Origin of the sequence: Spongiactinospora sp. TRM90649, assembly GCF_029382225.1 — a bacterium.
Classification (GTDB): Bacteria; Actinomycetota; Actinomycetes; order Streptosporangiales; family Streptosporangiaceae; genus Spongiactinospora.
Window position 1 is genome coordinate 1 of record NZ_JARLTC010000026.1, and the last position, 56,939, is coordinate 56,939.

Here is a 56,939-nt window from a genome sequence, read left to right on the forward strand (position 1 = left end):
TCACCTTCGAAGGCCGGCTGACCCCGACCACTCGATAACTAGTCAAGATCGAGATACACCGAAAACTGGACACACCCCCAAAGTCATGGTCTCGGACGGCGAGCGGCCGGACGCGGTGATGCCGAGGTATGGCGTATGCCCGAAAGCGTGTGACTACCCCGTGGTGAGGGCCTGGGTGGGGGTGAGGCGGGCGGCGCGGTGGGCCGGGTAGAGGCCGGCGGTGGTGCCTAGGGTCAGGGCGGAGAGGACGCCGGTGAGGAGGGCCTGCCAGGGAAGGAGGAGGGGCCACTCCTGGTAGGCGGCGTAGGCGAGGCCGATGGTGAGGCCCAGGGTGACTCCGGCGAGGCCGCCGAGGAGGGCGAGGGTGACCGACTCGGTGAGGAACTGGACGCGGATGTGGGCGCGGGTGGCGCCGAGGGCGCGTCGGAGGCCGATCTCCTGGCGGCGTTCCAGGACCGAGATGACCATGATGTTGGCGATGCCGACGCCGCCGACCACCAGGGCGACCGCGCCCAGTCCGAGGAAGAGGGCGGTGAAGGTGGACATCGCGGCCAGGCGGGCGGTGAGGGCATCGGAGGGGCGGGTGACCGTCACCTGTTCCGGGTGCCGGGGGTCGGTGGTGGCGGCGAGCACGGAGGCGACGCGGGCCACCATCGGATCCGCCGCGCGGACGTGGAGGGTGGTCGGGCGGCCGTCGAAGCCCAGTGCGCGTTCGGCGGCGGGCCAGCCGATCAGGGCCGAGCGGTCGAGGTCGGGGAAGAGCGGGAGCGGGTCGAGCACTCCGGTGACCGTCCACCAGCCTCCGGAGATGTAGACACGTCGCCCGGCGCGGTCGATGCCGAGGCGGGCGGCGGAGACCGCGCCGAGCACGACCGCCGGGTAGCGGGCGGTAGCCGCGTTGAGCCAGGCCCCGGAGCCGACCGTGCCGCCCACCGCGTCGAGCAGGTCGAGCCGGGCGGCCTGGACGGCGATGCCCCCGGTCACCCGCGGGTCGATCAGGTCCGTACGGCGAGCCGTCGCCCCCGGCACCACCCCTACCCCCGTCACCGAGGTCACCCCCGCGACCCGGGAGATCATGCCGATCGCCTCCTCCGGCAGCTCCGCCCGCCCTCCGGTGAGGCTCTGTCCCGAGGTGACGGTCAGCAGGTTGGTGCCCAGCCGCTGGAGCTGGTCGGCCAGCCCGGCCTGCCCGGCCGTGCCGATGGCGAGCACGGCGACCAGCGCGGCGACGCCGATCGCCACGCCGAGGGCGGAGAGCACGGCGCGCCCCGGCCGTCCCCGTACTCCGGCGAGGCCGAGCCCGAGGGCGTCCCGGCCGCGCAACCGGGTCGGCTCCGGCAGCCCGTCGCGGGTCATGCGGGCACCACGCCGGTGTCCGAGTGGATTCGGCCGTCGAGGATCTCGACGCGGCGGGGGAGGGCCGCCGCGGCCTGCCGGTCGTGGGTGATGATCACAATGGTCGTCCCTTCGCGGTTGAGGTCGGTGAGCAGGTCCAGGACGCCTGCCCCGGCGGCCGAGTCGAGGTTGCCGGTGGGCTCGTCGGCGAGGATCAGCGCCGGACGCCCGACGATGGCCCGCGCCACCGCGACGCGCTGCCCTTCCCCGCCGGACAGTTCCGCCGGGCGGTGCCCGAGCCGGTGTCCCAGGCCGACGCGGGCGAGGGCCGCCGCCGCCCGGTCCCGGCGTTCGGCGGCCGGAAGGCCGTGGTAAAGCAGCCCGGTGGCCACGTTCTCCAGGGCGGTGAGGTGGGCGGTCAGGAAGAACCGCTGGAAGACGAACCCGATCCAGCGGCCCCGGACGGCCGACAGCCGCCGGTCCGGCAGCCGGGCGACGTCGTGCCCGAGCAGCCGCACCGCACCTTCGCCCGGCACGTCCAGCGCCCCCATCAGATGCAGCAGCGTGGACTTGCCCGACCCGGACGGCCCGGCCACCGCGACCAGTTCGCCCGGCCATACCGTCAGCGACGCCGCGCGCAGCGCCCGCACCCCGCCCGGATAGGTCTTGGAGACGGCGTCCAGCCGTACCGTGGGCTCGCCGTTCACGGCGACGGCACCTCCACCCGCATCCCGGCGGCGAGCCCCGGCCCGGAGACCTCGACCTTGCCGTCCGCGAACAGGCCGAGCCGCACCGGGATCGGCCCGCCGGGCACCGCCTCGACGGCGTAGCCGCCGGTGTCTCCGGCCGTCAGCGCGTTCACGGGCACGGCCAGCACTCCCTTCCGTGTCGCGCCCGCGAAGCCGACCGTGACCGGCGCTCCGTCCAGGCGGCCCGCCGCCGACGGCCGGTCGAGGGCGATCTCGACGGGAACGGTCGCCGTCCGGGTGCCCTCACCCGCGCCCGGATCCTCGCTCGGGGCGGCGGTGGCGAGGGTGCCGATCCGGGTCACGCGGCCGGTCGTGGCCCGGCCGCCGGGCAGCTCGATCCGGACCTTCGCCCGAACCTTGGCCAGCGCCTGCCGCGTGACCGGGAGCCGCACCGTGACGCGCCGCTCCGTGCCGGTGCCCGTCAGCACCGTGCCCCGCGCGGGCGCCCCGAGGGTGCCGCGCACCGCCGTGATCCGCAGCGGCCCCGGCGCGACGACCGCGTCGCCCGGGTTCACCACACCGGTCCGGGGCATGCGCAGCTCGCGCTGCCAGCTCCGGACGGCCCGCGCGGTCGTCCAGGTGTAGTGCTCGTCCACGGTCAGGTGGTGGCCGAGCGCGGCCAGGTTGCGTTCCAGCAGGAGCACGTCCCGGCCCCGGCTGCCGACGCCTAGCGCCCGCCACAGTGGGACGGACCCGTACAAGAGGGGGACGGCGTGCCCGTCCACGCCGTGCACCCGCTGCCCGCGCCGGATCACCGCTCCGGTCCTGGGCAGCCAGGTGAGCGTGCCGCCGTGCCCCACGATCACGCTTGGACGCGCGTGGCCGAGCGTGCCGTCCACGTCGCTGCGGTCCACCAGATCGGTCCTGACCACCTCGGCGGTCGCGACCGAAGGGGGAGCGACCGAAGCGGACGCGGCGGGAGAAGTCGGCGCCGAGGCGGGCAGCGCTACGGCGGCCACCGTCGCGCCGACAGCCGCCGCCGCGACCCCCGCGATCACCGCCCACCTACGGCGCATCACTCGGCCTCGCGCGTGCACGCCTGGACGAGCTGCTCGTTCCGGTCCCCATCAGGTATCCGCACGCCCTTGCCGGGCTGCGGGTCGGCCACGTCGAGCCCGCGTTCGCGCAGGCACCTGGCCAGTTCGAGCATGTCCTCGTCGTCATCGGCGTTGTTCGGGCCGCCGCCGGTCTTCGGCGCGTGCTGCTTGCACGCCTCCTGCGCGGCCTGGCCCTTCTCCGGAGAGCCGGCCTTGATCCGGAGGCTGTTCTCGCCGGGCGGCGGGTCGGGGGCCTCGACGCCGTGCTGCCGCAGGCACTGGACGTACTTGATGATCTGGTCGTGCTCCTGGGCGGGGGACACGCCGGGCGTTCCGGTCGTGCCGCAGCCGGTGGCGAGCAGCAGGGCCGCACCGGCGAACAGGGTTCGTCGCATGGCCCCAGACTGGCGACGATGATGTTGCCGGGATGCGAGCGGAAACGTTAACTCCGTGGCAACGCCCCGGCGGATAGGAACACCACATGCGAGTGCTGGTGGCCGAGGACGAGCAGGTGCTGGCCGACCTGGTGGCCGAAGGGCTGCGACGGTACGCGATGGCGGTGGACGTCGTCTACGACGGCGAGGCCGCCTCCGAGCGGCTGGCGGTCAACGACTACGACGTGCTCGTGCTCGATCGCGACCTGCCGGGCCTGCACGGTGACGACCTCTGCCGCGAATTGGCCGGTTCGGGGGCGCGCACCCGGATCCTGATGCTGACGGCGGCGGCGTCCGTGCCGGAACGGGTGGCCGGGCTGGGCCTGGGGGCCGACGACTATCTGCCCAAGCCGTTCGCCTACGAGGAACTGGTGGCCAGGGTCCTGGCGCTGGGACGGCGCAGCCAGGCCCCGCTGCCGCCGGTCCTCGAACGCAACGGGATCACCCTGGACGCGCCCCGCAAACAGGCGTTCCGCGACGGCCGTTACCTGCCGCTTTCGCGTAAGGAGTACGCCGTGCTGGAAGTGCTGATGCGCGCCAGGGGAGCCGTGGTGAGCAGCGAGCAACTGCTCGAACAGGCGTGGGACGAGAACGCCGACCCGTTCACCACGGCGGTCCGGGTGACCGTCAGCAAGCTGCGGGCCAAGCTGGGCGAGCCGTCCCTGATCGAGACGGTGCCGGGCACCGGATACCGGCTGTGATGCGGCGGCGCACGATCCGGGTCCGGCTGACCGCCCTGTACGCCGGACTGTTCCTCGCCACCGCCACCGTCCTGCTGGTCACCGTCAACCTGCTGATGGAGGGCATCCTGCGGGTGCAGATCTCCGGTACCCGCGGGCCCGACGGCGCGGAGATCCCGCAGGACGCCGCCGCCCGGGTCGCGATCGGGCTGCACTACAGCGTGCTGCGCTGGCAGTGGCTGGTCACCGGGGTCGTCATCGCCGTGCTGACGGTGGTCTCCGTCGCGGTGGGCTGGTGGCTGGCCGGGCGGGTGCTGCGGCCGATCCACACCATCACCGCGACCGCGCGGCGGCTGTCGCTGTCGAGCCTGCACCAGCGGATCTCCCTGGACGGCCCGCGCGACGACCTCAAGGAACTGGCCGACACGTTCGACGACATGCTCGACCGGTTGGAGCGGTCGGTCGAGAGCCAGCGCCGGTTCGTCGCCAACGCCTCGCACGAACTGCGCACTCCGCTGGCCATCCAGCGGGCCGCGATCGAGATCGGGCTCACCGCGCCGTCCCTGGAGCGCCTCCCCCAGGTGCGGCGGGAACTGCTGAACGCGACCGAGCGCAGCGAGCGGCTGATCGAGGCGCTGCTGACGCTGGCGCAGAGCGAGCACGGCCTCGACAGCCGGGAGCCGGTCGCGCTCGACGAGGTGGTCCGCAAGGCCGTGCGCGAGGTGCGGGCCGGGGAGATCGAGGTGACGGCCGACGCGGAGCCGGTCACGGTCGCCGGCGACCCGACCCTGCTGGCCCGCCTGGTCACCAACCTGCTGGACAACGCGGTCCGCTACAACCGGCCGGACGGTCAGGTCGCGGTGGGACTGTCCGCGGACGGCACGCTGACCGTGCGGAACACCGGCCCCGCGGTGCCACCCGACCGGGTGACCGAGCTGTTCGAGCCGTTCCGGCGGCTGCACCCCGCCCGCTCCCGATCGAACGGCGGCGCGGGCCTGGGGTTGTCGATCGTCGCCGCCATCGCCCGCGCCCACGACGCGGAGGTCACCGCCCGCCCCAATGCGGGAGTGGGCGGGGGGTTGGAGCTGACCGTGCGGTTCGTCAGGCCGTGAGGTCGAGGAAGTCGCGGACGGCAGGCGTGTCCCGGTGTGGGTGCATCTGGTCGCGAAGGTCGGTGAGGGCTTCGGTGGGGCGGATCGATTGAAGCCCCTCGGCTGCCTGGATTGCCTGACGGCCGGTGGCGCACGCCTCCTCAAGCTGCCCGAGGGCGAGGTGAGCCTGCGCGCTCCGGGCGCAGCCGGACCGGGAGGCGGTGACGTAGTCGTCGCCCCCGTCGGTGAGCCCGGCGATCCGGTGTTCGGCTCGTCGTCAACGACGAGAACGCGCGCGGGGGCGGGCTCGTCCATGCATCAGGTTGTACGCGGCGAATGTATGAAGAGCCTTAAAACGAAGCTCCGCCCCGGGCGATCGCCCGGGGCGGAACTCAGCGGGAAAATACGATCATCCCCACTCGATGTTGTAGTTCTCCTGCAGGTACGTGCGGATCTGCGCGTCCGAGTAGCCCTCGCCGCGCATCTGCGCGATCACGTACGCGGCGACCTCGGCGACGGTGTACGTGGCCCCGCCGATGACCAGGACCGCCGCGCCCTGGGCCACCGCGTTGCTCAGCGCGGGCAGCAGGCTCATCGCGCTCTGCCCGAACAGGTTGCTCCCCAGTGCCTGGATGGCGGTGCTGCCGGCCTGGTGGGCGACCGTCGTGGCCACCGCGCCCTTCGCGGCGAGCAACGCCTTCAGTGCGGCGAACCCTTTGAACAGTAGGATCTCGACGCCGGGAATGTACGGCATGAACTCAACCCCCCAAGGGTTTTCGCTGCTTACACCCGCCAGATCTGGCCGTGCGAGCCGACCAGGTGCTTTCTGATCGCCTTGACGCGTGCCGATTCCGAGCCCGAGGCCCGGAAAGAGCAGTACGGGCACTTGTTGAAGTCGCCGGTGTTCTTCCGGAGCGACTTCACCTCGGCCTCGCTGAGCGCCTCGATACCCTTCTTCGCCAGATGTGCTACGGCGTGGACCAAGATGTGCGCCACCATGGCGACCCCCTCCCTGTGAGGTCGAACTGAAAAGTGCGGTCGCGGTGGACCTCTTTCAGGCTGGCATCGCCGGAATCGCGGTAACAGTACGCGGCTGTTGTCACTTCGAAGTGACATCATTTGGGGTGGCGTACAACCGAAATTCGGGCCCGTAGCATTCGCCGGAACCTCAGCCCGCTGGGGTACTTTCTGGCTGTGCGCGTGCGACACAAGATCTTCATCAATTACCGCCAGACCGATGCCGGGGACGCCGCCGCCTTCATCGACCACGCGCTGACCAGGACCTTCGGGCCCGACACGGTCTTCAAGGCCAGCCGGTCGGTGGGCGCGGGGGCGACCTTCCCGCCGGTCATCGAGGCCGGGCTCGACGAGATGTGCGTGATGCTCGTGCTGGTCGGGCGGCACTGGCTGGACACCAAGGCGCCCGAGGCGGAGCGGGCGCTGTGGCGCGATGACGACTGGGTGCGCCGGGAGATCGGCTACGCGCTGGCCCTGGATCCGGAGATTCCGGTGATCCCGGTGCTGCTGGGCAACCTGCGCCGGGTGCCCGAGGAGAAATACCTGCCGCCCGAGCTGCGTTCGCTGACCGAGCGGCAGACCGTGCACTTCCGGGCCAGGCATGTCGTGGCGGACCTGCCGGGGCTCATCGCCAAGCTGCACAAGGAGGCTCCGGAGCTGGCCGTCCGGCACTTCGTGCGGGCGGATCAGGAGGCGCCCGCCGGGGCGCTGCCCAGCACGCTGCTGCTGCCCGAGCACGGGGTGGTGCCGTTCCACGGGCGGAAGAAGGAACTGGCCCGCCTGGAAGCCTGGCGCGACGCGCCGGATCCGCTGGGCGTCGAGGTGATCGTCGGGGCCGCCGGGCAGGGCAAGACCCGGCTCGCCCTGGAGTTCTGCGAGCGCTCGCGCCGCGCGGGATGGGTCGCCGGGGCGCTGTCCAGCGAGGTGACGCTGAACGACGTGGTCGCGCTGAGCGAGAGCGGGGTGTCGGCGCTCGCGCTGATCGACCGCGCCGAACCGGCCACCGCGCAGGTCGCCGACATCCTGTCCGCGCTCACCGGCCGCGGGCCGGACGCCGCGCCGGTGCGGATGATCCTGATCAGCCGCACGGCCGGGGCCTGGTTCGAGGAGATCGTCGAGCGGAGCAACGACGCGGCGGCGGCGCTGCTGCTCGGCGTGCGCCCGCTCGAACTCGGCGGACTCGGCGGGGCCCTGGACCACGACGCGGAGTTCCGGGACGCGGCGGCGCTGTTCGCCGAACGGCTCGGCCGTCCCGCGCCACCGCCCGCCGCCCCCGCGCCGGTCGAGCTGATGGGCACCGACCGGGTGCTCGACGTGCACGCCGCCGCGCTCGGCGCGGTGCTCGGCCCGGTCACCCGGCCCGACGACCTCACCGCCGAGGAGACCGACCCGGTGATCAGGCTGCTGCACCACGAGCGGCAGGACTGGAAGCGCGGCGCCCTGGCGGCCGAACTGCCCGACCCGCACCGCGAGCGGCTGGCCGTCGCGGTCGCCGCCGCCACCATGTACGGCGGGGCGCGCGAGGACACCGCCTACCGGGTGCTGGCCGTCCAGCAGACGTTCTGCCAGGAGCCGATGCAGGTGATCAGGCGCTACCAGCGCTGGCTGGCCCGGCTCTACCCGCCGGGGGAGCAGGTGCTCGGCACCACCGCCCCGCACGCGTTACGCCCCGACCGGCTCGGCGAGGAGCACGTCGCCCTGACCGTCGCCGAGCACCCGGAACTGGTCAGGGGCCTGGCCGAGCACCTCGACGCCGAGCACGCCCAGCGGGCGCTGCTGGTCCTGGGCCGGGCCGCGCCGCGCCACCCGCACCTGGTGGAGCGCATCGCCGAGCTGATCGAGGGCGACCTGGCCAACCTGCCCCGGATGGCCCTGTGGACGGCGCAGCGCCTGGAGGACCCGCGCCCGCTGATCCAGGCGCTGATCGTGATGGCCCGGCGGTGCACCACCATGGGCGTCGCCCACTCCATGCTCCCGCTGATCCCGCCGGAACCCGAGTACGGCGAGCTGCTGGTGATCACCGCCCGGTTCCTTCTGTCGGCCGAGCACACCCGCGCGAACCCCGACCGGCTGACCATCGCCGAGGTGTCGCGGATGCTGGGGCTCGCGCACAGCGTGCTCGGCGAGCACGAGGCGGCGGTCCGGGCGCTGCGGATGTCGCTCGAAGCGTACGGTCCCGGGTTCACCGAAGCGGTGATGGACCAGCGGCGGGTGGAGGTCCACACCCTGCTCGCGCACAGCCTGGGCCGTATCGGACGGCGGGCCGAGGGCCGCGAGATGGCCCGCAAGGCGGTCGAGCGGATGCGTCCCACCCTCGCCACCGACCCCCTCTCGCCGATCGTCTCGCGGCGGATGCGGACCAGCCAGCAGGCCGAGGAGCGGCTGCTCACCGACGCGCTGCGCGCCTACCTCGACCTGGTGGACGACCCGGACGCCGAGTCGGCCGCGCTCGCCGGTCTGCTCGACCGGCTGCGGCGGATCGCCCGGCTGCGCCAGCAGGACCGCCTGCTGCAGTGGGCCCTGGAACGGCTCGGCTACATCTCGGCCAAGGACGTCCCGGTGCCGCCCGACCTGGCCCCCGACGTGCTGCGCGACACGCTGCCCGCGCGCCACGCCACCAAGGAGGAGCTGCACGAGGCCAGGCGGCGGCTCGCCGAGCAGATCACCCTGCTGCTCGACGCCCCGGTGGACGCCACCGAGCCGACCCCCGTGGACGACGTGGTGGCCGCCGCGCGGGTGGCGGGGATCTACCGGCGGCACGGCACCCTGACGACGGCGACGGAGCACGGCGAGGAGTACCCGCTCACCGTGATCGCGATCGCGTTGGGCGAAGGCGACCTGCGCGCGCTCTACTGGAGCCCGCTGAGCGGCTGGTGGATCCTCGACTACCTGTACCTGGACCCGTACGGCGACTACGAACGGGTCGGCAACCTGGGCATGATCCTCGGCCCCGCCGACCTGGCCCCGGACGCGATCGTCGCGGCGGTCACCGGCGGCATGGCGCCCCCTACACAGGGCTGGGGGTCACTCGCCTGAGCCGAGCGTCAGGCGGGAACTCGCAGCAGGTCGCTCAGCGCCCGCGCCAGGTCTCCCGCCGGGGCGTAGCGGGCCCGCCAGGCCGACAGCTCGCCGGTCAGCAGGCGCAGCTCGGTGGCGAGCGTCGCGGAGGCGACGCCGTCGCCCCGCTCGATCAACCGGAACCCGGTGGCGCACGCGGCGTCGGCCCGGCCCGCGCCGAGCTGGGCCCTGGCCAGCCGGGAGCCGAACCGGCCGCGTGCCCGCCGCGCCCACGGGGGCAGCCCCTCGACCACCGGTTCGAGCAGATCGACGGCCCGGCCGTAGCGGCCGAGGTCGTGGTAGCACCAGCCGGCGACGGCGGCGTCCTGGTCGAAGACGGTCGCCGAGCCGAGCGCCATGCCGTCGCGGTACGGCCCGGCCGGGCGCGGCGACAGCACGGCGGCGCCGTCGAGCAGCCGCTCCACCTCGCCGGTCTCGCCGCGCAGCGCGTGGCCCTGCGCCTGCCGCTGGGTGGCGAGCTTGTGAATGCGTGAATCGCCGGGGGCCGCCGCCAGCGCGCGCAGCGACAGCCCGATCACCTCGTCGGCGTCGCCCGCGTACAGGGCGAGCCCGGCGCGGCGGACGTGGGCGTGGGCGGCCATCGTGCGGTCACCGGCGCGGCCCGCGAGCCGTACGGCGTAGGCCGTCCACCGCCAGGCCAGCGGCACGTCGCCGGACTCCTGCGCCATCCACCCGGCGTACTCCGCGTAGCGGGCCGCCAGCAGCAGCACCCGTGGCCGCAGCGGACCGGGGACGGCCAGCGCGCGCAGCGTCCGCACCTGCTCGGACGCCTGGCGGAGCACGAGCCGCGGGGGCAACTGCTGACCGAGGCGGCGATGCTGGCCGAGCATGGTCTCGAAGGTGGCGACCACGTCGCCGTCGGGCTCGTAGCTCTCGCCGGGGCCGTCCGCCGACCAGCGGGGGTCGCTGCCCGCGCCGCGCCCGGCGCGCTCAGGGGACAGCCGGGTGAGCGCGCCTTTCGCCATCAGGTACTCGTCGCAGGCGTCGGCCAGGGCGCGGCTCGGCGCGCGCACGCCGGTCTCCACCTTGCTGAGATAGCCCCGGTCGAACCGGACGCCGTCGCTCAGCTCGCGCAGCGAGAGACCGGCGGCCAGCCGCCGCCGTCGCAGCTCACGTCCGAACTCTGTGCTCATGAATCATCGCTCGCTCACCGGCGCGGTCTACATATCCATCTTTTCAGATACATCGGCCACCGAACAGGACCTGCGAGATCATGCCGAGCGTCGTCCAGTCCACCAGCCGCTGGGACATCACCGCGTCGAACGTGTGCAGCGCGGGCCAGGTCACCTCGCCCCTGCCGGTGTCGCCGCCCGGCCTCGCGCAGCGCCGGAACCACTCCAGCTCGGCATCGGTCAGCTCAGCCGAGTACAGGTGCGCGTGGTGGGCCGACACGGTGGCCGCGACCGGGCGGTGCCCGTGCCGGCGCAGCCGCGCCGGATCGAGCCGCAGGCCGGTCTCCTCCCAGACCTCGGCGGCGGCCAGGTCGTGCATCGCCGGATGCGGGCCGGACCCGCCAGGCAGCTCGTGCACGAAGCCGTCGGCGGCGGTGCCCGGAGAGCGGTACTCGCGGACCAGCACGAGTACGGTGTCCGCCGGGGACGGGCCGCCGTGGTGCAGCAGCACGCTGGCGGTGTCCGGGCGGGCCAGCACCACCTCATTCTGCTTGGTGCGGCGCTCTGCCGCGACGTAGACGGTGACGTGCAGCGCCCAGAAGAACAGCAGGCCGGAGCGGGAGTGGAAGCTCCACACCGGACGCGCTCCGACCAGCCGGTTGCGGGCCGTGCGCTGCACCGCGTACCAGCGGCGGAAGGTGGGGGTGCGCCAGATCTCCAGCGGCACCTCGCGCTCGCCGTCGCGGCGGGCGGCGCCGGGGCCTAGCGCGCGCAGCACGGCGGGCACGACCGTCTCGGGCGCACCGGGCGGCGGCACGAAACGGCCGGGCGCCCGCTCGTGGCGGCCCACGTCGGGCGGCCCGCCGAGCACCGCGTCCGCGTAGGCGGTGTCGCCGCCGGTCACCAGCACCAGCCTGCCCGGGCCCTGCCAGCCCGCCCGCAGGCGCGCCACGGCCTCGTCCATGGCCGTCCCGGCGCCGGCCAGGCCGACCGCCGCGTGAAAGCTGTCCGGCACCTCGGCGTCGCCCCCGGCCACCACCACCTCACCGCGCATAGGGCCCAGCATGCGCGAGCACCGCGCGGATCGCCACGGGCCGAGACGGATTAACCGAATCAATATCGCCGCCGGATAGCGTCGCGCGCACGGCGGCGGGAGATCGGAGGGGGCCGTCGCCGTGGTCACGACCCGGGGGGACGCCGGCGGTGGGAGACCCGATCGAGTTCCGGATCCTCGGACGGCTGGACGCGGCTGTGGGAGAACGGCCGATCGGCGTACGGGGCAGGAGGACCCAGCTCACGCTGGCCACGCTGCTGCTCGACGCCGGGCGGGTGGTGCCGGTGCCCCGCCTGATGGAGGCGGTCTGGGAACACGATCCTCCCGCCTCCGCCCGCACCCAGATCGCCATGGCGGTCTCCAACCTGCGCCGCGCGCTCAGGCAGGCGGGCGGCCCCCCGGACGTGATCGAGACCAGCGGCCCCGGCTACCGGATGCGGGTGACCGGCGTGCGCCTGGACGCCTGGACCGCCGAGGAACGCCTGCTCTGGGCACGGTCCGCGGTGGCCGACGGCCGGGCCGAGGAGGCCGCGGTGCTCTACCGCGACGCGCTGAGGCTGTGGCGCGGGCCGGTGCTCGACGGTCTCGGCGGCCTTGACAGCACGATCGTGACGGCGGGCGCGCGCCGCTGGGAGGACCTGCGCCTGGTCGCCACCGAGGAACTCGCCGACGTGCAGTTCGCGCTGGGCCGTCCCGCCGAGCTGATCGAGCGGCTCTCCGGCCTGCTCGCCCAACACCCCTTCCGTGAACGGCTCCGCGCCCAGCTCATGACCGCGCTGGCCAGGACCGGCCGCCAGACCGACGCGCTGGACCTCTACCAGGACGGCAGGCGCCTGCTGGCGCGCGAACTCGGCCTGGAACCCGGCGGAGACCTGCGCGAGGTCCACCTCGCCATCCTGCGCGGCGACCCGTCCATGCACCCGGCCGCCCCCGCGCCGCGACCGGTGCGCCCGGCCCAGCTCCCGGCCGCCGTCGCCGCGTTCGCCGGCCGCGACGCCGAACTGCGCGCCCTGGACGGCCTGCTGGCCGTCCAGGGCCTGCCGGTCAGTGTGATCAGCGGGGTGGCCGGGGCCGGGAAGACCGCGCTGGCGCTCCACTGGGCGCATCGCGCCGCCGACGTGTTCGCCGACGGGCAGTTGTTCGCCGACCTGCGGGGGAACGGCACCGGGCCGGTGAGCCCCGGCGTGGTCCTCGAACGGTTCCTGCGGGCCCTCGGCGTCACCGGGGACCGAATCCCGGCGGACCCGGAGGAGCGCGCCGCGCTGTACCGCAGCGTGCTGCGCGGGCGGCGGGCGCTGATCGTGCTCGACGCCGCCGCCTCCGCCGACCAGGTGCGTCCGCTGCTGCCAGGCGGCGCGGGATGCTGCGTCGTGGTCACCGCCCGCAGGCGGCTGGCGGGGCTGATGGTCTCGCACGACGCGCGGCCGGTGCCGCTGGGCGCGCTCGGCGCGGGCGAGGCGGTGCACCTGCTGCGGATGACGGCGGGGGCGGCCCGCATCGACGGCGACCCGGCCGCCGCGCGGCGGCTCGCCGACCTCTGCGAGCGGCTGCCGCTGGCGCTGCGGATCGCCGGGACGCGGCTGGCCGTCCAGCCCACCCTGACCGTGGCGGAGGTGTCCGCGCTGCTGGCGGGCCGAGAAGGGGCCATGGGACTGGGCGACGACGCGGAGCTGTGGTGACGGTCATGGCGCGCCTCGGCTACGGCGTGATGAGGACCTTGATCGCCTCGCGGGCGTCCATGGCGGCGTAGGCGGCGGGCACGCCGTCGAGGCCGACCGTGCGGTCGAAGACGGGGGAGGGGTCGAGCCCGCCGTCCAGGATCTCCGGGAGCAGCTCCGGGATGTACCGCCGCACGGGGGCGACGCCCCCGGCGAGCGTGACGTTGCGGCGGAACAGCCCGCGCGTGTCGATCCCGGTGTCCTCCCGGGGCACGCCCACGTATCCGACCGCGCCGCCCGGCCGGGCCGCGTCCAGCGCGGTCCGCAGCGACGCGACGGTGCCCGCGCACTCCAGGACGGCGTGCGCGCCGTGCCCGCCGGTCAGCTCATGGACGCGCCGCACGGCCTCCTCGCCCCGCGCGGCGACCACGTCGGTCGCCCCGAACGCCCGTGCGACCTCGGCGCGGGCCGGGTGGCGGCCGAGCACGATGATCCGCTCCGCGCCCAGCCGCGACGCGGCCAGCGTCCCGCACAGGCCCACCGCGCCGTCGCCGACCACGAGGACGGTCGCCCCGGGACGCACCCGCGCCGCCAGCGCCGCGTGGTGCCCCGTGCCCAGCACGTCGGCCAGGGTGAGCACGGCGGGCAGGCGCGGGTCTCCCGGCTCGACCGGCACCCGCACGAGCGTGCCGTCGGCGCGCGGCACCCGGACGGCCTCGCCCTGCCCGCCGTCGAGGGCCCCGCCCCACGACCCGCCGGACAGGCAGGAGGTGTGCAGCCCCTCACGGCAGAACTCGCACGTGCCGTCGGACCACCGGAACGGCGCGACGACCACGTCGCCGGGCCGCACGCCGGTCACCTCGCCGCCGGTCTCCGTCACGACCCCGACGAACTCGTGGCCCAGCCGGACACCCTGGCCGGTGGGCCCGAGCGTGCGATAGGGCCACAGGTCGCTGCCGCACACGGCGGCGAGCAGCACGCGGACCAGTGCGTCGCTGGGCGCCTCGATCCGGGGATCGGGCACGTGCTCCACGCGGACGTCGGCCGCGCCGTACAGCAGGGCGGCCCGCACCCTACCGGCGCGGCTTGATGACGGCGGTGCCGACGTAGGGCACCAGCGCCTCGGGCAGCTCCACCGTGCCGTCGGGACGCTGCCCGTGCTCGATGATCGCCGCCCACAGGCGCGGGGTGGCGATGGCCGAGCCGTTCAGCGTGAACACCGGGGCGGTCTTGCCGCTCTCGGTGCGGTAGCGGATGTTGCCCCGGCGCGCCTGGTAGTCGGTGAAGTTGCCGACCGAGGAGACCTCCAGCCAGCGGCCGACGCCCGGGGCGTACGCCTCCAGGTCGAAGATCCGCGAGGAGGAGAACGTGAGGTCGCCGGTGGCCAGATCGACCACGCGGTACGGCAGGCCGAGCACCTGCAACGCCTTCTCGCAGTCGGCCAGCAGCCCTTCGTACTCGGCGTCGACCGTCTCCGGCGTGCAGATGCGGACCAGCTCCACCTTGTGGAACTCGTGCACCCGCTGGAACCCCCGGGTGTCCTTGCCCGCCGACCCGGCCTCGCGGCGGAAGCACGCCGTGTGGGTCATGTAACGCTTGGGCAGCTCCTCACGGGTGAGGATCTCGTCCTGGTGCAGGCCCGTCAGCGGCACCTCGCCGGTGGGGACGAGCCAGTAGTCGTCGGGCTGGATGCTGTAGGCGTCTTCGGCGAACTTGGGCAGGTGCCCGGTGCCGACCATCAGCGGGCCGCGCACCAGGTGCGGCACCGTGACCTCGGTGTAGGTGTCGCGGTGCAGGTCGAGGCCGAACTGCACGAGCCCGCGCAGCAGGCGCGAGCCGTCGCCGAAGAGCAGCGCGAAGCCCGAGCCGCTCAGCTTGGCGGCGCGCTCGGCGTCGAAGATGCCGAGCTCCTCGGCGATCTCCCAGTGCGGGCGGTAGCTGCCGCCCTCGTACTGCTCGGCGGCCGGGCCCTCGTAGCGGAGCACCACGTTGTCGGCCTCGTCGGCGCCCTCGGGGGCCTTGGGCGAGGGCAGGTTGGGCAGCCGCAGCATCAGGTCTCTGAACCGCTCGTCGGCGTCGCGGTAATCGGACTCCTGGGCCGCGATGCGGGTCTTCAGCTCGCCGAGACGCTCGCGTTCGGCCTGCGCGGAAGGGTCCTTGGCGGCCATCAGGCGGCCGACCTCCTTGGACCGGCGGTTCATCTCCGAACGCAGACTCTCCAGCTCGGTCAGCGACGCCTTGCGAGAGACGAGCGCGTCGTGAGCCGCGTGGACGTCTTCGACCGCCACGCCCTTCTTGGCGAGGGCCGTGGCGACGGCGTCCACGTCTTCCGTCAGCAGATTCGGATCGATCATCCTGCCCCTCCGAGGCTGTTCAAGACGTCAAATCTTACGCGCAGGTCAGGTGAACCGCGCCCAGGTATCGCTGATCGAGGCCCCGGCGTAGGGGCCCAGTTCGCCGCCCAGCCGGTCGGCCGCGCGGCGGTTGAAGGCCCTGGCGCGGCCGGCCGTCCAGTGTTCGGCGGCCCGTCCGAACGGCACCGCCCACAGCGGCGTCGCGGTCGCGCCCCGGCGCACCTTGGGCTCGATCGACTTGATGCCGAGGTGGACCCTGTCCCGGCCGGTCGCGTACGCCGTGGCCACCAACTCGTAGTAGCAGACCACGAAGTACTCGGCCGCGCCGAGCAGGCGCGCGTAGTCGTAGCCGGTGCTGCGCAGCCACAGCGTGCCGCCGAAGTCGTAGTAGTGGCCGTAGCCCACCAGGGCGTCGTCCAGGTGGCAGCGCAGCACCGCGCCGGGGGCGCGCACGCCGTCGGCGAGCGAGGCCAGGTAGCGCGCGGCCGAGGCGGGGTCCATCTCGTGGCCGTGCCTGCGCTGGGTGCCGCACAGCAGCCCGGCCAGCTCGTCCAGGCGGTCGCCGAGCGGGGCCAGGTCCAGGCGGTAGCCCGCGGCGCGGAACGCGGCCAGCTCCTGGCGGACCCGTGCCCGGCGCTTCCTGGAGAAGGCCCCGAGGTAGTCGTCGAAGGAGTCGCCGGGCAGCGGGATCGAGGCGTCCAGGTCCAGCAGCAGCGGCACCGCGCAGCCCGCCGACGCGGCCAGCTCCGCAACGGCGTCGTCGCGCACGTAGAGCCACCAGCCCTCGTCGGCCCCGTGGTCGCGCATCACGTCGAGGACGCCCGCGGAGAGGAAGTCGAGCGCGGTACGGCGCGCGTCCGCTGACAGGCCCGGGCGCAGCAGCGGCGCGTTGTGGTGGCAGCGGCGGCTCCCGGCCAGGCAGATCGTGTCGGAGTCGTGCTCGGTGAGCCCCAGCGCGCTGAGGGCGTACAGCGGGCTGCGCTCGCCGGGCACCGAGTACACGGGGGCCGCGGCGACCAGGCCGCCGTCGTCGTGGGCCAGTACGTACCGCACCCGCACCGAGCGGTTCTGCTCCATGTAGGCCAGCCAGTCGTGGCTCAGGTAGAAGCTCGCCCCGGTGGCCAGTGCGTCCCAGTCGCGGGCGGGTATCCCCCCGATCGCCAATGCGACCTTGACGTCATACACGGGAGACCGTCCTTTCGCTTCTCGTGACGGGCCTGGACCTGTGGCCTCTGCCCTTGACATGGCGGGGGCGGTAGCGGTGCCAGGCCCGGTCCACCGGTCCCCAGGCGGCCAGCGCGGCCCCCGCGCCCGCGACCGCCGGGGCGAACATCAGCGCCGCCCGGCCGGTGCCGGCGGCCGAGCCGAGCACCAGCGAGGACAGCGGAATCGCCGCCATCACGAACATCCTGATGATCGAGTTGACCCGCCCGGAGTAGGCCGCCCTGATGACGTCCTGCCGGAACGACAGGGTGGCCACGTTCATCCCGCCCTCGCCGAGCCCGATGGCGTAGACGCCGATCAGCACGGGTACCGGATGACCGGCCAGGCCGAGCAGTCCCCCGGCGGCGCACACGGCCAGCCACAGCGTGATCCGGCGCTCGACCGAGGCCCGGGGGAACATGCGCCTGGACAGCAGCGACCCGGCCATGGTGGCCAGGGCGGACGCGCTCCAGGCGAGGCCGACCTGCTCCACCGGCCAGTGCCAGGTGCCGGTGGCCACCACCACGAACAGCCCGGCCAGGCCCCCGCTGCCCAGGTTGTAGGCGGCCAGCGCGAACGTCAGCCGCACGATGCGGTGGTCGCGGCGGAACTCGGCGACCCCCGCGCCGAACATCTCCCGCAGGCCCCCGGGCTCACCGGCAGCGGCGGCCCCCGAGCCCCGGGGCAGCACGCCCGCGACGGCGGCGGTGAGCAGGAAGGTCGCCGCGTTCAGCCAGATCGTCGCGCTCACGCCCAGGGCGCCGACACTGACGCCCGCGAGGGCCGGGCCGGCGAACCTGGCCACCTGGAGCAGGCCGGAGTGGCGGCCGTAGGCCCACTCCACGCGGTCCGGCGGGACAAGGGTGGGGATCAGGTGGAAGTCGCTGGTGATGGAGGCGGCGGCGCCCGCCGTGCCGGAGACCAGCAGGACGGTGAACGCGGCGGCGAGGTGCCCGCCGTCCAGCAGCGGCGGGAGCAGCGCCACGGTGATCGCCCGCGTGATCTCGGCGGCGGCGAACACGGCCCGCCGGTCGTACCGGTCGATGATCACCCCGAGCAGCGGGGACAGCAGGTACGGCGCGTACATGACGCCGAGGCTGAGCACGCCGAGCAGCATCGACCCGGAGGCGGACAGCACGGTGATCGGCAGCGCCACGGTGAGGAGCTGGTCGCCGACGCGTGAGACGCAGGCGGCCAGGGTCAGCAGCCAGAAGGGTCGCATCATGCGCCGACGGGCTCCAACCGGCCGACCAGCGACAGCGCCTGCCTGACCTGCTCGGCGCGCCCGGCCAGCACGCAGTGGCCCAGCCGGTCCCCGCTCGACCTGACCATCGGCGCCCGCGCGCCGTCGCGCCACCAGTAGGCCAGCTCGATCGCGGCGCCCCCGAGCACCGGGTCGGCGAGGACCGCGTGGACGTCCGGGCGGGCGATCACGGCGTCCGGTTCGCCCTGGAAGAAGGCCACGGCGGCGGCCTGGCACGACGGTTCGCCCTCGGGTGCGCGCGTGCCGGTGACCGCCGCGAGTTCGAGCAGGTGCAGGTCGCGCCCGGTGGCCAGGCGGACCAGCTTGGGGATGAAGTCGCCCGCCGGCCGCCCGGCCACCTCGATCACGTACGGCGTGCCGTCCACCACCCGGACCTCGGCGTGCGAGACGCCGGCGCGCATGCCGAGCGCGGTGAGCGCGTCCGTCACGACCTGCCCGATCCGTGCCGCCAGGTCGTCCGGCACCTCGGCCGGGAAGTAGTGCGCCAGCTCCACGCAGTACGGCGGGCTGGTGCAGGTCTTCTCGGTGATGCCGACGATCTCGTGTTCCCCGGCCCCCCACGAGACGGACTCCACGCTGAACTCGGGCCCGTCCAGGTAGCGATCCACGACGACCCGGCCGCTGTGGCCCCGAGGGGCTGCGGCCCGGAACGCGGCGGCGACCTCACCGGGCTCGCGGACGATCTGCACGCCGGAGCTGCCCGAGCCGTCGGCGGGCTTGACCACGGCGGGGAACCCGGCCGCCCGGACCAGCCGCACGCATTCCGCCAGATCGGACGCGTCACCGAGCTGGGCGCTCGGCACGGACGCCGCGCGCAGCCGCCGGTGCATGGCCGCCTTGTCACGGAAGCACACCGAATCCATCAGCGGACGCGGCAGGCCCAGCCGTCCGGCGGCGGCGTGCGCGGAATCGAGCGCGGAATCCTCCCAGCACAGCACCGCGTCCCATGGAATGTCCATTGTCTCTATCGCTTTCACCACTTCAAGGGTGTCTCGCGGATTCGCCGCCGAATACCGGTCGCACCATTCGACCGGTATTCGATGGAGCAGGTCCACGATGCCGACCACGTGCCCGGCGTCGCGTAGCGAACGCAGCCCGAACTCGCGTCGCACCCCCGTCCCGACTATCAGGACTCGCATTCCCGTCTCCCTTTCCAGAGCATCGCCTGTATAAGGTTCGACGGGGGGATCAACTGAAATGTTCGCCGAGTTCCGGCGTTTCTCAAATGGCGATGCCCGCCTCCGCGAGAACGTCGGAAAGGCTCAGCCCGGCCTCGGCCAGCTTGCCCTCAAGTTCGGCCCGGTCCGCGCCGCACACCGTGATCCGGCTCGTGGCGAACACCTGGCGGTCCGGGTCAAGCACCGCCGCGCCGAACCACGGGGCCTCCACCGCCGACGTCAGCGACGGCAGGTGGCCGCGCACCGCCGGGCTGGTCGGCAGGTCGAAGGCGCGCAGCCCGGTGACCATCGCGCCGATCCGCAGTGTGCCCGACACCCGCGGGTTGATCTCCAGGACCAGCGGCTCACCGTCGTCGGGGACGATGAACTCCACCTCCAGCCAGGTCGAGCAGCGGGAGTCGGTGGCGATCAGCCGCGTGATCTCCATCATGCGCGCCTCAAGCGCCGGGTCCACGCCGACGGCGGGGCAGATCCGCCCCCGCATGTGCGGCGGCAGCAGGTCGAAGCGGGCGCGGCCCTTCTGGATGAGCGGGAACGTCACCACCCGGGTCGCGTCCGCGTAGGCGATGACGGAGTACTCCTCGCCGTCCACGAAGCGCTCGACGTACTCGTCGGCCGCGGCGGGCTGGGCGTGCCTGCCGTCGTCGGCCATTCTGTTGTGCAGGCCCGCCGTACCGGCGCGGTGCTTGATCACCCAGCGCTCGCCGGGCCGGGCGGGCTTGCCCGGCGACCGCAGTTCCGGCATCGGCACGCCCCGGCGGGCCAGGAAGTCGCGCAGCGCCAGTTTGTCCAGGCCCAGCCGGGCGCATCGGCCGCTCTGCGCCAGCGCGGGAATGCCGAGGCCGCGCAGCGTCGTGGCCAGCTCGATGTCCCTGGGCAGCGAGTAGTGGTTGGAGTGGAACACCACCAGCCGGGGCGCGAGCGGCAGCAGCCGGTCCTCCAGCAGGACCCGGGCGCTCACATGCTCGCCCGCGTGGTGGATCCGCTCCACCGGGGCCGAGCAGAAGTACTCCAGCCACGGCGCGACGCTGCGCGAGGCCACGACGTGGTGCACCTGTTCGTGTGACGGCTCCCGCCGGAACGCCTCGGCGGCGGCGCCCTCGGTCAGCCGCTGGTTCACGGCGCTCTGGGTCACGGCCTGTCGGTTCACGGCCTGCTCCAGCGGAGCGGGCCGACGCCGGGGGCCGCGCCGGGCAGGTCGTCGTTCCACCGGGCCAGGGCGGTGTCGGCCAGGCCGCGGTTCTGCTCGGCGAACAGCGGGCGCAGCTCGGGGGCCAGCCGGGCGAGTTCGGTGGCGTGATACTCGGCCGCGCGCCGTACCGGGCGGGCCCACGCCGGGCGGTACGACGCGGCCAGCATGCGGCGGCTCCCGCCGGCGGTGTTCGGGCCCGCCGCGTGGAAGACGCGGTGGTTGATCACCACGGCGTCGCCCGCCCGGCAGAGCACCTGCCGCTCCTCCGGATGCTCGCGGTACCTGCGGTACGGCATCGCGTCGCGGTGCAGGCTCAGGTGCGAGTGCGGCACCACCCGCAGCGGGGCGCGTTCCGGCGTGAGGTCGTCCAGGTAGTACAGCACCCGGACGATCACCGGCGACGTGCCCTTCGCGCCGAGCTGCTCCGACCCGTAGGGATGGCTGTCGGTGTGCAGCACCATCCCCGGGTAGCCGGGATCGGAGCGGGAGTACGTCATCCCGATGCAGATCACGTCGTCGTCGAACAGCGCGGCCAGGAAGTCCATCGCCGGGCCCGCGCCGAGCGTCCGGGTGATCAGCGGGTCGGCGTCCCACTGGATGTCGTGCGCGAACCACTGCCGGTCGGTGTAGCCGGACCGGCGCAGCCCGATCCGCCCCGCCGCCTCGCCCAGCGCGCGCACCTCGTCCTCAGCCAGGAGACCCGGCAGCACGACGTAGCCCTCGATCTCCAGATTGCGGACGCGTTCCCCGGTGCGCAGGGACGTCCAGTCGCGTTCGTCGGTCTCCATCGTCCACCTCGTCGTCGTTCGCCGTCCCCGGCCGGGCCAGCGCGTCGAACACGTCCACGGCCGAGAGCAGCACCTCCTCGTCGAAGTCGAACGCGGAGGTGTGCAGATCCGGGGGCTGCGGGCCGTTCCCGCAGCCGAGCAGCAGGAGCGCGCCCGGACGGTCCTGGAGGAACCAGCCGAAGTCATCGCTCACGCCGAGCGGGCCGTCCGGGTAGCGCTTGTGGGGCGTCCCTGTGGCGCGGCACGCCATCAGCGCCCGCCGGGCGGCCTCCGGTGCGTTCTCCACGGGCGGGCGGATGCCGGCCTCCACGAGCACCTCGACGGCCGCGCCGGTCTCGTCGGCCACCGCCGCCGCCACCTCGCGGATCCGCCGCACGGCGCTCTCCTGCTCGCGAAAGGTGAGCGCCCGCAGCGTGCCGCGCAGCTCGCACCGCAGCGGCACCCGGTTCGGGTGCTCGCCGCCCTCGATCCGCCCCAGCGCCAGCCCCTGCCCCGCGCCCACCTCCCGCCCGGTCGGATCGGAGGTCAGGACCGTGTAGAGGCGGACGGCGGCGGCCACGGCGTTGACGCCGCCGGACTCCGAGCGGGTGCCGTGCGCCCTGCCCTCCCGGCCGGTGACGTGGAAGGTCAGCCCCGCCACGGACGCCAGCAGCGGTCCCTCGCGCACGCCGATCACCCCGGCGGGCAGCTCCGGCCACAGGTGGACGGCGTAGAACTCGTCCGGCAGCACGGCGGGCGGCAACCCGCGCAGCACGCGCGGCGCGCCGGACGGATGCGCCTCCTCGCCCTGCTGGAACACCAGCAGGGCCGACCCGCCCCAGGGCGCCGCGCGCGCCAGGCGCCGGGCCAGCAACAGCAGCGCCGCCGTGTGCCCGTCGTGGCCGCACGCGTGCATGACCCCCGGGACGCGCGAGGCGTACGGAACAGTCGTCGTCTCGGTCACCGCCAGCGCGTCCAGGTCGGCGCGGAACCCGGCGCGCGGACGCCGTGCCGGATCGCCAGCCACGACCGCGACGCTCGTCGGCGCGGGCCGGAACGGCCGCAGCCCGAACAGCCTCAGGACGCGCTCGACGTACGCCGCCGTCCGGTGCTCGCGATGGGCCAGTTCCGGACGGCGGTGCACCGCCCGCCGCAACCGCCGGGCGAGCGCCGGCTCCGCCGCGTCGCGCCTCACGCGGGCCGCTCGGCCAGGAGCTGCCCGCATCCGGCCTGGATGTCGCGCCCCTTGCTGGGCATCGCCTTGGCCATCAGTCCCGCGCCGGACAGCAGGTGCCGGAACTCCGCCACCCGCTCGTCGCCGATGCGGCGGAACTCGAAGCCGGGGATCTCGTTCCAGAGCAGCAGATGGACCTCGAACAGCTCAGGGTCGAGCAGCTCGACCAGGCGGCGGCCGTCGTCGGGTGAGTCGTTGACCCCCTCGAACAGCAGGTAGTTGACGATCACCTGGCGCTCGCGCGTCGTGGCGAAGTGGCCCGCCGCCTTCAGCACCTCGGCGATCCCCCACCTGCGGGTGATGGGGATGAGCCGCCGCCGCGTCTCGTCCTGCGTCGCGTGCAGCGAGACGTGCAACTGGACGTAGGTGTCCTCGTCGGCGAGCTGGTAGATGCGGGGCACGATCCCCGAGGTGGTCGCCGACACCACGTCGATGGAGGTCCACTCGTAGAGCCGCCGGGCGGCCTCCACGGTATGGGCGTAGTTGAGCAGCGGCTCGCCCATCCCGGACAGGGTGACGAACCGCCAGGGCACTTCGGCGCCGCGCTCGGCGCAGTCCCGGTCGACCCCGACGGCCTGCGCGACGATCTCGTCGGCGGTCAGATCGCGGGCCGGGCGTTGCAGCGCGGTCGCGCAGAAGGTGCATCCCACCGCGCACCCGGCCTGCGTGGACAGGCACTGGCCGGGCCCCGCGTGGTGGGAGAAGAAGACCGTCTCGACCCGGCGGCCGTCGGCGAGCGTCCACAGGTACTTGACGGTGCCCTCCTCGTCGGCGTGGCGCTCGGTGAGCCGGAGCGGGCTGTCGGTCGTCATCGGGGCATCATCGGGCATCATCGCCTCACATCACGTCACAGGAAGAAGCTGTGCGCCGGGCGCGGCAGCAGGGCGCGCAGGTCGTCGATCCAGGCGCGCACCTCGGGGAGGCGGTCCTCCCGGCGGAACGCCTCGATCTCGCGGAACACGCGGTTGAGGAAGTGGCCCCGGCCGTTGCTCGGGCAGTGGGTGGCGTAGCACTCGGTCTCGCGGACCATCTCCAGCACCGCGCGGCGGCCCTGGCCGTTCCACAGGTCGCCGATGCCGCGTTCGGCGACGTTGCCCACGAAGTAGTCGGGATTGCCGTACCGGTCCGAGCACACCACCAGGTCGCCGGCGGGCGTCACCTCGCCGAACCAGCCCGCCGACAGGCAGCCCCGGCCGTCGGGTTCGGGCGGCGCGGGAGGCGTGCCGGAGCCGTCCGGGACCACGACGTCGATCCCGGCCTCCTGCATGCGGACCCGCCACGGGGAACCGGGGCCGACCTCCGCGAGGAAACGTTCGACCGTGTCGGAGCGCACGTCGAGCTGCGCGCTGTAGAACGGGAAGGCCGGGCGGAAGATGGCGTAGTCCACCGCGCCAGGGCCGTACTCGCCGACCAGGTCGCACAGATACCGCGCGGTCGGCCCGAGGTCGGCCAGGTTGCGCTCGTCCACCACGACCGAGACGCCCACCAGCGTCCCCGGCCCGCGCTCCACGCGGGTCTCGGCGAGGTACCGAAGGTTCGTCAGGACGCGCTCGGCGTATCCGCGCCGCTTGTCGTAATCGTGATGCACCTCGTGGACCTCGGGCGTCACCGCGTTCAGGCTCACCCGGACGAACACCAGCCCGGCGTCGAACAGCTCGCCGACACGGCGCCGCCCGAGCAGGCTGCCGTTGGTGAACAGGCACTGCGCCAGCCCGAGCCGGGCCGCCCGCAGCGCGGCCGGGTAGAGCAGCGGGTTCATGGTGGGCTCACCGCCCACCCACATGATCCCGACCTTGTCCTCGGCCAGGTGGTCGAGGACGTGGTCGATCCGGTTCTCGCGCATCACCGTCAGCGGGGTGGCGCGAGGATGGTTGAAGACGTCGGCCTCCGACCAGTCCTCGCGCGCGCTGCGGCAACTGCACCACGGGCAGGCGAAGTTGCACAGGTACGTCGGCGACAGCTCGACGTGCAGCGGCCGCACCTCGTCGTACCGGCCCTGGAGGACCAGCTCGACGCGGTCCTCCCAGAAGACCCACTGCCCGGCCTCCAGACGCGCGGCGCGGAACCGCTCCTCGTCCCCGTAGGCGGCGACGCGGTCCGGCAGCGGCCATCTCGTGCGCGCCCTCGTACCCGTGTCCATCAGACGAAGAAGGAGTGGCCGAGGGGGTAGGTGACCTCGCGCACGTCGTCCATCCACTGCTTGACCCGGCCGAGCTCACCCGCCTGGCGGAGCCGTTCGATCTGGTGGAAGACGCGGTTGTGGTGGTGCCCCCTGGAGTTGTGCGGGCAGGCGGTCTTGAAGCACTGCTTGTCGTTGATCGTGGTCAGCACCTGGCGGCGGCGGTCGGAGGTCCAGATGTCGGCGAGGTCGGTCTCGAACAGGTTGCCGATGGTGTACTCGGGGTTGCCGTAGGAGTCCGAGCAGAGCTGGACGTCGCCGTTGTGGCGGATCTCGCCGTACAGGCCGTAGGACAGGCACTCGGTGGCCTCGTAGCCGTCCTCGGGCGGCGGCGGGTCGTAGGAGTCCTTGATCAGGATCAGCGGGATGCCCAGCTCGTTGAAGATCCGCCAGACCTCGCCGCCCTCGCTGACCAGCTCCAGCGCACGTTCCTTGGTGCCGTCCTTGACCTGCGCCCAGTTCTTCTCGAAGTGCTCGTAGTTCATCACCGGGCGCGCGATGACGTAGTCGATCCCGGGCCCCGCCTCGTCCACCACCGCGCGGATCTCCTCGGCGGCGGCGATGGTGTCCGCCATGTTGCGCTCGTCGGTGATCAGCGAGATGCCGACCAGCGTGCGCGCGCCGCGCTCCAGCTTGCGCCGGGCCAGCGCGCGCATGTTCACCTTGACCCGCTCGAAGTAGTCCCAGCCGCGCGGGTAGCCGTGGAACTTGCGGTACGCCTCCTCGGTCCCGCAGTTCAGGCTGATCCGGATGAGGATCGGGTCGGCGTCCAGGCACTCGTCCACTTCCAGGAACGTGCCGTTGGTGAGGAAGCTCGCGGTGATGCCCTTGGACCGGGCGTAGGCCATCCCGTCGTACGTGAACGGGTTGGCCGTCGGGTCACCGCCGCCCCACACGATGCCCATCTGCCCGTCCTCGCGCTGCCCGGCCAGCTCGTCGATGACCCGGCGCAGCCCCAGCGGGTGCATCGTGTTCTTCTTCTCGACCTCGGTGTTGTGCTCCCACGTGCCGCCCTCGACCCACCTGGTACGGGTCACCCGGCGCGTGCAGTGCGGGCACATGAAGTTGCAGACCAGCGTGAAGATCCCCTCGAAGTGCGCGGCGGGGATCTCGTGGTAGCGGCCTTCGAGCACCATGTCGGCGCGCCGCTTCCAGTGCAGCCACTGCGCCATGTACTTGGGCGCCTTGACGAAGTCTGAGTAGGAGCCGTACTCGCCGACCCGGTCGGGCAGCGGATACCGGTCCCGGCCCGCCAGTCTGGGCAGCCAGGCGCCCGCGTACGGCTGCAGCGGGCTGATCAGTTCCTCGTTGGAGAACAGCGCCTCGTGGTCGTTGACCTGGAACACCTGGCGTCCGTCGATGACACCTTCGGGTCGCAGGGGCTGCAGGTCGGCCCGGTCGATGATCGGCAGCCGCCTGTCCGAGACGCGCTTGCCATGGGAGTCTGTCAATTCGGCGCTCCTGATCTCGTTCCGCTGTCAGTGCTCGATCCAGCCGTGCCGGTCGAGCAGCGCGCACACGTCGCACACCCCCGGCCAGTCCCCGGCGGATGGTTGCGCGACCACGGTCCCTCCGCAGTTCTCGCAGGTCAGGAACCGTCCGGCGCGGTCCGGCGCGGTGCGCGCGTGGGCGGTGAACATCCAGGTCTCGACGCCCGGCCAGCACCACTGGATCTGGTCGGCCAGGTAGTAGTAGAAGTTCCGGTCGCCCGGGTTGAACTCCCACTGGTTCGGCGTGGTCTGCTTCGGCGTGTGGCCGGTGCGGTGCGTGTAGTAAAGGTGCAGCTCCCGCTTGGGCACGAACGCCAGCGGCAGTACGTACGTGTACGGCCCGACCGGGCGCCTGGGCACCGGGCCCACGTCGAAGCCGGTGGTCTGCGCGTTCAGCATCCCGGCGAGCAGGTCCGTGGTGTGCAGGCCGAGGGCGACGGTCGCCGCCCCCACGTCGTCGGCGTAGACCTCAAGGACGCGCCGCGTCGAATGGTGGTCGGCGTACATGGCCAGATGGGAGTCCTCGGTCTCCATCAGATGCATCAGGATCTGCGCCATCGGCCGGTTGAGGTGGAACACCTCCTCGGCGCGCTCGGCGGGGACGACGTCGTGCCGTACGCCGTGGCGATCGGCCAGCCGCGCGGCGAACTCGAAGGTCTCCGACCACTTGCTGTCGAAGTCCTGGAAGGTGGCCGCGTTGATCTCGATCCCGGGCGCGCCGATGGCGTCGCGGTAGGCGGCCAGCAGCATCAGCAGCGACCCGCTGTCCACTCCGCCGGACAGCCCGAGCACCACCTTGTCCCCTGCGGGGAGCAGCCCGAACTCACCGATGGTGTCCCGGACCACGCCCTCCACGTACTCGGCCGCGCCTTCGAGGTCCAGTGGCGTCCGCTCCATGTCGAGCGCCCCGGTGGGCGACACCCGAAGACGGCGGCGCACGTACTCCGCGCTGGTGTCGCGGCTCTCGAACAGCCGGCGGATGCCCTCGATGTCATAGCCCTCGATCAGCCGGGCCACGTAGGTCTCGGCCGGATCCAGCACATGGCCGTCGGAGACGATCGTCTCCTCCCCGCGCGTGGTCACCACCGACGTGGGCGGGATCGAGTTGCGCAGCAGCGCGGCCGCCACGGTGTCACCCGGCTGGGCGATGAGAGTGTGCAGTCCTCCCCGCCGGTCCAGCAACGACAAGATTGGCATGTGTCCTCCACCCAGGTCGGCCCGCCCGTTGGTGGGTGCCCGGTCCGGCCGACCGGGCACCCGAACCGCTACTTGCTGGCCCGGGGGTCGGCGCAGCAGGTGCGGAAGCGGATGAGATCCGCCGCTCGCTTCTCCGCCACCTCAGAAAGCACGGCCGAAAGGCCGGTCGGACGCACGGGCGAGGTCTTCGTCGGCTGCGTGCTCAGGGTCTGCCGGGAGTCGGTGGAAACAGACATCTAGCCTCCTCATTGCCTCTGCCGGCAACGCGACGAGCCGGTCGCGTTGCCTGGCGAACACCACACGGAGCCCGACGGCCACGCCGGAGCGAACCCGATCAGGCCACCCCCGACACGCGCGCACCACCGCGGCCCCGCCATGACATGGATGCTAGGAAACCTCGTTATCGCGCCGATAAATCCCGCCGATATGCCGTACTCACCGCGGGCAGGCCAGGTGGCAGCCGCCGAAGCGCTGGGCGTCGGGCGGGGTGAACCGGCTCCTGGGCGTGCCGCGCACGGCCTCGGCCATCGCGTCCTTCCACACCGATGCGGGCGGCCCCAGGCCGTCCACCAGGTCGTAGTGACGCCCGCCGATGGTGACGTCGGCCAGGTCGTGCTGGAAAATGCCCCGCGGATCGCCCAGGCTGACGGCCGCGGCCAGTTTCGGGGTGTAACCGGCGTACCAGGCCGCACCATAGAAGTCGCCCGTGCTGTGCATGCCCGCCGCGTCACGGCCGAAGCCCCGCAGGGGGCTCCGGCGCGGGCCGTCCGACAGCACCCCGGTGACGGCGTCGGCGACCTCCGGCACGAGAACCTGACGGCAGTCGGCAGGGAAGGAGCGCAGCACCCGCGAGCCCGCGCGGATCTCGGTGACGATCATCGGTTCGCAGTACCGGCCCCGCGCGGCGAAGGCCGCGTAGGAGGCGGCCACCGAGACGGGATCGGTCTCGTTGGTGCCGAACGGGAACGTCAGGAACACCTTCAGCGGCGTTCCGTCGGTACGCCTGAGCCCGAGCCGTTGGGCCATCGTCACCGACTCGCACAGCCCGACCCGCTCCAGCAGACGCATGTAGAAGGTGTTCACCGTGTCGCGGGTCCCCGTGCGCAGCGTGACGAACCGCTGCCCGCCCTTCATGGCGTTAAGGACCGTGAGGCTGGGATCGGCGACACCCTGGCCCGCGCAGTTCCGGATCGCCCCGTAGCCCGCCGCCCGATATTCGTCAGTGACGAGGAACCCGTCGTCGTATCGCAGCCCGGCGGCCAGCGCCGCGGCCAGTGTGTACGGCATCGCCGTCGTCCCATGCGGGAACCCTCGCCCTTCGCCCGCTCCCCGGCTGGTGGCCAGCGCCCTGATCGCCCCCTGCCCCGGCTCGACCATGGCCAGCGCGGCGACGGGCGCGTCGTCGGTGTGCACGTGCGCGTCGATCCCCTGCTGCGCCGCCCGCTGGAGCCGCAGGTCGATCGTGGTCGCGATGGTCAGGCCGGCGCGCGAGGGCAGCAGCGGGTCCACCGCGCGCAGCCGCTCCACGGCGTACCGGCAGACGTAGGGATGACGGCTGCCCGCGCAGTCACCGGTGAACTCCTCGATGACCGTGCCCCGCACGTCCACGAGCACGTTCGGCCCGGCGGGCGGGGAGGGCGCGGGGGCGACGGGCGCGACCGCCTCCACCCGGTCGGCGCGCTCCGGCCCGCGCAGCAGCAGGAACACCGCCACCATGGCCCCCAGCCCGGCCAACCCCAGCAGAACCGATATCACCCGCATCGCGCCACCACCCCCGTGCCGACCCGTGATCACGGCATTGTTCACCGGGCCGGCCGCCGCGTCCATGGGGTGACCGGTACTCGCCGAGGCTTTGTCAGGTGCGTCGTGCGGGCCCGTCGCGTCGGCCACACGGTGTGGAGCGAGCAGGTGCCTGGCGCGCAGGGCCGGGGTCGAGATCATGAGGCGGAGGCGGGCGAGCGCCAGACCATCGACGCGAGCGGCGGCCTGTTCCTCCGGCCACGCGCGGTGGCGGCCACGGCCGGGGCCGGATGAAGAAGTTGCGGCGCCTTTACGCCGACCGCCGGTGACTTCGGCTCGGGTCCAGGCACGATCGACGCGTTGGGGATGGCTCGCGCGTCGGGGAGGGGATGAAGGGCCGTGCTGAGCGCGTCCGATGAGGAGCGGGTCGCCCATCTGCCGATCCGTGAGCTGGCCCGGTCGCTGGACGCCGGGGAACTGAGCGCCACCCGGCTGGTGGAGCTGTACCGGTCGCGGATCGAACGGCTCGACCACGCGGGCCCGGGGGTGAACGCGGTCCTGGAGGTCGATCCGGACGCTCCGGCCGTCGCGGCGCTCGCGGTGGCGCTGCCGGTGAACCGCCCGCCGTACCTGATCGACGTGGCGGCGCAGGCGCAGCCGCCCGCGGTGCCGTCCACGCTGCCGTCGTCCATGTCTGGCTACCCGATGGTCACGGTGCCGTCGGGTTACGCGTTCGGGCACCTGCCGCTCGGCATCTGCCTGCTGGGCAGGCCGGGCGGCGACGCGGCTGCTGGCGCTGGCCGAAGTGTTCGAGCGCGTGTCGGGGGTGCGCCGCCCGCCGTCATTTCTGGCCACATTGGGCACCACCCCGCCAGCCGCTTGAGTGATTGCTGAACAATTAGCCGGTATTCGGCGTGAGGCGGCGCGAAAATGCGTGATTCGTGCGCGCCGTCGCCGTCTTTTCTGGCCACCTGAAACGCGCTGACCTGGGATTTCATATTCTCATTCAGCGCATTGGTCACTTCAGTCACAATGGTAAAGTGTCTTTTCTGTTATCGTTCGGCGGTTCCCTGAAGATTTCATGGCGGTTATCGTATGGAAGCGATCACGCCAGCGGGAGAAATCCGCCATCACGGAACGCGACCATTTACTTCGGCACGATTTCGAGATGCGCGAAATCCGCCGATGGTGGTCGCGGGAAAGGTCATGTCCGATGACATCAATGCGTGTGAGACGAGGGTTCTGGGTGCGCGCGCTCGCCGTCGCGCTACCCGCCCTCCTGCTGCTCGTCGTGGCGCCCGCCACGCCCGCCTCCGCCTCCGTCACCATCGTTCCGCAGGTGGAGTGCGTCGGCGACGGCACCAGCGGCCACCGGGTCAAACTGATCTACGCCTACGAACCGGGCTTCAACCGGTTCGCCGAGAAGGAACCGCTGATCCGGCACGCCGCCTGGGTCACCCAGCAGAACGTGAACGACAGCGCCCGCCGCGACGGCGCCGAGCGCTGGGTCCGCTTCGAGACCACCGGGTCCACCGGCTGTGACGTGGCGATCGACAGCGTTCAGGTACCCGCCGGCTCGTCCCCCGAAGGGTGGAAGGCGGCGCTGCAGAACGCCGGCTACACCGACGACGACCGCATCTACATCGGCTACTTCGAGAACGGCGGCGGCTGCGGCAAGACCAGCAGCGACGACCGGATCGACAACGACGACAGCCCGGGTTCCACCAACAAGCACAACTCCTTCGCGACCTGGATCTCCCTCGAACCGAACTGCGCCACCGGGCACGAGATGACCCACGAACTCGCGCACGCGCTGGGCGGCATTCTGGAGAACGCGCCCAACCACGTCGACGGCTACCACTGCAGCGACTCCAACGAGACCCTATGCCAGGGCGGCCCGACCCCCCTGGCCTGCCCCGACGGGCTCGCCACCCGGCTGATGGACTGCAACAAGGACGACTACTTCGGCGTCACGCCGGTCGGCACGTACCTGAACAACAACTGGAACGCCGCCAACGACAGCGCCTACCTGGAGCACGGGTCGTCCGTACCGACCATGACCACGATCCCGGCGCTACCGGCGCAGTTGCTCAGCGGCGTGGACGTGCAGGGCACCGAGATCGCCTTCACCTTCGAGTCCAGCAGCAAGGTGTCCGGCGCGGGCATCACCCACGAGGTCGATCTGCTGCGCGACGGGACGGTCGTCGCCACCGTCGAGCCCTGGCGTCCCACGATCCGGGTGACCGGCCTGCCGACCAACACCAGCGCGGGCTACCAGCTCCAGGAACGGGTCACCCAGAACGGGGTCACCCGCACCTCCGACCTGTCCGAGCAGCTGATCATCCTGACCGGCAGCGGCACCGGCGTCGCGGGCGGCGTGGACGATGGCATCGCCACCATCTTCACCAGCGACGTCCTGGACGGCGAAGGCAAGCCCATGGGCATCGACGTCTACGGCCACAGCACCGACGAGAACGCCTCCATCGTGCAGTACGGGCTGAACAGCTACCGCAACCAGCAGTGGCGCCTGGACGACGCGGGCGGCGGCACGTACACGATCAAGAGCCGGTTCAGCGACAAGTGCCTGGCCCCGCTCGGCGGCAGCGGCACCGCGGGCACCACCGTGGTCCAGGTCACCTGCACCGGGGCGGCCCCGCAGAAGTGGACCTTCCCCACGATCAGCGGGGTCACCTACCAGCTCAAGGCGGGCGTGGGCACCAACATGTGCGTCCAGTCCGCGGGCGGCAGCGGCGGCTCCGGCGCGGCACTGGTGCTCGCCACCTGCGACACCGCCACTCCCAGCCAGCGCTGGACCAGCAACCAGATCTTCTGATCCGATCACCCGTCCGGGCCGGTCCTCCTGCGGAGGGCCGGCCCTCTGGCGTCCATGCCGGCATCCCCGCCCCGACCTTCGCCGCCGGAAATCATGCTTCTGACCGATGGAGGCGCGGCCGGCGATCGGCGAGCCTTACAGCGGTCGATCCGCGGCCGGCGGCACCGGGACTCCGCGGCGGCACCGATCGTTTAGTGTTGGGTGGCGGAACGCCGAAGGAGCTGCGACGTGGATGCCGATCCGAACACCGTCACGGCGATCAGCCGGCGGCTTCGACTCCCGTCGGGGCATGGCTTCCCCAGCCATTCGCACACCACCTGGTCCTTCGGGCTGGCCTGGACGGGCAGCGCCCGGCTGCGCAGCCGGGGCTCGTGGCACACCGTACGGCCCGCCGTCGCCACGGTGCTGCATCCCGACGAGGTCCACGGGGGCGTCACCGCCTCCGGTGGAGCGGAGTACACCGCGATGTCGGTCGCGGCGAACCTGGTCGCCGAGATCGTCGGCCACACCGCGACCCCGACCTTCGACGACGTGCTCCAGTCGCCGGTCCCGGTCCGGCGCCTGGCCGAGGCGCTCCAGGGGAGGAGCATCACGGGTGCGGACGAGCCCGCCGGGAGCGACCGTGAGGAGCGGCGCGAGCTGGCGCTGAACGCGCTGGTCCGGATCTTCGCCGGGGCCCGGCTCGGACGGGCGGCCGCGCCGGGCCGCACGCTGGCCGTGGCCGTGCGGCGGGTGCTCGACGCCCAGTACACCCAGCAGATCTCCGTCCGGTCGATGGCCGAGCACTTCGACGTGGCGATCGGCAGCCTGATCCGTTCCTTCCGCGGGCACACCGGGCTGACGCCGTACGCGTACGTGGTCTCCCGGCGCATCGATCTGGCCCGGCGGCTCCTGGCCGCCGACGTGCCACCCGCCGACGTGGCCCGGCGGGCGGGCTTCTACGACCAGGCGCACCTGAACCGGCACTTCGCCCGGCTGGTCGGAGTGTCGCCCGCGGTCTATCGCCGCGCCTGAAATGTCAACATCGTCCAAGACACCCGAGGACGGACACCCCCATGCTGAGCTATGGATCCTGACCGTGCGCCGTTGCGCCTGACGGCAGAAGAGATGCGGCGGTTCGGATACGCCGCCGTCGACCTTGTGATCGATCGTCTGACGGGGCCGCGTGCGCCCCGGCCTGGCCGTCCCGATACCGACCGGCTTCGGCGGGAGCCGATTCCCACCGGGCGGCGGCCCCCGGAGGAGGTCCTTGGGCAGGTCGCCGCCGACATCCTGCCGCCGGAGGCGGTGACCGACGATCCGCGGCACTTCTCCTACCTGCCCGGGGCCGGGAACTACGTGGGGGCGATCGCCGACTTCATGGCGTCCAGCGCCAACGTCTCCACCGAGCACTGGCTGGCCGGGGAGCGGGCGGCCAGGGTGGAGGAGGTGGTCCTCGACTGGGTCCGCGTGGCGTACGGGCTGCCCGAGACGGCCGGCGGGCTGTTCACCGGCGGGGGCATCGCCTCCACGCTGACCGCGCTGCACGCGGCGCGGGCGGAGCGGCTCGGCCGTCCCGACGCGCGAGGCCGGGTGTACGTCGGCGACCAGTCCAACCCGGCGATCGCCCGCGGGCTGGCCTACCTGGGTTTCGGGAGCGCCCAGGTGCGCACGCTGACCACGGACGGCCGGGCGGCGCTCGACCCGGCGGACCTCGAAGCCGCGATCCGCGCCGACCGCGCCGAGGCCGGCCGCGACGCCGGGGCCACGCCGTTCTGCGTCGTCGCGACCGCCGGGACGATGAGCACCGGTGCCGTCGATCCGCTGGAGGAGATCGCCGACATCTGCGCCGAGCACGGCGTCTGGCTGCACGTGGACGCCACCTACGGCGGGGCCGCGACCGTGGTGCAGCAGGGCAGGCGTCTGCTGCGCGGGCTCGAACGGGCCGACTCCATCGCGGTGGACCCGTACAAGTGGTGGTCCCGGTCCTACGACGTGGGCTGCACGCTGTTCCGCGACGGCGGGGTGCTGCGCCGGGCGTTCCCGACGTTCGCCGGGCACCCGGCCGGAGACCGCGACGCGCACGACCCGGCGAACGTCCACGACAACGACGCGCGGCCGTCCCACGGCTTCCACGCGCTGCACCTGTGGATGTCGCTGCAGGTCTTCGGCCTGGACACGATCCACGACGCGGTCGAGCACGGCATCGCCCTGGCGGAGTACGCGGAGAAGCTGCTCAGGGAGCGGGCGCACTGGCGGATCGTCACGCCCGCCCAGCTCGGCATCGTCACCTTCCGGCCGCACCTGCCGCAGCTCCCGCCGGACGCCGTCGACCGGATCACCGGGGCGGTGGCCCGCGCCACGCTGGACGACGGGCACGCGCTGGTCCTGACCACCGACGTGGGCGGGCGGCCGGTGCTCCGGCTGCGCACGACCCACCCGGAGACGGTGCTGGAGGACCTCACCTCGACCATCGCCCTGCTGGACCGGCTGCTCGACGCCGAGACGACGATTTCCCTCACCGGGTCTCATACCGAGTCCCATACGGAGCCGGGTCCGGTACAGCCCCGGTTCCCGCGCGGCCCGGAATGAAGTCCCTCCAGGTCCCCGCCACCGGCGGGGACCTGCGGGGATCATCGGTCGCTGCGCGTCCGGTTCAGGCCGTGCATGGGTCGTCCGACCTGCGCAGCGGTTTCAGTGGTGGCAGGTCGCCGGAGGGCGGGTTCGCCGCCCGCCTGAACGTCTGCCGGTAGGCGCGGGGGGAGATCCCCCGGTGTTTGATGAACTGCTCGCGCAGCACCGCGACGGAGTTGTAGCCGACGAGCCTGCTGATCTCCTCCAGGTTGAGATCCGTGGTCTCCAGTAGTTCCTCCGCGTGTTTGAGGCGTTGTGCGAGCAGCCAGGCGTGCGGGGTCGTGCCGGTGACGGCCCGGAACCGGCGGGCGAAGGTGCGGGGGCTCATCAGCGCGTGGGCGGCCAGTTCGCTGACCGACGTGCGCTTGTCGAGGTTGGCGCGGGCCCAGTCCATGGCGTCGTGGAGCTGCCGTTCGGCGCTTGAGGGGACGGGCGTGCTGAAGTACTGGGCCTGATCTCCCTCGCGGTGCGGCGGGGTGATCATTTCGCGGGCGATGGTGTTGGCCACCGCGGTCCCGTGCTCGCGGCGGACGAGGTGGAGGCACATGTCGATCCCGGCAGCCTCACCGGCCCCGGTGAGGATGTTCCCCTCGTCGATGTAGAGCACCTCGGGGACGACGGTGACCGCCGGGTAGCGGGCGGCGAAGTCGTGGACCAGGCTCCAGTGGGTGGTGGCGCGGCGCCCGTCGAGGAGACCGGCGGCGGCCAGTGTGTAGCTCGATGTGTAGAAGCCGGCGATGATCGCCCCACGACGGTGGGCGGTGTGCAACGCGTCGCGGAGGTCGCCGGACAGAGAGAGCGGGGGATTGTCAGGAGGGAGCAGGATGACGAGGTCGGCCTCGGTGAGCCGGTCGAGCCCCGCGTTCACTCGTATGGGCAGAGCCAGATCGGTGTAGATCAGGCCAGGCCGCTCGGCGCAGATCGTCAGGTCGAACCCTGTTCCACCCCTGTCAGACCGATCCGCGAAACCTTTGCCAATGCTCCCCAGGGCGAATGTGCTCATGCCCTGTGTCGCGAAGGCCACAACTGAACGGAACGATGTCACTACGTCATTATTACAGAACGGGTGTCGCCGGAATAAGAATGTACGGCGTCAACCTAGAACCTTCCAGGATTCCTGAAGAATGTTACGCCAGGTCATCGAATTAAGGATCGCGATAGCGCGCCGACCGGCCTTCTATTTTTTATGAACAATCGCTCCTAAGGGGTTGAGCGTTTCGGCGCGGCGGTGGCCGTCCCCCGCCGACCGGGCGGCTGGGGGTCAGGTTGGCAGGAAACCGTGGGTATTAGGCACGTGTTCGACTGGTGGGCTGGGATTTTCGGGTGGGAGGCTGGACGCTCGATATCTCGCACACGGGAGGAACCATGCGACGCACCATTGGGGCGCTGCTCGCCACCGCCGCCTTCTCCGCCGTTCTCGCCGTCGTCGGCGCCGCTCCGAGCCTGGCCGATGACAGCGTACGGATCACCGATAGCGTGCGTATCACCAATGGCGGTGTCGTGGTCGCCGGAAATCGCGACTGGTGATTTCACCATATCTGGAAACGAACGGGATGGATATCCCTCTGATGGTTGGCATCGGGGCCCCGACCTGAAGAGGGAGCAATAGTTGAGATATATCAGACATACTGCGCTGGGCTCGCTGCTCGCCGTGGCGGCCGCCTGTACGGTGGCCGCCACGGCGTCGGCGAGCGCCACGCCCACCCCCAAGCCCGCCCACACGAGCGCCCACTCAAAGAGAGCGGAAAGCCTCTGTGGTCCACCAAGACCGGCGGTAACTGCGCCGACCGAATCGGCGAACCTTCTCGGATGAACGGCCGGGCGCGGTGCACCGCGCCCGGCCTGTTCGTGTTCCGGCGGCGAACCGCCGTTCCTCGGTGCGTCAGATGACGCCTCGCCCCGGTGACGTACGGTGAGCGATCCCGCCGCCCAGCCAGAACAGGTCCAGCAGCGTCTGCGCGCGGGACGTCCGCTCGATCCACACTTCACGCCCCCGCCGATCGCGTGAGATCAGCCGCGCGTCCTGAAGTCGGTCGCAGTGGTAGGTGATTCCGGCCGGGGTGATGTTGACCAAGGCCGCCACGGTGCCCATGGTCATCGGCCGGTCCAGCAGGCACAGGAGTTCGGCCCTGGTGTGCCCGACGAGTGAGGCCAGTTCCCGGAAGGCGAGCGCTTCGGTCAGGGAACGGGGGTCACCGGGACCGGGCAGTGCCGTCGAGGGGAACCCGTTCTTCTGATCAAGCATTGTGCGCTCCTGCCATGTTTCGTACTGCTCACCCCGATAAACCGCACCCTAGCTGCGGAAACATCCGCTCGGTGGAATGTGGCAGGGAGTCGGTGAACATTGGCAGGAAAACGTGGACGCCCTCGGGTGATTCAAGCCGGAGTCAACCGACTCATTCAAAATGGGAACACCAGTTCTATATCAAGCCCGATTCAAGATCGATTGCCTGGCGGTCTTCCCGTTTCGGGAAAAATTCGTTATAACAACCTAATGATGTAACGACATCGCCTCTGTCGGCGGCGTCGTGGTGGGGAGGAGGTACCCCCTTTGAGGATCAGTACGAGGCGTGCCGCGTTGACCGCGGCGGCGCTGGTCGTGGGTGTCGGCTCGATGGCGGCCTGCGGCGGACAGAACGACGACGCGGGCGGAGGCTCCGGAGGCAAGCAGACGATCTCGTTTCTCACGCACTGGGGACCTGAACAGGTCAAGGCCCTGAAGACGGCGGCGTCGGAGTTCGAGAAGAAGAACCCCGGCATCTCGGTGAACGTGCGCGCGGTGCCGTTCGCCAACCTGCTGAGCACGCTGCGCACCCAGGGCAGCAGCCCGAACGGCCCGACCATCGCGAGCATCTACGACCTGTGGCTGCCCGAGCTGGTGCGCGACGGCCTGGCCGCGCCCGCCCCGGCCGACGTGAGCAAGGACCTGTCCGCGGGCTGGCCGGAGAACCTGGTGCAGGGCGTCACCAAGGACGGGCAGCCCCGGGGATACCCGAACGAGGTCGACCTCTACGCGCTCAACTACAACAAGAAGCTGTTCGCCGCCGCGGGCGTGACCGAGCCGCCGAAGACGTGGGACGAGCTCGTGCAGACCGCCCGCAAGCTCACCAAGCGCGAGGGCGGCAAGGTCACCCAGCAGGGCTTCGGCGTGATCACGAGCTGGCCCGCCGGAGTGGCCCACCCGTGGCTGTCACTGGTCAACTCCAACGGCGGCGCGATGCTGGACGGCGACGGCAAGCCGACCCTCACCGACCCGAAGGTGAAGGCCGCCGCCGAGCTGTACGCCAACCTGATCAAGGACGGCGCGACCCAGCCCTCGATGAGCAACGCCAACGCCAACACCACCGGCCCCTACCTGGACAACTTCGTCAACGGCAAGACCGGCATGATCGTCATGGCGAACTGGTGGCAGAGCGCCCTGAAGGACGCCATGGGCTCCCGCTACTCCGACGTGGGCGTGGCCCCCATCCCGGTCGGCCCCGACGGCGAGAAGTCGGCCGCGGTGTCGTACTCCTGGCTGACCGTGGTCAACGGCAAGGCCGCCAAGCCGCGCCAGGACGCCGCGTGGAAGTTCCTGACCTATCTCAACGGCCCGGACAGTGGCAAGCAGGGCTCCTCGGCCATGGGCGACATCCTGACCTCGATGGGCATCCTGCCCAGCAGGACCAGCGATCTCACCGCGCACCAGGACGAGCTGTCCGACCCGTTCCTGGCCGCGTACATCAAGGAGCTGCCCAACGCGGTGCCGTTCCCGTCGGTGCTCGGCGGTGAGGCGATGAGCCAGGCGCTGCAGAAGCACGTGGAGAACATCGTGTTCGGTAAGGCGAGCGCCGAGGAGGCCATGACGGCGGCGCAGCGCGAGATCGCCGACATCCTGACCAAGGCAGGCGCGTGAGGACGCGCCGGGGGCGGGGGCCGGCCGTCGGCGGATCGGGGAGAGGTCTCGCGACGACGGCGCTGCTGTCGCCCGCGATGCTCATCCTCGGCCTGTTCGTGGTGGTGCCGATCGGGTTGACCTTCTGGATCAGCCTGCACGACTGGTCCATGTTCACGCCTCTCTCGGAGATGACGTGGCGCGGGCTCGGCAACTACCAGGATCTCCTGGGTAACGAGGGCTTCTTCACCTCGCTGCGGAACACGCTGGTGTACGTGGTGCTGGTCCTGGTGATCACCCTGCCCCTGGCGCTCGCGCTCGGCATGCTGCTGTACTTCCCGAAGATCATCGGGAAGGGACTGGCGCGGGCCGTGCTGTTCTCCACGTACGTCGTGCCGACGGTCGCGATCGCGATCGTGTGGGGCGCCCTGTACGCCCCGGACTACGGGCCGTTCGCGCAGATGTTCAGCCTGATCGGGCTGGATCCGCCGGACTGGCTCAGCGATCCGGGCACGGCGCTGGTCTCGCTGGTGATCTTCCACGTGTGGCAGATGATCGGCTACTACACGATCCTCATCGTGGCGGGCCTCACCCAGATCCCGGGTGACCTGTACGAGGCGGCGCGCATCGACGGCGCGGGATTCTGGCGGCAGACGGTGAGCGTGACACTGCCGCTGCTGCGCCGTACGACGACGTTCGTGGCGCTGATCGCGGCGATCAACGCGATCCAGGTGTTCGACCCGGTCTACATCCTCACCCAGGGCGGGCCGGCGGAGAGCACCACGGTGCTGTCGTTCGCGATCCAGCGGGCGGCGTTCCAGAACGGCCTGGCGGGTCAGGCCAGCGCGATGGCGTTCAGCCTGCTGGTGGTGCTGCTGGCGGTGGGCGGCCTGTTCCTGGTGGCGATGCGGAGGCGGTCATGAGGACGGTCGTGGGTCGCGTCGCGGCCTTCGCGGCGCTCGCGCTGGTGATGCTGCCGCCGTTGTTCCCGCTGTACTGGATGCTGATCTCCAGCCTGAAGGGGCCGGAGGAGCTGCAGCGGATCCCGCCGTCGTGGTTCCCGTCGGCTCCCGGGTTCGGGGCGTTCGGCGAGGTCTTCGAGGTCGTGCCGTTCGGCAGCGCGTTCCTGAACAGCGTGCTGATCGCCGGGGTGTCCACGGTGTCGGTGCTGGTCACCAGCGTGATGGCGGGCTACGTGTTCGCGAAATATCACTTCAAGGGACGGGATTTCCTGTTCTGGGCGGTGGTCGCGACCATGTTCCTGCCGCCGGTGGTGACCCTGGTGCCGCTGTACTGGCTGGTCTCCACGATGGGCCTGGCCGACAGCTACCTCGGCGTCATGCTGCCCTGGCTGGCCAACGCCTTCGGGATCTTCCTCATGCGGCAGTTCATCGCCGACATCCCGGACGAGCTCATCGACGCCGCCCGGGTGGACGGCGCGGGCGAGGGCCGCATCCTGCTGCGCGTGATCACCCCGCTGGTGCGCCCCGCGCTGGTGAGCCTGGCGATCTTCGCATTCGTCTTCTACTGGAACAATTTCCTGTGGCCCCTGTCGATCCTGCAGGATGACTCGAAGTTCCCGGTGGTGCTCGCGCTCAGCCAACTGCTGTCCTACAGCACGAGCGTGCAGTACCAGAACGTGGTCATGGCCGGAGCGCTGATCGCCAGCGTGCCCACGATTCTGGTCTTCCTGCTCGCCCAGCGGGTGTTCGTGCAGAGCATCTCCCGTTCGGGAGTGAAGGGATGAGAGAGGGTGAGCGGATGAGCGGCGCCGTCCCGGCCACGGGGGCCCGCGTCGGCGTCGACATCGGCGGCACCTCCGTCCGGGTCCTGCGGGAGTCCGGCGGGGTGCGCGGCGAGGTGCGGGCCGTGCCGGTGCCCGGGTCCTACGACGAGCTGCTCGGCCTGCTGACCGAGCTGGCCGGGCCCGGCCCGGCCGTGATCGGCGTGGGGCTGCCTGGCACGTCGGACGGCGGGCGGCCGATGTTCGTCCCGGCGCTGCCCTGGCTCCAGGGCCGCCCGTTCGCCGAAGACCTGCGGTCCCGTACCGGCGCTCCGGTACGCCTCGGGCTGGACGGTCACCTCACCCTGCTCGCCGAGGCCGCTGAAGGGGCGGCCGAGGGCGCGCGCTCCGCCGTCCTGGTCGCCGTGGGCACCGGGATCGGCGGCGCGCTGATGATCGACGGGCGGGTGTGGCGCGGCGCGCACGGCAGCGCCGGTTCGTGGGGCTGGCTGCCCTCTGGCGACGAGGGCGTGGAGCGGGGGCACGGGCCGTACGAACTGGCGGCCTCGGGCACCGCGCTCGGCCCGCGCGGCCCGGAACTGGTCTCCGCCGCGCGCGACGGAGACCAGGCCGCCCTCACCGAGCTGCGGCCCTACGCCGCCCGGCTCGGACGCGGGATCGCCGCGCTGGCCAGCGTCCTCGACCCCGAGGTGATCCTGGTCGGCGGCGGGCTCAGCGGCGCCATGGACGTACTCGCACCACTGCTGGACATCGACAGGTTCGCCTCGCCCGACGGCCGGCGGGTGCCGGTGCGCGCCGCAGCGCTCGGGCCGTACGCGGGGGTGGTCGGCGCGCTGCTCGCCGCCGGGATGGGAGACGAATGGTGATCGTGAAAGGGCTCGACCCCGCCTCGGGCCTGCCGCTCTACCTGCAGGTCGAGCGAAGCCTGACGCACCGCATCGATGCCGGGGAGTGGCTGCCCGGCGCCCGGCTGCCCACCGAGGGCGAACTCGGCACCGCGTACGGCGTGAGCCGCGTCACCATCCGGCAGGCCCTGGCCCGCCTGGTGGACCGGGGCGTCCTGGTCCGCGAGCAGGGCCGCGGCACGTTCGTCCGCGACACCAGCCTGACCGCCGGCGTCCGGGGCGTCACGTCGTTCACCGCCGAACTCGGCGACCTCGGCCACACGGCCGGATCCCAGGTCCTCGACCAGGAGCTGACCACCGCCGCCGAGGCCGGGGTGCCCAAGGAGACCGGCCTGGCCGGCGAGACCCCGCTGCTGCGGCTGCGGCGGCTGCGCACCGACGGCACCCGCCCGGTCGGCGTGCAGACGGCGTTCTTACTCGTCGAGCGCTTCCCCGGCGTGGCCGACCTGGACTTCTCCGACCGCTCCCTCTACCAGGCCCTCCGCGAGGTGTACGGCCTGGTCCCGCGTGAGGCGATCGAGACGTTCACCGTGGGCGGCGTGCTGAACGAGGACGCCCCGACCCTCGGCGTGGCCCCCGGGGCGCACGCGTTCTACGTGGAACGGCTGACCTACGACGCCCACGGCCCCTTCGAGTACGTCCGCAGCGTGATGCGCGGCGACCGCTACCGGGTCCGCCTCGCGTTGCGGAACCCCTGAGACCCCCTCATGAAAGGAAAGACAGTGACATACACCCGGAATCTCATCGAGATCCTGGAACGCCTGGACACCCAGAGCGAGGTGCTGGACACCGTGGCGGCCAAGTGCGCCGAGGCGGTGCGCACCGGCGGCCTGATCCACCTGTACGGCAGCGGCCACTCGGTCATCCCCACCATGGACGCCTTCCCCCGTTACGGCAGCTTCGCCGGTCTGCACCCGCTGACCGACCCCCGCCTGATGTGGCACAACGTGCTCGGACCCGGCGGGGTGCGCGAGCTGCTGTGGCTGGAGCGGACCGAGGGCTACGTAGAGCAGTACCTCGACCACGAGCCGATCTCCGAGGGCGACGTCCTGATCGTCTACTCCCACGGCGGTCGCAACGCGGCCCCGGTCGAGGCCGCCATGTACGGCGTCAAGCGCGGCCTGTTCACCGTCGCGGTGACCTCGCGGGCCAACCTGGACCGCCCGGCCGAGCACTCCAGTGGCCGCCGGATCGCCGAGATCTGCGACGTCACCGTGGACACCGGCGTTCCCGTCCAGGACGCCATCGTCGAGGTGGACGGCTGGGACCGCCCGGTCGGCGGCGCGTCCACCGTGGTGGCGTGCGTGGTCAGCCACGAGATCGTCACCCGCACGGCCGCCGCGCTGGCCGCCCAGGGCGTCGTGGTCCCGACCTTCGTCTCGCCGACCGTGCCCGGCGCCACGGTCTCGTCCAACGACGAGGTCTTCGCCGACCACCGTCTCCGGCTGCACAACGCCGAGGCCCGCGGCCTCGCCTGATCCGCGCCGCCGCCTTCCGCTTCCCGCCGGGGAGCGGAGGGGCGGCCGGGTCGGGACCCGGCCACCTGATCGGGCGATTCGGACAGTACTCTCGGCGGAACGTTCCCGAACCGCCAGGTGACGGGCCCGAGAAGGAATGCAGGCGTGCAGCGGACACCCGACCCCGAGCAGGACGGTGCCGCCGTGGTGTTCGTGCTCGACCGGCGTTCCGCCCCGGACGACGACGCGGCCGTCGCGGGCTGACCCGCGGCGCTATTCCACGGTCAGCAGTCCGGGCGTCGGGACCGTCGAGACGTCCACCCGGTCCGCGGTCGGGACGGGCAGCTTGTGGCCGGGGATGACGATGTCGCGCCTGGGCAGCACGCCGTCCACCAGGTAGGCCGCGCCGATCCGCTGGGCGTCGGTGTTCCGCTGCGCGATCGGGTTGGCGAACACGCCGTGCCGTCCGGCGTTGAGCGCGGTGACCAGCACCGACGTCGGCAGCGACCGGTGCATCCCCAGCGCTCCCCGGTAGGGGGTCGCGGGGTCGTCGACGTTGTTGAACATCAGGATCTTCGGCAGCCCCTTGCCGGTCGGCAGCACCCGCTCCTCATGCCCGGCGGGCCAGTTCGCGCACGACGTCGCGTTGCCGATGTTGTACCAGGCGAACTGGAACGACTTCGGGAACCGAGCGGCGTCGCTCTCGTACGCCGCCCGCTCGGACGGCCAGGCCGCGTCCACGCACATCACCGAGCTGAAGGCGGCGATGCCCTGCTCCTGGGCGACGCTCGGCGTGGACCCCGCCAGCTCGACCAGCCCGGCGTCGTCCTGGCGGAGCGTGAAGTCCGCCACCGACTGGGCGAGCGCCTGCCAGCCGCTCTCGTCGTACATCAGGCCGGACACCGTGCCCAGCAGTTCGTCGGCGCCGACGGTGCCGTGCGGTGTGCGGAACGCCGCGAGGGTCGCGTCCCAGGCCGCCCTGGTCTTCTTGCGCGTGTCACCGAGGTGGAAGACGTCGTCGTAGCGGGCCGTCCAGGCCAGCCAGGCGTCCACCCGGCGTTGCAGCGGCTCTACCTGCGCCACCGTGGCCGCCCGGTAGAACTCCCTCGGCTCGGGGTTCATGTTGCTGTCCAGGATCATCCGGCCGACCCGGTCCGGGAACAGCGTGGCGTAAACGGCCCCGAGGTAGGTGCCGTAGGAGTAGCCGAGGTAGTTCAGCTTCTTCTCGCCCAGCAGGGACAGCACCCGGTCCATGTCCCGCGCGACGTTGCGGGTGCCGAGGGTTTTCAGCCGGGTGCCCTGCTTTCGCCCGCATTCCTGCGCGAAGGTCTGCCAGTCGTTCCAGATCTTGTCCCGGTTCGCCTGGTCGTCCGGGTCCGGTCGCGGCCCCTGCCAGAAGTCCGGGTGGACGCAACTGACCGGCTGGCTGAGCCCGACGCCGCGCGGGTCCATGCCGATGATGTCGTAGGCGTCCAGGACCTCCTGGGGCAGGCGGGTCCGGCCCTGGGCGTCGGCCTTCGACAGGCGTCCGGCCCGCTCGCTGGACGAGCCGCCGGGGCCGCCCGGGTTGACGAACAGCACGCCCTTGCGCTTGTCCGGATCGGTCGAGGCGCGCCGCGACACCATCAGGTTCACCGTGCCGCCGTCCGGATTCGCGTAGTCCAGCGGTACCGGAACGACGGCACAGGTCAGTTCCGGATAGGGCTTGGCGAGTGGCTCCGGGCACGCGCCGAACACGATCGGCTCGCTCTCTCCGGGGGTCGCCGCCGTCGCCGGGACCGTCGTGAGCCCCGTCATCCCGGTCAGCATGGCCGCCGCCAGCCCCACCCCGATTAACTTGTTCATGTGTCCCCTTTTCGCGTTCCACCACGTCAGGTGGGCGCCGAATTGGCGTGGTGACGCTATCAGGGGAATTGCGGCCGAATAGCCGGGTTCAGCTATTCTAGAATTCTTGTATTTTAGTGTTTAGGGTAATGGCTCAGCCTCGGCCGTAGGAGGCCTCGGCGCGCCAGAAGTACCAGAGGCCGAAAAGCAGCATGAGCACCGCCCAGCCCGCGCAACTCGCCCAGATCCACGGCGGACCGGCGTACGGAGCGTCGCGGTACCCCGTCATGAGGATCTCGCGCGCCGCCTCCATGAAGGAGGCGGCGGGGTTGAGGTACATGAGGTCGGCGACCCACTGCGGCAGGTTCGCGCCAGACCAGCCGTTCCCGGCCGTGGGGTGGCCCACCGCCTTGTCCTGGATCGAGAAGAAGACCCCGGAACTGTAGAGCCATGCCCGGGTGACGAATGGGAGCAACTGATTGATGTCGCGCATCGAACTGCCCAGCCTGGCGACCACCAGGCCCGCGCCGAGGTTGAACATCGTCTGCAGGGCCAGCAGCACCGGCAGCAGCAGCCAGTGCCAGGTGGGGAACTGCCCGGTCAGCACCAGGAGAACCGCCAGCACGCCCATCGAGTAGCACAGTTGCTGCAACTCCTGGATGACGCAGGAGATGGGCAGCGACACGCGCGGGAAGTGCAGCGCGCGGATCAGCGACAGGTTGCCGGAGATCGACTTGGCGCTCGTGGCGATCGAGCGCTGCGTGAAGGTGAAGACGAACATCCCGGTCAGCAGGAACGCCGGGTAGTCCTCGATGCCGACCCGGCCGCCCAGGATCACGCCGAACATCACGTAGTAGATGGCGGCGTTCAGCAGCGGCGTGAGGACCTGCCAGAGGCGGCCGATCGGCGAGCCGGTGTAGCGTGCGGCGTTGCGGGAGGAGGCGTACTCCAGGGTGAAGTGCCTGCGGTGCCACACCTGGCGGAGATAGGCCCCGATCCTCGGCCGGGCGAGGGCCGGACGAAGCCCATGACGGGCCGCGAGGGCCGCCATGGGCTCGTGCTCATCGGCAGATCGCACGCACTGGCTCCTCGCCGTCGACCGCGTGCGGCCAGCCTATGCGATCGTGCCCGGCCGTGCCGGTCGTGTCCGCCTCAGGAACCGGCGGGGCGCAGCGCCGGAACCCGGTCCCGGACGAGGTCGGCGAGTGCCGCCTGTCCCGGCTGGTTGAGGTGCAGGACCGCCTCCTGGCCCTCCTGGCCCGGGGCGAGGGAGTCGAAGCCCCGGTAGAAGGTCGGCTCGGCCTCGCACTGGGAGTGACCCTCGAACTCGGGACGAACCTCGCCCGAACCCGTGTAGGGGCTGACGTACTTGACCCGGACGCCGTGCGCCCTGGCCCACCGGGCGGCGCCGCTCAGCGTGCCGTCCAGGGCGGCGGCGACCCGGTTGCCCTCCACCCGCTCCTGGGCGCTGAACACATTGGCCCCGCAGATCGGGTCCAGCGGTACGTCGGCCGCGTTCTCGCCGGGGGTGACCTGCTGGCCGTACCCAGTGAGCACGATCTGGGCGCGCGGGCTGCGGGCCCTGATGTCGGCGAGGGCGGTCTTGACGCTGGTCCGCATCGCCGGCATACGGTCGAGGATCGCGCTGGTGGGCGCCCCCGTGCAGTCCGCCTGCATGCAGATCCCGCCGTATCCCGCGTAACCGATGTCGTTGGTGCCGATGCTCAGCAGCACCACATCGGTGTTCCAGGCGAGCGCGTCCAACTGGGGCGCCTGGCCCTTGAACGACTCACGCAGGTGCTTGGTGGTCGCGCCGCTGCAGGTGGCGTTCGTGAATTTCACCGGCCGGTTCTGCTCGCGCAGTTCCCGGACGACGACCTCGGAATATGAGTTGGCGCTGCGCCAACAGTTCCCCTCGGTGCCCGGCTGATAGTCTCCGGCCCCGGTGCCGGACCCGTAGGAGTCCCCCATGGCCACCACGTTCAGGGCCCGCGGCCCGGATCCGGTGGCCGTTGCGGCCATCGCGGCCGTACCCGGTACCGAGACCAGCGCGCCCACGGCGATGGCTGACAGCAGTAGTTTCATGATCGGCACCTTATGGGGTTCACGCATGGCCGTAAATGGTTTTAAAGAATGTCCGTTCCGTGATTAACTAATTTCGGATTGCGACTATCCTGCCTTTCTCGCCGAGAAAACGTTTTCTCGCGCCCGGTTTCGGCGGAGTCAGCCGAACAGCGTGAAACCACACCAGACGGCCGGGTGGTCGAAGGCCGGATCGGATCGGAGCGCCGCGCGAGCGGAGGCGAACGCCCGGCCGGGGGAGAGCCCCTGGCTCAGCTCGGCGAGGTAGGCGGAGGTGAGCAGCGCGCCCGCCTCCAGCGTCACCGGCCACAGTGACGCGACGACCGCCTCGACGCCCGCGCCCAGCAGATCGACGGCCAGGCCCTCGACCTCCATGTGGGCGAGGTTCTGGTCGATGTGCGCCGACCAGCAGCCCAGCAGGACCACCGTGCGGGGCGGCTCGGCGAACTCGTGGAGCCGGTGGGACAGGCCGTGCCCCCGGCGGCCGTGGCCCAGCAGCACCAGCGCGTGGGCCGGGCCCGCGACGGACAGCTCCGACTGGGGAACGGCGATCACTCGGGCGTCGTCCGACGGCTGCTCGGCCGCGATCAGATCGGCCACCTGCTCACCCGCCTCCGCCAGCCGCGCGTTCTCACGGTCGGAGTGGTCGTCCTGGACGGCGACCACGATCGAAGGGGCCGGATCGACGGCCCCCGGGCGCTGCCCGGCCGTCGCCGTGGTCGCCAGGACCCGCACCACGGGCTCCCGCTCCGCCGCCACCAGCGCGGCGGCCGACCAGGGCAGCAGCAGCGCGTAGTCCTCGGTGCTGATGAGCAGCTCGCCGAACCGTCCGGCGCCCTCGCCGAGGGCCTTCCAGAGGGTGCAGAGCCGCGCCTCGGCGTCGGCGGCCGGGACGTGCTGTTCGAGGATCGCGGTGTACTCGGCCATGGTGGCGACCCGTGCCCGGCGCACCGCCTGCGCCGCCTGCTGCATCTGGTGGGCGAACCACAGGTGAGTCTCGTACAGCAGTTCCGGGGGAGTGGTCTCCTGCGCCCATGCGCCGGCGCCTCCGGCAGAGGTCCCGACCGCCATCCACCGTCCCGGCACGCGGACCGTGTGGGGGTGCAGGCCGACGCAGACGACGGCGTGGCCGTCCGGCAGCGCGGCCGAGGCCGAGTCGAGCGGGGCCACCAGCCAGCGGGACGGCTCGGTCCCGGAGCGGGCGATGCCCAGCCGCCGCAGCTCGCGGGCGCGGTGCCGTTCGAGGGCGTCGGCCGCGAGGAAGGCGTCGCCGAGGTCGCCGCCGGACAGGAACCGGGCGAACAGACAGCGGGAGAGCCGGATGTACGGCGGGCTCATCGCGGCCTGCGCCCACAGCGTGAGCGTCCGGTTCAGGAACACCGAGCGCCGCTTCTCGGCGCGGGGGATCAGCTCCCGGTAGAGGTCGATGACCTTGTCGAGTTCGCCGGCGGTCTCCAGGGTCAGCGCGTAGGAGGTGAGGACGGCCTCGGTCAGCGATCCGTGGTCGGTCATGGTGAACCGGCGCAGGCCGTCCAGCACGCGGTCCAGCTCGTAGGCGACCTTGCCGGTGAGCAGGGCCAGGCCCCACAGGTAGGCGCCCAGGTCGCCGGTCGAGCCGCCCCGGGCGAAGATCTCGTCCGCTCTGAGCGCCTCGGTCACCGCCACCTGGCAGGCCGTCGCGAAGGCCAGCGCGACGTCCGCCACCACCGGCAGCGGCGGGTCGTCCCCGGCCGCCCGCATCGCCATCGCGACGAGCTGGTGCACGTTGCGGACCAGCGTCATGTCCACCGTCTCGCGGAACTCGCGCCCCGAGCCGAGCAGGTACGCCTCCACCTGCTGCACCGCGAGGAGCAGCCGCAGTCGGTCGGCCGGATCGTCGTCGTCGGCGGCGGCCAGCAGCCGCACCAGTTCGTTCAGGCCCCGATTGCCGATGATCATCGTGCTGGCGGACTGGTCGGGCTGTCCGGGGGCGCGGAACTCCACGATGATCCTCGACGGGTGACCGTCCCGTTCCACGACCCTGGTCTGCCCGTCGCCCAGGTCGCAGACCAGCTCCAGGCCGGGTTCCTCGATGGACGCCATGGCGCTGAACATCCGGGCCAGCGGCTCCCTGGGCACCCTCGGCCAGAACTCCTCGTTGTCCAGTAGCAGCGCGATCTGGAAGGCCTCGTCCTTGCGCCCGAACGCCACCAGCGACACGACCAGCGCGGGCCCGACCTCGGAGAGCCAGCCCCAGTCGGACAGGGTCAGGTAGAGGTCGAACGCGGTGAGCTGGTAGTTGAGGGACCATTGGAACTCCCCGACCTGCCGTTCCACCTCACCCAGCACCCGCTGGACGTGCGCCAGCCCGGTCAGCTCGTTGACCTCCGCCTGTCCGGTCTCCTCGATGCTCGCGACCGTCGCGGCGATCGCGTCGCGGGCCAGGCCCCGGCCGTACGGCCGGTCGCACTCCAGGGTGAGCATCGCGGTGTAGAGGGCGCACAGCCGTACCTGGTCGGGCTCGCAGGAACGTTCCGCCAGCAGCGCGCGTTCCAGCGCCTCCTCGTACCGGCCGTCCACGTACGCGGCGACGGCCTCCTCCAGACCGGGGGGCGGCTCGACGGCCTCGGGGAGGAGGTCCCAGGCGAACGGCCGGTACTCCCCGCCGCCGACGCGGCCGACGACCTCGCGGAGCGCGTCGCGCCCCGGCGGCTCGGCTGGAGGCTCGGGCGGCTCGGCGCCGAGCCGTTCGAACACCTCGGCCAGCCCTTCGAAGCGCGCCGCGGCCTCGGCCCCCGCCCCGCCGAAGCGCTCGGCCTCCTCGGGGGTCAGCGTGATCGCCCGGTCCACCAGCACGCCGAGGGCGCGCTCGGTGCCGATCAGCTCGCCCTCCTCGGCCGTGATGACCTCGGCGGCCTCGGCGAGCGCGGCGTTGAACCGTTCGCGGGCGGACGGCGGCAGCCGTCGCGGCCTGAGCCCGGGGGTCGCCGTCTCGTCCTCGGGGTCGAGCCCGTCGGCGAAGATCGCCCGCAGGCTCTCCGCCTGCTCGCCCTGCCAGAACTCGGCGTGCCCGAGCAGTTCGGCCGAGCGCTCGTAGTCGCCGATGAAGAAGACGGGGCACGCCTCGACGTCCCGCAGGATCGCCTCGACCCTGTCCGCGCCGAAGAGGCCCATCCTGGCCTCCCGCATTCGCGACGCGGTGACGGCCAGGTCGAACAGGTCGTCGTCCATCTCCAGGAAGTCGATCAGTTCCATGAAGTCGCGGACGGTCAGCGAGCTGCCGCGCAGCGCCTCGACGTCGAACCCGTCCAGCTCCGCCAGCTCGGCGAAGATGTCCCGGCGGATCGCGGACTCCTCCCGGGAGGCGGTGAAGGCGTCGTAGACCAGGATGCTCCGGCCAGGCTCGGCCCACAGCACGGGCACGTTGAGGTCGCCGATCTGGCCGCAGACCGCGCACGTCGCCAGGTTCAGCTCGCCCCGCTCGACCAGGTCGAGCAGGGCGGGGTCGCTGTCCGGGGTCAGCACCATCCAGCACTCGGTCTCGGGCAGCGGCTCCCCGCAGCGCGGGCAGGAGAGGTCACCGAAGGCGCCCGGCGCGTACGGCACGGCCATGGCCCTCAGACCTGGGTTCCCGAAGCGAGGTACACGGCCATGGTCGTCTTCTTCTGCTCCTCGTCGAAGCCGGGATCCTGTAACACCTTCAGGAGCCAGGCGAGCCGGGTCTTCTTCTCCTCCGGCGTGAGCAGCGCGTCCAGGTTGATGTCCAGCCGGATCTGGTTGCCCAGCGACTTCACGTCGTGGTCCTCGATCAGCCGCCGGGCCAGCCGCGCCCGGTCGGCCTTGACCGCCTCGTTGATCCGTTTGAAGACGAACTGGCGCCCCGACTCGTAGAAGGTGTCCAGCCCGACCGGGATCTGGGTGTTCTGGTACGAGACGGTGGCGAACTTCAGCCTGACCAGCGCCAGGTAGGAGACGCCGATCCCGGCCGCGAACAGCCAGGAGTTCCAGTCCCTGAAGGCGGGCACCGCGGCCAGGCCGAAGTACACCACGGCGGCGGTCGCGCAGTTGACCAGGACGAAGCCCCACCACCAGGCGGATCGGTGGACGCGGTAGCCGGACACGTCGCCGACGATGAACGTCCGGTCCATGTCGAAGAGTGTCACTCCGCCGGCGACGGCCGCCGACAACAGGGACAACCACGGGGAATGCTGCATGGCCGGCCGTCCTAGCGCTCGGGTTCCGCTCTGGGATCCGCACTGGGATCCGCACTGGGTTCTGGGGCGGGCTCTCGCTCGGGTGTGCCGAGCGCGTCGTCGAGCGCGCTGTTGAGTTCGGCCTCCGAGGCGCTGCTCGCCGCCTCCTCGATCTCGTCGTCGAGGAGGAAGACGCCGGAGGATCGGTCGCGGGTGTCGTCGGGGGCGGCGTGGAGGCTGGTCTTGACGCCGATGTCGGTCAGCGAATACCGGCCTTCGCCGGTTTCGGCGACCAGTCCCCGGCGTCGCAACGTGGAAAGGGACTTTCGCACCTCTTCCGGCGACAGCCCGGAGTGCGCGACCAGCGCCTCGATGGGGCTGTCGCGGTGTTTTCGCAGGACCGGCAGCAACCGCGACTCCACCGATCGGATAAAGAAGGGCATGGACACCTCCTGTACCTGATTATGGCGAGATATCCGAGGCTTTGGTGGCGCGGCTCGATTATTAAGTAATAGGGTCACCCTAATTACCGAATTCGGGCATCCATGGCTTTATGTCTGATTAATCCCCGTCAATGACGACAAGGCCAGGAATTCCGATCAAGCATGTCGCGGCGGGCCTGCAGTGGTCGCTCTCGGCCTCGTGACGGTGACATGTCAGAGGACTGCCCCCTGCTGGTCCGGCAGGGGACAGTCCGCTCCGGCCTCTCGTCAACCCGGGCGACGAGGACCGGAACCCATGGTGGTCACGTGCCGCGATGGCGCGGCGGCAGGTACGCGTTCGCGATCCCGGGAGCGGTGACCGCGCGTCAGGTCACGCGGCGATCGGCAGGCTGCGGTCCAGGCCGGTGATGCGCAGCAGCCGGGCCATGAACGGGCGGGGCGAGCTCAGGGCCAGGGTGATGCCCATCGAACGGGCGCGCCGCTGGATGCCGACCAGGACGGCCAGGCCGGAGGCGTCGCAGAAGGACACTCCTGACAGGTCGACGATGAGGGTGCTCTTGCTGTGCCGCAGGACACGCAGCAGGCTTTCGCGAAGCGCGTGGCTGGTGAAGATGTCGATCTCACCGGACGGCCGGATGACCGTCGCGATGGTGCGCCGGACGGCGCTCAGGTCGGTCCTGCCGACCGTCAGGCCTTCCATGCCGACACACGTGCGACTCATGGTGGTGCTGGGACCGTTAAGACTGATCATGTATTTCCGTTCCTGGGCCGCACTCAACGGGGTGGCCGGGCGATCGCTGATGGGATCGCCGTTTTCGTGGGCGGCCGGGCCCGGTGCATGAAAGACGAACATCGGCGTCATGGCCATGGTCGACCGACCTGTCAGGCCCTTGAGAAACAGGACCGCTGGTGGTGGTTCGCCGGGGGCGACGCCGACCTGGGTGCCAACGCTCGAAAAGACCTCGGTGACCTCCACCCTACCTCACGTCTTCCGGAAATCTGTGATTCCGGAAGTAGAATGACGAGATGACGTCAGGGAATCCGGCCTCGGACAGCACGCCACCGCGCGTAGCGGCTCCCGGAAACACACGCCGGTCGCGGGCCGTACCGCTCCCCGATCCTCAGGCGGCCGTCCTGGCCGAGTACGCCGTCGCGCTCAGGCACGCCCCGCTGACCGACTCGACCAAGGAGAAGTACATCTCCCGGCTGCGCGGCTACCTCGCCTGGCTGGCCGACCGGGCGGCCGGTGAGACCCTGCCCGGCGACCCGCTCACGGACTCCGCAGCGGCGGCCGGCGCGGTGCTCGGGTTTCACCGCCACCTCAAGGACAACAACCGTGCTTCCAGCACCATCGACACCTATCTGTCGGCCATTGACGACTTCTACGCCCGTTCCGGCCTTGGCAGGCCCGGTGCCCGTCGCGAACGCGACGCCCGCCCCGCTCCCCCGCGCGTCCTGGACACCGGGCCCATCCGCCACTACCTCCGTCACGTCGGGGTCGCCGCCTCCCCGCGCGACAGGGCCATCGCCCTGCTGCCCTACTACGCGGGTCTGCGCATCTCCGAGGTCGTCGGCCTGGACATGGCCGACGTACGTCTCCAGACCGGGAAAGGGGAACTTCGCATCCGTGGCAAAGGCCGGGACCATGGCAAGGTCCGCCTGGTGCCCGTCCACCCGGACCTCGGCGGCGCCCTGGCCGACTGGTCGCGGACGCGTGCCCAGTGGAAGGGGGCCGACACGCACGACGCGGTGTTCCTCAACCATCGGGGAGCCCGGCTCAGCGACCGTGCCGCCCGGGAGATCATCACCGGTCTCGGCGCGGCGGCCGGCCTGGGCGACGATCACGCCGGGCCGCTGAGCCCGCTCGTCCTGCGCCACACCTTCGCCGCTCGGCTGATCCGTGACGGCAACGACCCCATCCTCGTGGCGGAGTTGCTGGGGCACGGCTCGCTGGACACCACGCGCCGCTATGTCCAGTCCACGGAAGCCGATCGGGAAGCCCTTTTGGACGCTCTCGTCACCGAGCTATAGGCCGTGGTAGGGGCAGCCCTACCTGAGCAAGGGTGTTGGCGTGACTGTGGGCAGGCCGGGGCTCCGACAGAGTCGTAGGCATGTCCTCACCGCGTTCCCTCGCTCCCCGCCGCCTGCTCGCCCTCGCCCTCGCCGTCCCGGTGCTCCTGGCTCCCGTGGCGCCCGCGTTCGCCGCCGCGGACCGCCCGCCGTCCGTTCAGGACCGCCTCGACGCGCTGACCACCGCGCCTGAGATCCCCGGCGCGCTCGCCTACATCCGGCACCCCGGCGGCAGGACCGTCACGATCGTCTCCGGCACCGCCGAGCGCGGCGCCGAGCGCCGGATGCCCGGTGCGTCCGGCCGGTTGAGGATCGCCAGCGTGAGCAAGTCGGTCATCGCGGCCACCGTGCTCGAACTGGCCGACCAGGGCAAGGTGGACCTGTCGAAGCCGGTCGAGACCTACCTGCCCGGCGTCATCCGGGGCAAGGGCATGCACGGCAAGGACATCACCGTGCGCATGCTGCTCCGGCAGACCAGCGGCCTGCCCGACTTCACGCCGGTCGCCGACTGGTCCAAGATCGGACGGCAGGACCTGCTGAAGCTGGCGCTGACCCTCGCGCCCACGCCGCGCGGCGAGTTCGCCTACTCCAACACCAACTACCTGGTGCTCGGCAAGGTCATCCGGGCGGTGACCGGGCGCGACTTCCGCGTGGTCAGCCGGGACCTGGTGTTCAAGCCGCTGGGCATGCGCGACACCTACTGGCCGGCCAAGGGCGAGACCGGGATCCGGGGCCCGCACGCGCGCACGTACGGCGTGCACCCGCTCAAGCCCAAGGACGGCGTGGTCGACGTCACCCGGCTGCCCGGCTACGAGTTCGACGCCAGCGGCGGCCTGATCTCCACGCCGCGCGACCTGGACAGGTTCTGGCGCGCCCGCAAGCCCGCCGGCACCGAGTTCGTCAAGATCGGCGAACAGGGCTGGCCCAAGGGCGCCCGGTACGGCTACGGCGTGATGTCGATCCCGCTGAGCTGCGGCGGTGACCTCCTGGGCCACGGCGGCGACCTGCCTGGCGTGTCGGTGTTCAGCGGCCGGGACCGGGCGGGCCGCACCGCCACGGTGTACGTCACGGGCTCGGCAGAGGGCGAGTCGCGGCAGCGGCTGATCGCGGCCTTCGACACGGCCCTCTGCTCCCGCTGACGGGCTCCGCCGGATCACGGGATCGGTGGGCGGGCGCCACGAACGGGGGCGCGTCCGAACGTCCGATCGCGTGATCCGGTCGGCGAAAGCGGTTCATACGGCTTAGCGAATCGCCGGGTGCTTGACGATGACGGGTCCTTTGCCGATGCTGGCTGATACGTCGTCCGGTGCGCGCTCGACGATTCGAAAGTGGTAACCATGCGACGTCGCGCTGCCCGCACCACCACGCTCGCGCCCGAGCCGCCGAGCGTTCCAGGGCATCCGATCCTGGGCAATGCCCTGCAGTTCATGCGCGATCCGGTGGCCCTGCTGCGCCAGGGCGCCGAAGAGCACGGCCGGGTCTTCTCGGTACGGCTGGGCAACAAGCCCGCGGTGGTGCTGCTCGGCCCCGAGCACACTCGGTTCTTCTTCGAGGAGACCGACAAACTGCTGTCCATTCGGGAGGCGTATCCGTTCTTCCGGAAGATGTTCCACGAGAACCTCTACTTCTTCGCCGATCCCCCCGAGTACAAAGAACAGCGGAAGATCCTGATCCCGCCGTTCCAGGGCCGCAAGCTGTCCGGATACATCGACGCCATGACGAAGGAGATGCGCGCCTTCGGGACCAGGCTGGGCGACTCCGGGGAGTTCGACCTCGCCCCCACGCTCGCGCCGCTCATCATGGACATCAACGCGTCGTCCCTGCTCGGCTCTGACTGCCGCGAGGAACTGGGGCCGTCCTTCCTGCCGGAGTTCCACAGATTCCGCGAGGGCACCGAGTTCGTGCTGCCACTGTGGCTGCCGATTCCCCGCCTGCTGCGCAGCCAGGCCGCGAAGAAGCGGCTGCACGCGATGCTCTCGGACCTGCTCGCCCGCCGTCGCGCCGTGCCCCGCGAACCGGCCGACCTGATCCAGACGCTCGCCGAGGCCCGCTACTCCGACGGCCGCGCGGTGCCCGACCACATCATCGTCAACATGATCCTGGTGCTGCAGTGGGCCGGCTACGAGACGACCACGGGACAGACGAGCTGGGCGCTGATCGAGCTGCTCCGCAACCCGGAGTACCTGCGCTCGGTGGTGGCCGAACAAGACGCCGTGCTGGCGGACGACCCCGAGCGGCGGCTCGACACGCTGACCCGGCTGGAGCGGCTCGGGTGGGGCGTGTCGGAGAGCGTCCGCCTGCACCCGATGGCCTTCCTGATGATGCGCGCCGCCGCCGCCGATTTCGAGGTGGCCGGATTCCACGTGCGGAAGGGGTCGCTGGTCCTCGCGTCGCCCGCCGTCTCGCAGCGCCTGTCCGACGTCTTCCCCGACCCGGACGCTTTCCACCCCGAGCGCTTCGCCGCAGAGCGCAGGGACGGCACGCAGCACAGCGGCATGATCGCCTTCGGCGGCGGCCTGCACCGCTGCGTGGGGATGCACTACGCCAACCTGGTGATGAAGGTGGTCATCGGCTACCTGCTGGAGAACTTCGAGCTTGAGCTGGTCGACCCGGATCCGGGCAAGGGATCGGGCTCCAAACCGCGCTGGCCGATCTCTCCGTGCCGGGTCCGCTATCAGCGCCGCAAGAGCGAGGGGGCGCTGTGATGGACGTCCATCGGTTACTGCTGGAAATGCCGGTGTGGGCCTATTTCGTGGTCGCGCCGCTGTTCACCGTCGCCAATCTGGTCATCGCGTCCGCCCTGGTGAACGCGCTCAAGCGGCGCACGCCCCGGATCCAGGAGGATCCGCCCGAGGCGGCCAAGACGAAGAACGTCGGACTGACGCTGGCGGTCAACTACACGCTGCTGGCCGGGTTCGCCGGGGCCACCCTGTACGGCATGGCGCACCTGCCCAACGTGTCGTGGAACCAGGTGACCCTCCTCAACACCGTCGTGGCCGCGGCCCTCGTGCTGCTCGGCAACGACCTGCTCTACTACTCCTATCACCGGCTCATGCACACCGACTTCTTCTGGTACCGGCTGCACTACATCCACCACGAGGCGACGTCGCCGGGCGGGCTGCGCGACACGTTCTACGAGCACCCGCTCGACTTCTTCGTCGGCACGCTGTGCGCGGTGCTGCCGCTGGCGGTCGTGCCGATCCACGTCTCGGCCGCGGTGACGTGCCTGTTCCTGCAGACCTTCCTGGCCGTGGCCTACCACTCCGGCCACGAGATCCGGGTTCCGGTGATCTTCACCGCGCGGCGGCACGACGACCACCACCGCTACTACCGGGGGAACTACGCGCAGAACTTCGCGCTGGTCGACATCCTGTTCGGCACGGTGATCCGCGCGCGGGCCGTCCCCGATGACACCGGCTCTGACGACGACCGCAAGGTGTCGGCCGGATCGGCCGGTTAGCGTGCGCGACCTCGCGGGCAGGCGGATACTGCTCACCGGAGCCACCTCGGGCCTGGGCCGGGCGGCGGCGAGCGAGTTCGCCGCCCGCGGGGCGACGCTCACCATCGTCGGACGCGACGAGACGAGAACCCGGAGCACGGCCGACGAGCTGCGGCGGGCGACCGGCAACCCGGCCGTCGACCACCTGATCGGCGACCTCTCCGTCATCTCCGACATGCACCGGGTGGCCGCCGATTTCCGGGCGCGATCCGATCGCCTCGACGTCCTGGTGAACAACGCGGGCGCGATCTTCGACCGGCGCGCCACCACCCCCGACGGCCTGGAGACGACGTTCGCGCTCAACCACCTGGCGTACTTCGTCATCACCACCGGCCTGCTCGGCCTGCTGCGCGAGACCCCTGGCGCACGCGTGGTCAGCA

52 protein-coding genes (1 of these 52 running past the window's edge) are annotated in these 56,939 nt (G+C 71.6%); 21 read left to right on the forward strand and 31 right to left on the reverse strand.

Translation table 11 applies throughout. The features are described from left to right. Nucleotides 1-153 precede the first annotated feature (153 nt). Genes P3X83_RS26685 through P3X83_RS26700 form a run of 4 tightly spaced genes read right to left on the reverse strand, consistent with a single transcriptional unit; the run spans nt 154 to nt 3,516 of the window. Nucleotides 154-1,356 carry an ABC transporter permease gene (locus P3X83_RS26685; RefSeq protein ID WP_277307970.1) on the reverse strand — a complete coding sequence of 401 codons (1,203 nt, stop codon included), beginning with the start codon at nt 1,354-1,356 and terminating at the stop codon, nt 154-156. Beyond that, on the reverse strand, nt 1,353-2,042 hold the full coding sequence (locus P3X83_RS26690; RefSeq protein ID WP_277307971.1) for an ABC transporter ATP-binding protein: 690 nt from the start codon (nt 2,040-2,042) through the stop codon (nt 1,353-1,355). Before P3X83_RS26690 ends, P3X83_RS26685 begins: the two co-directional genes overlap by 4 nt. Further along, the gene (locus P3X83_RS26695; protein ID WP_277307972.1) at nt 2,039-3,100 is read right to left on the reverse strand and encodes a peptidoglycan-binding protein; all 1,062 of its coding nucleotides are present in this window, start codon (nt 3,098-3,100) and stop codon (nt 2,039-2,041) included. Before P3X83_RS26695 ends, P3X83_RS26690 begins: the two co-directional genes overlap by 4 nt. Continuing rightward, the gene (locus tag P3X83_RS26700) at nt 3,100-3,516 is read right to left on the reverse strand and encodes a hypothetical protein (protein WP_277307973.1); all 417 of its coding nucleotides are present in this window, start codon (nt 3,514-3,516) and stop codon (nt 3,100-3,102) included. Before P3X83_RS26700 ends, P3X83_RS26695 begins: the two co-directional genes overlap by 1 nt. Nucleotides 3,517-3,602: 86 nt before the next feature. Here P3X83_RS26700 and P3X83_RS26705 point away from each other — a divergent pair, with 86 nt between their 5' ends. Both P3X83_RS26705 and P3X83_RS26710 read left to right on the forward strand, forming a co-directional pair. Continuing rightward, on the forward strand, nt 3,603-4,256 hold the full coding sequence (locus tag P3X83_RS26705; protein WP_277307974.1) for a response regulator transcription factor: 654 nt from the start codon (nt 3,603-3,605) through the stop codon (nt 4,254-4,256). Further along, nucleotides 4,256-5,347, forward strand: coding sequence for an ATP-binding protein (locus P3X83_RS26710; RefSeq protein ID WP_277307975.1), 1,092 nt, complete (start codon nt 4,256-4,258; stop codon nt 5,345-5,347). Before P3X83_RS26705 ends, P3X83_RS26710 begins: the two co-directional genes overlap by 1 nt. A 388-nt stretch (nt 5,348-5,735) precedes the next feature. Here P3X83_RS26710 and P3X83_RS26715 read toward each other — a convergent pair whose 3' ends face one another. Together P3X83_RS26715 and P3X83_RS26720 are read right to left on the reverse strand one after the other, a co-directional pair. Further along, the gene (locus P3X83_RS26715) at nt 5,736-6,080 is read right to left on the reverse strand and encodes a hypothetical protein (protein ID WP_277307976.1); all 345 of its coding nucleotides are present in this window, start codon (nt 6,078-6,080) and stop codon (nt 5,736-5,738) included. A gap of 29 nt (nt 6,081-6,109) precedes the next feature. Next, nucleotides 6,110-6,325, reverse strand: a complete 216-nt coding sequence (locus P3X83_RS26720; protein WP_277307977.1) for a hypothetical protein — start codon at nt 6,323-6,325, stop codon at nt 6,110-6,112. A 195-nt stretch (nt 6,326-6,520) separates the two neighbouring features. Here P3X83_RS26720 and P3X83_RS26725 point away from each other — a divergent pair, with 195 nt between their 5' ends. Beyond that, nucleotides 6,521-9,379, forward strand: coding sequence for a TIR domain-containing protein (locus P3X83_RS26725; protein WP_277307978.1), 2,859 nt, complete (start codon nt 6,521-6,523; stop codon nt 9,377-9,379). An 8-nt stretch (nt 9,380-9,387) separates the two neighbouring features. Here P3X83_RS26725 and P3X83_RS26730 read toward each other — a convergent pair whose 3' ends face one another. Both P3X83_RS26730 and P3X83_RS26735 read right to left on the reverse strand, forming a co-directional pair. After that, entirely contained in the window at nt 9,388-10,554 is a 1,167-nt protein-coding gene (locus P3X83_RS26730; protein WP_277307979.1) for a helix-turn-helix transcriptional regulator, read from the reverse strand. A gap of 43 nt (nt 10,555-10,597) precedes the next feature. Then, nucleotides 10,598-11,587: a hypothetical protein gene (locus P3X83_RS26735; RefSeq protein ID WP_277307980.1), complete on the reverse strand. Its 990-nt coding sequence runs from the start codon at nt 11,585-11,587 to the stop codon at nt 10,598-10,600. Nucleotides 11,588-11,736: 149 nt separating this feature from the next. On the opposite strand from P3X83_RS26735, the gene P3X83_RS26740 reads away from it, so the two are divergent. Continuing rightward, a complete protein-coding gene (locus P3X83_RS26740; protein WP_277307981.1) occupies nt 11,737-13,266 on the forward strand; it encodes an AfsR/SARP family transcriptional regulator in 1,530 nt (509 codons plus the stop codon). 19 nt (nt 13,267-13,285) lie between these two features. Here P3X83_RS26740 and P3X83_RS26745 read toward each other — a convergent pair whose 3' ends face one another. The 14 genes from P3X83_RS26745 to P3X83_RS26810 all read right to left on the reverse strand — a co-directional run bounded on the left by P3X83_RS26745 (nt 13,286) and on the right by P3X83_RS26810 (nt 29,064). After that, nucleotides 13,286-14,317 carry a zinc-dependent alcohol dehydrogenase family protein gene (locus tag P3X83_RS26745; RefSeq protein ID WP_277307982.1) on the reverse strand — a complete coding sequence of 344 codons (1,032 nt, stop codon included), beginning with the start codon at nt 14,315-14,317 and terminating at the stop codon, nt 13,286-13,288. A gap of 1 nt (nt 14,318) precedes the next feature. After that, entirely contained in the window at nt 14,319-15,599 is a 1,281-nt protein-coding gene (serS, locus tag P3X83_RS26750; RefSeq protein WP_277307983.1) for a serine--tRNA ligase, read from the reverse strand. Between the two features lie 45 nt (nt 15,600-15,644). Beyond that, nucleotides 15,645-16,784 carry a hypothetical protein gene (locus P3X83_RS26755; protein WP_277307984.1) on the reverse strand — a complete coding sequence of 380 codons (1,140 nt, stop codon included), beginning with the start codon at nt 16,782-16,784 and terminating at the stop codon, nt 15,645-15,647. Further along, nucleotides 16,777-18,027 carry an MFS transporter gene (locus tag P3X83_RS26760; protein ID WP_277307985.1) on the reverse strand — a complete coding sequence of 417 codons (1,251 nt, stop codon included), beginning with the start codon at nt 18,025-18,027 and terminating at the stop codon, nt 16,777-16,779. The genes P3X83_RS26755 and P3X83_RS26760 overlap by 8 nt, the downstream gene beginning before the upstream one ends. Next, nucleotides 18,024-19,205: an ATP-grasp domain-containing protein gene (locus tag P3X83_RS26765; RefSeq protein ID WP_277307986.1), complete on the reverse strand. Its 1,182-nt coding sequence runs from the start codon at nt 19,203-19,205 to the stop codon at nt 18,024-18,026. The genes P3X83_RS26760 and P3X83_RS26765 overlap by 4 nt, the downstream gene beginning before the upstream one ends. Before the next feature lie 82 nt (nt 19,206-19,287). Then, complete coding sequence (locus P3X83_RS26770) at nt 19,288-20,394, reverse strand: ATP-grasp domain-containing protein (RefSeq protein ID WP_277307987.1); 1,107 nt, start codon at nt 20,392-20,394, stop codon at nt 19,288-19,290. Continuing rightward, nucleotides 20,391-21,224, reverse strand: coding sequence for a phytanoyl-CoA dioxygenase family protein (locus tag P3X83_RS26775; RefSeq protein ID WP_277307988.1), 834 nt, complete (start codon nt 21,222-21,224; stop codon nt 20,391-20,393). Before P3X83_RS26775 ends, P3X83_RS26770 begins: the two co-directional genes overlap by 4 nt. Next, complete coding sequence (locus tag P3X83_RS26780) at nt 21,124-22,398, reverse strand: amidohydrolase (RefSeq protein WP_277307989.1); 1,275 nt, start codon at nt 22,396-22,398, stop codon at nt 21,124-21,126. The genes P3X83_RS26775 and P3X83_RS26780 overlap by 101 nt, the downstream gene beginning before the upstream one ends. Further along, nucleotides 22,395-23,249 (reverse strand): radical SAM protein, encoded by an 855-nt coding sequence (locus P3X83_RS26785; protein WP_277307990.1) that lies wholly within the window; start codon nt 23,247-23,249, stop codon nt 22,395-22,397. Before P3X83_RS26785 ends, P3X83_RS26780 begins: the two co-directional genes overlap by 4 nt. A 35-nt stretch (nt 23,250-23,284) precedes the next feature. Then, nucleotides 23,285-24,577, reverse strand: a complete 1,293-nt coding sequence (locus P3X83_RS26790; RefSeq protein WP_277307991.1) for a radical SAM protein — start codon at nt 24,575-24,577, stop codon at nt 23,285-23,287. Then, a complete protein-coding gene (locus tag P3X83_RS26795; RefSeq protein WP_277307992.1) occupies nt 24,577-26,067 on the reverse strand; it encodes a radical SAM protein in 1,491 nt (496 codons plus the stop codon). Before P3X83_RS26795 ends, P3X83_RS26790 begins: the two co-directional genes overlap by 1 nt. A 27-nt stretch (nt 26,068-26,094) precedes the next feature. Next, a complete protein-coding gene (locus P3X83_RS26800; protein WP_277307993.1) occupies nt 26,095-27,303 on the reverse strand; it encodes an asparagine synthase-related protein in 1,209 nt (402 codons plus the stop codon). A gap of 68 nt (nt 27,304-27,371) precedes the next feature. Beyond that, nucleotides 27,372-27,539 carry a hypothetical protein gene (locus P3X83_RS26805; protein WP_277307994.1) on the reverse strand — a complete coding sequence of 56 codons (168 nt, stop codon included), beginning with the start codon at nt 27,537-27,539 and terminating at the stop codon, nt 27,372-27,374. 199 nt (nt 27,540-27,738) lie between these two features. Then, nucleotides 27,739-29,064: a hypothetical protein gene (locus P3X83_RS26810; RefSeq protein WP_277307995.1), complete on the reverse strand. Its 1,326-nt coding sequence runs from the start codon at nt 29,062-29,064 to the stop codon at nt 27,739-27,741. Between the two features lie 105 nt (nt 29,065-29,169). On the opposite strand from P3X83_RS26810, the gene P3X83_RS26815 reads away from it, so the two are divergent. The 5 genes from P3X83_RS26815 to P3X83_RS26835 all read left to right on the forward strand — a co-directional run bounded on the left by P3X83_RS26815 (nt 29,170) and on the right by P3X83_RS26835 (nt 34,447). Beyond that, complete coding sequence (locus tag P3X83_RS26815) at nt 29,170-29,337, forward strand: hypothetical protein (RefSeq protein WP_277307996.1); 168 nt, start codon at nt 29,170-29,172, stop codon at nt 29,335-29,337. A gap of 105 nt (nt 29,338-29,442) precedes the next feature. After that, nucleotides 29,443-29,937 carry a hypothetical protein gene (locus P3X83_RS26820; RefSeq protein ID WP_277307997.1) on the forward strand — a complete coding sequence of 165 codons (495 nt, stop codon included), beginning with the start codon at nt 29,443-29,445 and terminating at the stop codon, nt 29,935-29,937. A 328-nt stretch (nt 29,938-30,265) separates the two neighbouring features. Next, complete coding sequence (locus P3X83_RS26825; protein WP_277307998.1) at nt 30,266-31,876, forward strand: RICIN domain-containing protein; 1,611 nt, start codon at nt 30,266-30,268, stop codon at nt 31,874-31,876. A gap of 228 nt (nt 31,877-32,104) precedes the next feature. After that, nucleotides 32,105-32,890, forward strand: coding sequence for an AraC family transcriptional regulator (locus P3X83_RS26830; RefSeq protein WP_277307999.1), 786 nt, complete (start codon nt 32,105-32,107; stop codon nt 32,888-32,890). A gap of 51 nt (nt 32,891-32,941) precedes the next feature. Beyond that, on the forward strand, nt 32,942-34,447 hold the full coding sequence (locus P3X83_RS26835; protein ID WP_277308000.1) for a pyridoxal-dependent decarboxylase: 1,506 nt from the start codon (nt 32,942-32,944) through the stop codon (nt 34,445-34,447). 64 nt (nt 34,448-34,511) lie between these two features. Here the strand turns inward: P3X83_RS26835 and P3X83_RS26840 are convergent, their stop codons facing one another. Continuing rightward, the gene (locus P3X83_RS26840) at nt 34,512-35,357 is read right to left on the reverse strand and encodes a helix-turn-helix domain-containing protein (protein ID WP_277308001.1); all 846 of its coding nucleotides are present in this window, start codon (nt 35,355-35,357) and stop codon (nt 34,512-34,514) included. Between the two features lie 497 nt (nt 35,358-35,854). On the opposite strand from P3X83_RS26840, the gene P3X83_RS26845 reads away from it, so the two are divergent. Continuing rightward, nucleotides 35,855-36,016, forward strand: a complete 162-nt coding sequence (locus P3X83_RS26845; RefSeq protein ID WP_277308002.1) for a hypothetical protein — start codon at nt 35,855-35,857, stop codon at nt 36,014-36,016. A 355-nt stretch (nt 36,017-36,371) separates the two neighbouring features. Here the strand turns inward: P3X83_RS26845 and P3X83_RS26850 are convergent, their stop codons facing one another. Then, a complete protein-coding gene (locus P3X83_RS26850; RefSeq protein WP_277308003.1) occupies nt 36,372-36,734 on the reverse strand; it encodes a winged helix-turn-helix domain-containing protein in 363 nt (120 codons plus the stop codon). A gap of 306 nt (nt 36,735-37,040) precedes the next feature. On the opposite strand from P3X83_RS26850, the gene P3X83_RS26855 reads away from it, so the two are divergent. Genes P3X83_RS26855 through P3X83_RS26880 form a run of 6 tightly spaced genes read left to right on the forward strand, consistent with a single transcriptional unit; the run spans nt 37,041 to nt 42,490 of the window. Further along, entirely contained in the window at nt 37,041-38,384 is a 1,344-nt protein-coding gene (locus P3X83_RS26855; protein ID WP_277308004.1) for an ABC transporter substrate-binding protein, read from the forward strand. Further along, entirely contained in the window at nt 38,381-39,286 is a 906-nt protein-coding gene (locus P3X83_RS26860) for a sugar ABC transporter permease (protein ID WP_277308005.1), read from the forward strand. Before P3X83_RS26855 ends, P3X83_RS26860 begins: the two co-directional genes overlap by 4 nt. Next, on the forward strand, nt 39,283-40,110 hold the full coding sequence (locus P3X83_RS26865; RefSeq protein WP_277308006.1) for a carbohydrate ABC transporter permease: 828 nt from the start codon (nt 39,283-39,285) through the stop codon (nt 40,108-40,110). The genes P3X83_RS26860 and P3X83_RS26865 overlap by 4 nt, the downstream gene beginning before the upstream one ends. Beyond that, complete coding sequence (locus P3X83_RS26870; RefSeq protein WP_277308007.1) at nt 40,107-40,973, forward strand: ROK family protein; 867 nt, start codon at nt 40,107-40,109, stop codon at nt 40,971-40,973. The genes P3X83_RS26865 and P3X83_RS26870 overlap by 4 nt, the downstream gene beginning before the upstream one ends. After that, nucleotides 40,967-41,710, forward strand: coding sequence for a GntR family transcriptional regulator (locus tag P3X83_RS26875; RefSeq protein ID WP_277308008.1), 744 nt, complete (start codon nt 40,967-40,969; stop codon nt 41,708-41,710). The genes P3X83_RS26870 and P3X83_RS26875 overlap by 7 nt, the downstream gene beginning before the upstream one ends. 24 nt (nt 41,711-41,734) lie before the next feature. After that, the gene (locus P3X83_RS26880; protein WP_277308009.1) at nt 41,735-42,490 is read left to right on the forward strand and encodes an SIS domain-containing protein; all 756 of its coding nucleotides are present in this window, start codon (nt 41,735-41,737) and stop codon (nt 42,488-42,490) included. Nucleotides 42,491-42,742: 252 nt separating this feature from the next. Here P3X83_RS26880 and P3X83_RS26885 read toward each other — a convergent pair whose 3' ends face one another. The 7 genes from P3X83_RS26885 to P3X83_RS26915 all read right to left on the reverse strand — a co-directional run bounded on the left by P3X83_RS26885 (nt 42,743) and on the right by P3X83_RS26915 (nt 51,966). Continuing rightward, nucleotides 42,743-44,314: an alpha/beta hydrolase gene (locus P3X83_RS26885; RefSeq protein ID WP_277308010.1), complete on the reverse strand. Its 1,572-nt coding sequence runs from the start codon at nt 44,312-44,314 to the stop codon at nt 42,743-42,745. Between the two features lie 133 nt (nt 44,315-44,447). Then, nucleotides 44,448-45,371, reverse strand: coding sequence for an ABC transporter permease (locus tag P3X83_RS26890; protein WP_277308011.1), 924 nt, complete (start codon nt 45,369-45,371; stop codon nt 44,448-44,450). A gap of 74 nt (nt 45,372-45,445) precedes the next feature. Further along, nucleotides 45,446-46,378 carry an SGNH/GDSL hydrolase family protein gene (locus P3X83_RS26895; RefSeq protein ID WP_277308012.1) on the reverse strand — a complete coding sequence of 311 codons (933 nt, stop codon included), beginning with the start codon at nt 46,376-46,378 and terminating at the stop codon, nt 45,446-45,448. A 138-nt stretch (nt 46,379-46,516) separates the two neighbouring features. Continuing rightward, a complete protein-coding gene (locus P3X83_RS26900) occupies nt 46,517-49,966 on the reverse strand; it encodes a CHAT domain-containing protein (RefSeq protein WP_277308013.1) in 3,450 nt (1,149 codons plus the stop codon). Between the two features lie 5 nt (nt 49,967-49,971). Continuing rightward, nucleotides 49,972-50,502 (reverse strand): hypothetical protein, encoded by a 531-nt coding sequence (locus P3X83_RS26905; RefSeq protein WP_277308014.1) that lies wholly within the window; start codon nt 50,500-50,502, stop codon nt 49,972-49,974. Nucleotides 50,503-50,579: 77 nt separating this feature from the next. After that, nucleotides 50,580-50,990, reverse strand: coding sequence for a hypothetical protein (locus P3X83_RS26910; protein ID WP_277308015.1), 411 nt, complete (start codon nt 50,988-50,990; stop codon nt 50,580-50,582). A 370-nt stretch (nt 50,991-51,360) separates the two neighbouring features. After that, on the reverse strand, nt 51,361-51,966 hold the full coding sequence (locus P3X83_RS26915; RefSeq protein ID WP_277308016.1) for an STAS domain-containing protein: 606 nt from the start codon (nt 51,964-51,966) through the stop codon (nt 51,361-51,363). A gap of 50 nt (nt 51,967-52,016) precedes the next feature. Between P3X83_RS26915 and P3X83_RS26920 the strand changes: the two genes are divergently transcribed. The 5 genes from P3X83_RS26920 to P3X83_RS26940 all read left to right on the forward strand — a co-directional run. After that, nucleotides 52,017-53,021: a tyrosine-type recombinase/integrase gene (locus P3X83_RS26920; protein WP_277308017.1), complete on the forward strand. Its 1,005-nt coding sequence runs from the start codon at nt 52,017-52,019 to the stop codon at nt 53,019-53,021. A gap of 80 nt (nt 53,022-53,101) precedes the next feature. Continuing rightward, nucleotides 53,102-54,199, forward strand: a complete 1,098-nt coding sequence (locus tag P3X83_RS26925) for a serine hydrolase domain-containing protein (RefSeq protein ID WP_277308018.1) — start codon at nt 53,102-53,104, stop codon at nt 54,197-54,199. A gap of 198 nt (nt 54,200-54,397) precedes the next feature. Next, complete coding sequence (locus P3X83_RS26930; RefSeq protein WP_277308019.1) at nt 54,398-55,765, forward strand: cytochrome P450; 1,368 nt, start codon at nt 54,398-54,400, stop codon at nt 55,763-55,765. Beyond that, on the forward strand, nt 55,765-56,520 hold the full coding sequence (locus tag P3X83_RS26935) for a sterol desaturase family protein (RefSeq protein ID WP_277308020.1): 756 nt from the start codon (nt 55,765-55,767) through the stop codon (nt 56,518-56,520). The genes P3X83_RS26930 and P3X83_RS26935 overlap by 1 nt, the downstream gene beginning before the upstream one ends. 1 nt (nt 56,521) lies before the next feature. Beyond that, nucleotides 56,522-56,939, forward strand: the 5' end (the start) of a protein-coding gene (locus P3X83_RS26940; RefSeq protein ID WP_277308022.1) for an SDR family NAD(P)-dependent oxidoreductase. Its footprint extends 431 nt past the window's final position; only the first 418 of its 849 coding nucleotides appear in the window; the start codon lies at nt 56,522-56,524; the stop codon falls past the right edge of the window.

Coding starts and splice junctions, on each gene's coding strand:
- P3X83_RS26685 (WP_277307970.1), bottom strand. CDS start 1,356: ATGACCCGCGACGGGCTGCCGGAGCCGACCCGGTTGCGCGGCCGGGAC.
- P3X83_RS26695 (WP_277307972.1), bottom strand. CDS start 3,100: ATGCGCCGTAGGTGGGCGGTGATCGCGGGGGTCGCGGCGGCGGCTGTC.
- P3X83_RS26700 (WP_277307973.1), bottom strand. CDS start 3,516: ATGCGACGAACCCTGTTCGCCGGTGCGGCCCTGCTGCTCGCCACCGGC.
- P3X83_RS26705 (WP_277307974.1), top strand. CDS start 3,603: ATGCGAGTGCTGGTGGCCGAGGACGAGCAGGTGCTGGCCGACCTGGTG.
- P3X83_RS26710 (WP_277307975.1), top strand. CDS start 4,256: ATGCGGCGGCGCACGATCCGGGTCCGGCTGACCGCCCTGTACGCCGGA.
- P3X83_RS26715 (WP_277307976.1), bottom strand. CDS start 6,080: ATGCCGTACATTCCCGGCGTCGAGATCCTACTGTTCAAAGGGTTCGCC.
- P3X83_RS26720 (WP_277307977.1), bottom strand. CDS start 6,325: ATGGTGGCGCACATCTTGGTCCACGCCGTAGCACATCTGGCGAAGAAG.
- P3X83_RS26730 (WP_277307979.1), bottom strand. CDS start 10,554: ATGAGCACAGAGTTCGGACGTGAGCTGCGACGGCGGCGGCTGGCCGCC.
- P3X83_RS26735 (WP_277307980.1), bottom strand. CDS start 11,587: ATGCGCGGTGAGGTGGTGGTGGCCGGGGGCGACGCCGAGGTGCCGGAC.
- serS (WP_277307983.1), bottom strand. CDS start 15,599: ATGATCGATCCGAATCTGCTGACGGAAGACGTGGACGCCGTCGCCACG.
- P3X83_RS26760 (WP_277307985.1), bottom strand. CDS start 18,027: ATGATGCGACCCTTCTGGCTGCTGACCCTGGCCGCCTGCGTCTCACGC.
- P3X83_RS26765 (WP_277307986.1), bottom strand. CDS start 19,205: ATGCGAGTCCTGATAGTCGGGACGGGGGTGCGACGCGAGTTCGGGCTG.
- P3X83_RS26775 (WP_277307988.1), bottom strand. CDS start 21,224: ATGGAGACCGACGAACGCGACTGGACGTCCCTGCGCACCGGGGAACGC.
- P3X83_RS26785 (WP_277307990.1), bottom strand. CDS start 23,249: ATGACGACCGACAGCCCGCTCCGGCTCACCGAGCGCCACGCCGACGAG.
- P3X83_RS26790 (WP_277307991.1), bottom strand. CDS start 24,577: ATGGACACGGGTACGAGGGCGCGCACGAGATGGCCGCTGCCGGACCGC.
- P3X83_RS26800 (WP_277307993.1), bottom strand. CDS start 27,303: ATGCCAATCTTGTCGTTGCTGGACCGGCGGGGAGGACTGCACACTCTC.
- P3X83_RS26805 (WP_277307994.1), bottom strand. CDS start 27,539: ATGTCTGTTTCCACCGACTCCCGGCAGACCCTGAGCACGCAGCCGACG.
- P3X83_RS26810 (WP_277307995.1), bottom strand. CDS start 29,064: ATGCGGGTGATATCGGTTCTGCTGGGGTTGGCCGGGCTGGGGGCCATG.
- P3X83_RS26825 (WP_277307998.1), top strand. CDS start 30,266: ATGCGTGTGAGACGAGGGTTCTGGGTGCGCGCGCTCGCCGTCGCGCTA.
- P3X83_RS26835 (WP_277308000.1), top strand. CDS start 32,942: ATGGATCCTGACCGTGCGCCGTTGCGCCTGACGGCAGAAGAGATGCGG.
- P3X83_RS26845 (WP_277308002.1), top strand. CDS start 35,855: ATGCGACGCACCATTGGGGCGCTGCTCGCCACCGCCGCCTTCTCCGCC.
- P3X83_RS26850 (WP_277308003.1), bottom strand. CDS start 36,734: ATGCTTGATCAGAAGAACGGGTTCCCCTCGACGGCACTGCCCGGTCCC.
- P3X83_RS26865 (WP_277308006.1), top strand. CDS start 39,283: ATGAGGACGGTCGTGGGTCGCGTCGCGGCCTTCGCGGCGCTCGCGCTG.
- P3X83_RS26870 (WP_277308007.1), top strand. CDS start 40,107: ATGAGAGAGGGTGAGCGGATGAGCGGCGCCGTCCCGGCCACGGGGGCC.
- P3X83_RS26875 (WP_277308008.1), top strand. CDS start 40,967: ATGGTGATCGTGAAAGGGCTCGACCCCGCCTCGGGCCTGCCGCTCTAC.
- P3X83_RS26885 (WP_277308010.1), bottom strand. CDS start 44,314: ATGAACAAGTTAATCGGGGTGGGGCTGGCGGCGGCCATGCTGACCGGG.
- P3X83_RS26895 (WP_277308012.1), bottom strand. CDS start 46,378: ATGAAACTACTGCTGTCAGCCATCGCCGTGGGCGCGCTGGTCTCGGTA.
- P3X83_RS26900 (WP_277308013.1), bottom strand. CDS start 49,966: ATGGCCGTGCCGTACGCGCCGGGCGCCTTCGGTGACCTCTCCTGCCCG.
- P3X83_RS26905 (WP_277308014.1), bottom strand. CDS start 50,502: ATGGACCGGACGTTCATCGTCGGCGACGTGTCCGGCTACCGCGTCCAC.
- P3X83_RS26910 (WP_277308015.1), bottom strand. CDS start 50,990: ATGCCCTTCTTTATCCGATCGGTGGAGTCGCGGTTGCTGCCGGTCCTG.
- P3X83_RS26920 (WP_277308017.1), top strand. CDS start 52,017: ATGACGTCAGGGAATCCGGCCTCGGACAGCACGCCACCGCGCGTAGCG.
- P3X83_RS26925 (WP_277308018.1), top strand. CDS start 53,102: ATGTCCTCACCGCGTTCCCTCGCTCCCCGCCGCCTGCTCGCCCTCGCC.
- P3X83_RS26930 (WP_277308019.1), top strand. CDS start 54,398: ATGCGACGTCGCGCTGCCCGCACCACCACGCTCGCGCCCGAGCCGCCG.
- P3X83_RS26935 (WP_277308020.1), top strand. CDS start 55,765: ATGGACGTCCATCGGTTACTGCTGGAAATGCCGGTGTGGGCCTATTTC.